General features: G+C 70.8%; 40 protein-coding genes and 3 pseudogenes. 24 read left to right on the forward strand and 19 right to left on the reverse strand.

Annotation, left to right across the window (positions count from 1 at the left end):
• The 3 genes from ADL01_RS32315 to ADL01_RS32320 form a co-directional block, all read right to left on the reverse strand.
• Positions 1–770 (reverse strand): hypothetical protein (locus ADL01_RS32315; RefSeq protein WP_053745585.1); only part of this gene is annotated, 770 nt, incomplete at its 3' end.
• Between the two features lie 111 nt (positions 771–881).
• A complete protein-coding gene (locus tag ADL01_RS46825; RefSeq protein ID WP_234354871.1) occupies positions 882–1577 on the reverse strand; it encodes an SdrD B-like domain-containing protein in 696 nt (231 codons plus the stop codon).
• Positions 1471–3870: an SdrD B-like domain-containing protein gene (locus tag ADL01_RS32320; protein WP_053745586.1), complete on the reverse strand. Its 2400-nt coding sequence runs from the start codon at positions 3868–3870 to the stop codon at positions 1471–1473. The genes ADL01_RS46825 and ADL01_RS32320 overlap by 107 nt, the downstream gene beginning before the upstream one ends.
• A gap of 255 nt (positions 3871–4125) precedes the next feature.
• Here ADL01_RS32320 and ADL01_RS32325 point away from each other — a divergent pair, with 255 nt between their 5' ends.
• From ADL01_RS32325 to ADL01_RS32340, 4 genes are read left to right on the forward strand one after another with little or no spacing between them, the layout of a single operon-like run.
• Positions 4126–5505: a hypothetical protein gene (locus ADL01_RS32325; protein WP_053745587.1), complete on the forward strand. Its 1380-nt coding sequence runs from the start codon at positions 4126–4128 to the stop codon at positions 5503–5505.
• Between the two features lie 54 nt (positions 5506–5559).
• Positions 5560–6831 carry an AAA family ATPase gene (locus ADL01_RS32330; RefSeq protein ID WP_053745588.1) on the forward strand — a complete coding sequence of 424 codons (1272 nt, stop codon included), beginning with the start codon at positions 5560–5562 and terminating at the stop codon, positions 6829–6831.
• Positions 6828–8081 (forward strand): DUF2201 family putative metallopeptidase, encoded by a 1254-nt coding sequence (locus ADL01_RS32335; RefSeq protein ID WP_053745589.1) that lies wholly within the window; start codon positions 6828–6830, stop codon positions 8079–8081. The genes ADL01_RS32330 and ADL01_RS32335 overlap by 4 nt, the downstream gene beginning before the upstream one ends.
• Positions 8082–8093: 12 nt before the next feature.
• The gene (locus ADL01_RS32340; protein ID WP_053745590.1) at positions 8094–9317 is read left to right on the forward strand and encodes a cytochrome P450; all 1224 of its coding nucleotides are present in this window, start codon (positions 8094–8096) and stop codon (positions 9315–9317) included.
• A 186-nt stretch (positions 9318–9503) separates the two neighbouring features.
• Here ADL01_RS32340 and ADL01_RS32345 read toward each other — a convergent pair whose 3' ends face one another.
• Positions 9504–10193 (reverse strand): GAF and ANTAR domain-containing protein, encoded by a 690-nt coding sequence (locus ADL01_RS32345; RefSeq protein ID WP_234354867.1) that lies wholly within the window; start codon positions 10191–10193, stop codon positions 9504–9506.
• 154 nt (positions 10194–10347) lie between these two features.
• Here ADL01_RS32345 and ADL01_RS32350 point away from each other — a divergent pair, with 154 nt between their 5' ends.
• Complete coding sequence (locus ADL01_RS32350) at positions 10348–11499, forward strand: winged helix DNA-binding domain-containing protein (RefSeq protein ID WP_053745591.1); 1152 nt, start codon at positions 10348–10350, stop codon at positions 11497–11499.
• 94 nt (positions 11500–11593) lie between these two features.
• On the opposite strand, the gene ADL01_RS32355 is transcribed toward ADL01_RS32350, so the two are convergent.
• The 3 genes from ADL01_RS32355 to ADL01_RS32365 all read right to left on the reverse strand — a co-directional run bounded on the left by ADL01_RS32355 (position 11594) and on the right by ADL01_RS32365 (position 16532).
• Positions 11594–12385 carry a S1 family peptidase gene (locus ADL01_RS32355; RefSeq protein WP_053745592.1) on the reverse strand — a complete coding sequence of 264 codons (792 nt, stop codon included), beginning with the start codon at positions 12383–12385 and terminating at the stop codon, positions 11594–11596.
• Between the two features lie 294 nt (positions 12386–12679).
• A complete protein-coding gene (locus ADL01_RS32360; protein WP_053745593.1) occupies positions 12680–15514 on the reverse strand; it encodes a helix-turn-helix transcriptional regulator in 2835 nt (944 codons plus the stop codon).
• Positions 15515–15695: 181 nt separating this feature from the next.
• Entirely contained in the window at positions 15696–16532 is an 837-nt protein-coding gene (locus ADL01_RS32365; protein WP_053745594.1) for a response regulator transcription factor, read from the reverse strand.
• A gap of 157 nt (positions 16533–16689) precedes the next feature.
• Here ADL01_RS32365 and ADL01_RS32370 point away from each other — a divergent pair, with 157 nt between their 5' ends.
• Complete coding sequence (locus tag ADL01_RS32370; protein ID WP_053745595.1) at positions 16690–18360, forward strand: AMP-binding protein; 1671 nt, start codon at positions 16690–16692, stop codon at positions 18358–18360.
• Positions 18357–19943, forward strand: coding sequence for an AMP-binding protein (locus ADL01_RS32375; protein WP_053745596.1), 1587 nt, complete (start codon positions 18357–18359; stop codon positions 19941–19943). The genes ADL01_RS32370 and ADL01_RS32375 overlap by 4 nt, the downstream gene beginning before the upstream one ends.
• Before the next feature lie 180 nt (positions 19944–20123).
• On the opposite strand, the gene ADL01_RS32380 is transcribed toward ADL01_RS32375, so the two are convergent.
• Both ADL01_RS32380 and ADL01_RS42880 read right to left on the reverse strand, forming a co-directional pair.
• Positions 20124–20858: a hypothetical protein gene (locus ADL01_RS32380; protein ID WP_053745597.1), complete on the reverse strand. Its 735-nt coding sequence runs from the start codon at positions 20856–20858 to the stop codon at positions 20124–20126.
• A 281-nt stretch (positions 20859–21139) separates the two neighbouring features.
• Positions 21140–21612 (reverse strand): annotated as a pseudogene (locus tag ADL01_RS42880) (hydroxypyruvate isomerase); the annotation flags it as partial.
• A gap of 194 nt (positions 21613–21806) precedes the next feature.
• Here ADL01_RS42880 and ADL01_RS32390 point away from each other — a divergent pair.
• Complete coding sequence (locus ADL01_RS32390) at positions 21807–22712, forward strand: hypothetical protein (RefSeq protein ID WP_053745599.1); 906 nt, start codon at positions 21807–21809, stop codon at positions 22710–22712.
• A 165-nt stretch (positions 22713–22877) separates the two neighbouring features.
• Here ADL01_RS32390 and ADL01_RS32395 read toward each other — a convergent pair.
• Positions 22878–23288: pseudogene (locus tag ADL01_RS32395) on the reverse strand (helix-turn-helix domain-containing protein); the annotation flags it as partial.
• Positions 23289–23511: 223 nt separating this feature from the next.
• On the opposite strand from ADL01_RS32395, the gene ADL01_RS32400 reads away from it, so the two are divergent.
• Positions 23512–24168, forward strand: a complete 657-nt coding sequence (locus ADL01_RS32400; protein WP_053745600.1) for a hypothetical protein — start codon at positions 23512–23514, stop codon at positions 24166–24168.
• Positions 24169–24374: 206 nt separating this feature from the next.
• Here ADL01_RS32400 and ADL01_RS47335 read toward each other — a convergent pair whose 3' ends face one another.
• Together ADL01_RS47335 and ADL01_RS32405 are read right to left on the reverse strand one after the other, a co-directional pair.
• On the reverse strand, positions 24375–24497 hold the full coding sequence (locus ADL01_RS47335; protein WP_267889953.1) for a hypothetical protein: 123 nt from the start codon (positions 24495–24497) through the stop codon (positions 24375–24377).
• Between the two features lie 454 nt (positions 24498–24951).
• A complete protein-coding gene (locus ADL01_RS32405; protein WP_053745601.1) occupies positions 24952–25317 on the reverse strand; it encodes a hypothetical protein in 366 nt (121 codons plus the stop codon).
• Positions 25318–25751: 434 nt separating this feature from the next.
• Here ADL01_RS32405 and ADL01_RS32410 point away from each other — a divergent pair, with 434 nt between their 5' ends.
• Both ADL01_RS32410 and ADL01_RS32415 read left to right on the forward strand, forming a co-directional pair.
• Entirely contained in the window at positions 25752–26006 is a 255-nt protein-coding gene (locus ADL01_RS32410) for a hypothetical protein (protein ID WP_053745602.1), read from the forward strand.
• Positions 26007–26059: 53 nt separating this feature from the next.
• The gene (locus tag ADL01_RS32415) at positions 26060–26416 is read left to right on the forward strand and encodes a helix-turn-helix domain-containing protein (RefSeq protein ID WP_063783611.1); all 357 of its coding nucleotides are present in this window, start codon (positions 26060–26062) and stop codon (positions 26414–26416) included.
• Positions 26417–26443: 27 nt separating this feature from the next.
• On the opposite strand, the gene ADL01_RS32420 is transcribed toward ADL01_RS32415, so the two are convergent.
• Positions 26444–26647 (reverse strand): hypothetical protein, encoded by a 204-nt coding sequence (locus ADL01_RS32420; RefSeq protein ID WP_159049704.1) that lies wholly within the window; start codon positions 26645–26647, stop codon positions 26444–26446.
• Positions 26648–26710: 63 nt separating this feature from the next.
• Positions 26711–28216 carry a peptide MFS transporter gene (locus ADL01_RS32425; protein WP_078960874.1) on the reverse strand — a complete coding sequence of 502 codons (1506 nt, stop codon included), beginning with the start codon at positions 28214–28216 and terminating at the stop codon, positions 26711–26713.
• Between the two features lie 158 nt (positions 28217–28374).
• Here ADL01_RS32425 and ADL01_RS32430 point away from each other — a divergent pair, with 158 nt between their 5' ends.
• Positions 28375–28740, forward strand: a complete 366-nt coding sequence (locus ADL01_RS32430; RefSeq protein WP_053745605.1) for an antibiotic biosynthesis monooxygenase family protein — start codon at positions 28375–28377, stop codon at positions 28738–28740.
• Between the two features lie 189 nt (positions 28741–28929).
• On the opposite strand, the gene ADL01_RS32435 is transcribed toward ADL01_RS32430, so the two are convergent.
• Both ADL01_RS32435 and ADL01_RS32440 read right to left on the reverse strand, forming a co-directional pair.
• The gene (locus tag ADL01_RS32435; RefSeq protein WP_053745606.1) at positions 28930–31098 is read right to left on the reverse strand and encodes an MMPL family transporter; all 2169 of its coding nucleotides are present in this window, start codon (positions 31096–31098) and stop codon (positions 28930–28932) included.
• Positions 31099–31209: 111 nt separating this feature from the next.
• Complete coding sequence (locus ADL01_RS32440; protein WP_078960875.1) at positions 31210–31968, reverse strand: SDR family NAD(P)-dependent oxidoreductase; 759 nt, start codon at positions 31966–31968, stop codon at positions 31210–31212.
• A 185-nt stretch (positions 31969–32153) separates the two neighbouring features.
• On the opposite strand from ADL01_RS32440, the gene ADL01_RS32445 reads away from it, so the two are divergent.
• Both ADL01_RS32445 and ADL01_RS32450 read left to right on the forward strand, forming a co-directional pair.
• Positions 32154–33797, forward strand: coding sequence for a multicopper oxidase family protein (locus ADL01_RS32445; RefSeq protein WP_078960878.1), 1644 nt, complete (start codon positions 32154–32156; stop codon positions 33795–33797).
• Positions 33798–34009: 212 nt separating this feature from the next.
• Positions 34010–35221, forward strand: coding sequence for an FAD-dependent monooxygenase (locus tag ADL01_RS32450; RefSeq protein ID WP_053745608.1), 1212 nt, complete (start codon positions 34010–34012; stop codon positions 35219–35221).
• 81 nt (positions 35222–35302) lie between these two features.
• Here ADL01_RS32450 and ADL01_RS32455 read toward each other — a convergent pair whose 3' ends face one another.
• Positions 35303–35830 carry a VOC family protein gene (locus ADL01_RS32455; protein WP_053745609.1) on the reverse strand — a complete coding sequence of 176 codons (528 nt, stop codon included), beginning with the start codon at positions 35828–35830 and terminating at the stop codon, positions 35303–35305.
• A gap of 185 nt (positions 35831–36015) precedes the next feature.
• Between ADL01_RS32455 and ADL01_RS32460 the strand changes: the two genes are divergently transcribed.
• From ADL01_RS32460 to ADL01_RS32470, 3 genes are read left to right on the forward strand one after another with little or no spacing between them, the layout of a single operon-like run.
• A complete protein-coding gene (locus ADL01_RS32460; RefSeq protein ID WP_053745610.1) occupies positions 36016–37416 on the forward strand; it encodes an NAD(P)/FAD-dependent oxidoreductase in 1401 nt (466 codons plus the stop codon).
• The gene (locus tag ADL01_RS32465) at positions 37416–38453 is read left to right on the forward strand and encodes a methyltransferase (protein WP_063783610.1); all 1038 of its coding nucleotides are present in this window, start codon (positions 37416–37418) and stop codon (positions 38451–38453) included. The genes ADL01_RS32460 and ADL01_RS32465 overlap by 1 nt, the downstream gene beginning before the upstream one ends.
• 16 nt (positions 38454–38469) lie before the next feature.
• Entirely contained in the window at positions 38470–39330 is an 861-nt protein-coding gene (locus ADL01_RS32470) for an LLM class flavin-dependent oxidoreductase (protein WP_053745611.1), read from the forward strand.
• 231 nt (positions 39331–39561) lie between these two features.
• Here ADL01_RS32470 and ADL01_RS42890 read toward each other — a convergent pair whose 3' ends face one another.
• Complete coding sequence (locus tag ADL01_RS42890) at positions 39562–39714, reverse strand: LuxR C-terminal-related transcriptional regulator (RefSeq protein WP_234354868.1); 153 nt, start codon at positions 39712–39714, stop codon at positions 39562–39564.
• Positions 39715–39972: 258 nt separating this feature from the next.
• Between ADL01_RS42890 and ADL01_RS44150 the strand changes: the two genes are divergently transcribed.
• The 4 genes from ADL01_RS44150 to ADL01_RS32485 all read left to right on the forward strand — a co-directional run bounded on the left by ADL01_RS44150 (position 39973) and on the right by ADL01_RS32485 (position 44769).
• Positions 39973–40122, forward strand: coding sequence for a hypothetical protein (locus ADL01_RS44150; RefSeq protein WP_234354869.1), 150 nt, complete (start codon positions 39973–39975; stop codon positions 40120–40122).
• A 31-nt stretch (positions 40123–40153) separates the two neighbouring features.
• A complete protein-coding gene (locus tag ADL01_RS32475; RefSeq protein WP_078960876.1) occupies positions 40154–42607 on the forward strand; it encodes a glycoside hydrolase family 3 C-terminal domain-containing protein in 2454 nt (817 codons plus the stop codon).
• Between the two features lie 137 nt (positions 42608–42744).
• Positions 42745–44349, forward strand: coding sequence for a carboxylesterase/lipase family protein (locus tag ADL01_RS32480; RefSeq protein WP_234354870.1), 1605 nt, complete (start codon positions 42745–42747; stop codon positions 44347–44349).
• A gap of 123 nt (positions 44350–44472) precedes the next feature.
• Positions 44473–44769 carry a hypothetical protein gene (locus ADL01_RS32485; protein ID WP_159049705.1) on the forward strand — a complete coding sequence of 99 codons (297 nt, stop codon included), beginning with the start codon at positions 44473–44475 and terminating at the stop codon, positions 44767–44769.
• On the opposite strand, the gene ADL01_RS32490 is transcribed toward ADL01_RS32485, so the two are convergent.
• On the reverse strand, positions 44748–46265 hold the full coding sequence (locus ADL01_RS32490) for a ricin-type beta-trefoil lectin domain protein (protein WP_107091052.1): 1518 nt from the start codon (positions 46263–46265) through the stop codon (positions 44748–44750). The genes ADL01_RS32485 and ADL01_RS32490 overlap by 22 nt on opposite strands.
• Positions 46266–46946: 681 nt before the next feature.
• On the opposite strand from ADL01_RS32490, the gene ADL01_RS44975 reads away from it, so the two are divergent.
• The 3 genes and pseudogenes from ADL01_RS44975 to ADL01_RS47590 form a co-directional block, all read left to right on the forward strand.
• On the forward strand, positions 46947–47144 hold the full coding sequence (locus tag ADL01_RS44975; protein ID WP_159049706.1) for a helicase associated domain-containing protein: 198 nt from the start codon (positions 46947–46949) through the stop codon (positions 47142–47144).
• A gap of 491 nt (positions 47145–47635) precedes the next feature.
• Positions 47636–47827, forward strand: a pseudogene (locus tag ADL01_RS47585) (arabinofuranosidase catalytic domain-containing protein); the annotation flags it as partial.
• Between the two features lie 125 nt (positions 47828–47952).
• On the forward strand, positions 47953–48362 hold a 410-nt coding region (locus tag ADL01_RS47590), incomplete at its 3' end, for an AbfB domain-containing protein (RefSeq protein ID WP_324614648.1).

Genomic DNA, 48362 nt, shown 5'->3' on the forward strand with positions numbered 1-48362 from the left:
CCACTGACCCCCCGAACCCGAACCCCACCCAGATCCATAGTGATCCTCCGGCCCCCGCCGAGATCCACCCGCACGCGCCGCATACCCCCCTCCTCGTCGATCCAGTACGACAGCGGAGAGCGCTCTCCCCGGGGGCCGTCCGGGGACGCGGACCCGTTCGGCCGGGGCCGCGGCCCCGAGAAGACGTCGTACCGGCGTCCGTCCACACGCTCGTCGCGCAGCCGCAACGGCCCGGCCTGCGCCAGCAGTTGCGCGTTGTCGGGGCGATCGGCGCCCAGCGACAGGGCGAGGCGCAGGGCGGTGTCCAGTGGCGCGGCGCCGAACTCGCGGCGCGTCCACTCGGTCGCCTTGATCCGCGCCGCCGCGCGCAGCGCGTCCTTGGCGGGAGCGGTGGGGGCCGCGTCGGCCACCGCCAGCCCGCTCTGGTCCCAGGCGAGCAGGCCGCCGTCGGGGCGTCCGCTGCCCGTCACCTCGTACCATCCGACCGCCCGGTGCTTGCGGTGGTCGACGACGGCGCGTACCACGGCCGTGCCGTCGCCGGACGCCGCGTGGAGGGTGATCTCCGAGGGGCTGATCCGGTAGGTGCGGAAGCGGGCCAGGGCCATGCGTTGGGCCTCGTCGGCGGAGAGGGGCCGGGGGGCGGAAGCTTCGCCGCCGCCGGTGAGGAGGAGGCCGCCGCAGACGAGTGCGGTGAGGGCGCCCGCTGTCGCCCACCAGACCCGCCGCACCGTTCGCGTCTTCTCGGTTGTGCCGATCCTGATGCGTCGCATGGGACGTCTCTACATGCGGGCGGGCCCCGTACCCGTCGACACCCGGAAACGGCCCCCCCCGCGTCACGTCACCCTCCCGGGTGTGCGGCGCTCACCCCACTGGGCAGGGCGTCAGCACTTCTTGCCCGTGCACGGCTCACCGCGACTGTTGGCGATCCTCACGATCAGCCCCTGGGCGCCCGTACCGTTCGCCAGGGTCAGCCCGTACGGGCCGAAGACCGGGTTGTCGGGCAGTACGTAGCCCTCGGGGACGTCCTTCTCGACGAGGTAGTACGCGCCGATCCGGTTGTCGTCGAAGGAGCACATGCCCGTCCCGCCGGTGACACAGTCGCCGACCATACGGTCCTTGCCCGCGCCCTGGCGCTGGAGGCCGGCCTCGCCGTTGCTGTCGAGCCACAGCTGGAAGACCGCGCCGCGCAGCGGCTTGCCGGTCTTGCGGTCGGTCTTGACGACCGTCAGCGTCAACTCCCTGACCAGGCCCGCGTCGAGGGTGAGGTCGGTCCGGTTGCCCGGGCCGAGGGTGACCACCGGGGAGCAGCCGCTGGTCCGGTCGACGACGGAGTCGTCACCGCTCGCGCCCGCGTCCTGCCGGGTCCAGAGGTAGCCGCGCGGGCCGCGGAAGCAGACCTTGTAGCGCCCGTCGGGCAGGTTCGCGAAGAGATAGTGCCCGTCCGTGTCCGTTTTGGTCGTCCTGAGCACGTCACCCGTGGCGGGGTCGATCAGCTCGACCTGGACGTCCTTCGCGCCGGGCTCGCCCGGGTCCTGGGTGCCGTTGCCGTTCGCGTCGTACCAGACGCGGTCGCCCAGCCTGTTGACCGGACCGACCAGACCGGCGTCGATCGTGTGGTTGACGTCGCCGGGGTCGCCGACGGCCACCCGGGCCCGGCCGGCCGAGTCGACGTTCGAGTCGAGCGCGCGGCTGGGTCCACTTCAGCCCCGCCATGGTCGGGGAGCCGGGCAGCTTCGACGGGTCGATGCCGGTGTAGTCGAAGGTGGTGGCGTACGCCGTGTTCGGCGTCAGGCCGTCCTTCGTACCGAGGTAGTACTCGCCGTTCGCGTCGGTCGTGGCGGTCAGTGCCGGGCCGGTCGGCGGGGTCAGCGTGACGACGACGCCCGGGACGGGCGGCTCGGACGGGTCCTGGATGCCGTTGCCGTTTCCGTCGTACCAGACCCGGTTGCCGATCTGGACGGGCGCCTGGTCGCACACGAGTTCTAGATCGGCAAGACCGTTGGCCTTGCCGAAGAGGTTCTGGAGCAGGGCGGGGTTGTTGTTCGAGGTCGGCTGGATGAGCAGGTTGCCCCGGACCGCGCCGTTGTTCGCGTTCCCGCTGCGGACGCCCTGCTGGTAGGCGCCCAACGGGTCGTAGACCGTCCCCCACAGCTTGTCGCGGTACGGCTGGAGTGCCGTGGCGCCCTCGCCGACCTGGTCGTGGATCGCGTCCCCGAGGACCGTGGAGTCCTGGTAGAACTCGCCGCCGCCCGGGCCCTCGCCGTTGCCCGGCAGATTGCCGTGCAGCGAGCCGCAGGAGCCGTTGTTCTCCAGCGTGTACGTCGTCCCCGACTTGCAGGCGCGCAGGACGTCACCGGCGGCGATGCCGGTGACCAGCGGACCCGCCGTGGCGTTGTGGGCGTACGTGGCCGTACCCGTCATGTCGCCGAAGCGGTCGCGGTAGCCGAGCACCAGGTCACCGTTGTCGGCGATCTCGATGTTGGACAGCATCGGCTGCGGGGCGGAGATGAAGGAGTGCCCCTCGCTGCCCGGCACCCGCTGGTTCCAGGCCTCCCATTCGCCGCTCATCACCTGGCCGACCGTGGACGGCTTGGTACAGCGGTAGCCGGTGTTGTTCGGGTCCAACGGGAGGAACCGGTAGGCGCACCCGCGCGGATGGTTCAGCGCGTGCGTGAAGATCTCGCGGAACGCACCGTTCTCGAACTCGTAGACGTGCGCGCTGAGTTGCGTCGGGTCGCCCCAGGGGACGTCCGTGGTCACGGTCGACTCGGCGCCGCACACCCCGCCCACCAGCACGCGCTTGCCGCGCACACCGAGGCCGTACGGGTGCCACTCGCCGACGCAGGCCCTCGGCCGCGGAATGTCGTACGCCGTCCGCGTGCCGGATCTGGCCGTCTCGCCGGAGCCCACGATGGCCACGCCGTACAGCTTGGAGTCGCTGATGTCGACCGCGTACAGCGTCCTGCCGTCACCCGACACGTCGACGTCACCGATGCCCTCGCGGCCGACCCTGCCGTAGACGGCGTTGTCGTGCAGCCAGTTGTCGGCTGTCTCGTGCGGGGTGAGCGTGCCGGGCAGTGTGACGAAGGCATCGACGGTCGCGTTGGTGCCGAACTGGCGGTAGATCGTGTTGGTGTTGCCCGCCGGCCCGTAGGCCGTGTGCCGCTTGACGAGCGTGCCCATGTACGTGTTGCCGGTGCGGTCCACGCCGATACCGAACACGGCCTGCTGCTTCGTGTTGTCGGTCAGCTGGGTGACACCCCCGTCCCGAGTGTCACCGGTGAAGCCCCCGTTGAAGGAGACGAGACCCTTGTACGTGCCCGGGGCGTCGCCCTTCGTGAGGTTGCAGCTGACGAGGTCGGGGTTCTCCTGGCAGTAGACGCCGGGCTCCCAGAAACCGGTGGTGTAGGTGACGTTCGTACCGCCGGACACGTCGACGAAGCCGATGTTGCCGCGCATGACGTCGGCGCCGGTGCCCAGGCCCGCGACGGCGGGGGAGAGGTTGCCGGGGTCCGGGTTGGTGACCTGGACGCGGTACTTCCCGCCGGTGAGCTCGGACGTGGCGGCGAAGGTGACCGTGCCGTCGGCCCCGGTCGTCAGGTCCCGGACGGCGCCGGCGTCGTCCGTCAGGCTGACCCTGACGCCGGAGAGGCCCGGCTCCAGCACGCTGTCGTAGGCGCCGTCCGCGTCCACCTCGGTGACGACCCGTACGGTCACGGTGCCGTCACCGGGAGCGGCGGCCCGCGTGGTCACCGCGAGCGGGCCCAGCCCGGTGGCCGCGAGGGCGGGCGAACCGGTCGCGACGAGCGCCAGACTCAGTCCCGTCAGACCGGCCAGACGTCTGCGCCGGCCGGGTGGAGCGTCGTGCACGCGCCGGCGCGAGGCGGTGGCGCCTGGTTCTGCTCGAAACACTGTGTCCTCGTCTCGTGGAGCGAACACCTCATCGAGCTATGTATGGGAACGGTGAAGAAGATCGAATCGGCCCGTTCGGAGGAATCAGCGGATTTTCGGACCGGTGCCGGGAAAAGCGGTGGCGCACCGTGCCCGGGGGTCGGTACCGTCGCGCACGATGACCACTCACTCTGTTCACAGAATGGGGGTCCCGTCCGCGCAAGGTGAGTGCTGATGCTCACTCAGAACGCGTACGGGGACACCCACCTCTCTTTCTGGCCGCGCGTACGAGAGTTCGCCGTGCCACCGTCCATGATCGAGACCGCGACGGCTCGCCGGCTGGCCGGGGACTGGGCGGGCGCGTGTGCCGCCGCTGGCGTCGATGCCGATCTGAACCTGCGATCCGTGGCCCGTACCCAGGGTCACGAACTCGCGGCCCGACTCCGCGCCGATCTCCGCCACTTGGCGCCCGACCTGCTGCGCTGGCACCTGCCGAGGATCGCCCCCGACGGGCTGCTGCGCCCGGGCCTGACGATCGGTCTGGCCCGGTACGGCATCAGCGATCGGGCCGGCGCACACCCGGTACACCTCGTGGCCCGGACCCCGCCGGCCTGGGCGGACGCCGGCCAGCGGATCAGCCTCACCCTGTGGACAGCCACCCACACGGACGCGGGCACCCGCCGCCATCCGCACCCCCACCCCAGTAGGCGGTTCCGCCTCGACCTGCATCGCCACCTGTGGGACGCGCGCAGAGCCGGAGAGCTGCGGATGCGGTCCGGGGCCGACCGGCCACTCGGCGACGACGACCCTCCGGTGCTGGTGCCGCAGGGGCGGCGCTGTGCCGTGGACCGGTGGGCGGCCGAGGCGTCGCTGCTGCTCCGGGCCGACGGGCGGCACACCGGGACCGGCACCGTCACCGTGCGGCTCGGGGCCCGGCGCCGCCTGCTCCTGGACCTGGTCGCGGCGTCCGACAGCGGTGGGCCCACGCTGCGGATCACGGAGACTCCCCCGGACGGCGCCACCGCCGCGCTGCCGGTCCTGCCCGACGCGGCGACCTGGGTGCCGCCCGACCGGGAACTGCTCCGCACCGGCGCGATCGAGGCGGACCGGCTGCATCCGCTGGTCGCCGAGGCACTCGTACCGGACCGTCCGCCCGCCCCTCCGTCCCGCAACCCCGGCCGGCCGGGTGAGCCGCGCCTCGTGGAGTGCCGGGGCGCCCGGCACCGGATCGGCCTGGTCGACGGGGTGCTCGCCCCGCTGGACCACGACCCGGCCGAGATCCGCAGGGAGGAACTCCTGGTCGCGCTGACCGGAACGCCACTGCCCTGCCTGCGGGCCATCGACGAGGCCCACCGCCACCCGGACTGCCTCACCGGCGTCCGTGAACGCCTGGACCACGGAGACATCGCCGGTGCGCTGGCCGTCGTGGAAGGCCTGCTGGGCCCCGACGCGGTGTTGCGCGGCGGCGCTCTGCGCGACGAACTGGAGCGTGCCGCCGAGCGGCGGATCACCTACGGACTGTTCAGGTCGGGCCTGATCGGACCCGGGCCCACCGCTGACCGGGGCCGCCCGGACGGCCCCCGTACCCGATCGAGCCGGGCGACCTTCCGCTGACTCCGGGACGGCCGGCCCCGCACCCACTCACGACGAACCCAGAGGTGATCAGACATGCCCGCAGACATTCGCTCCGCCGTCCCCGAGGCCCCGGCCCACACCCCCCAACTCGACATCGCCGCCCAGTTGTCGACCCTCCTGCGCGACACCACCACCGAACCCCGCCCCGACACCCGACTGGAGGCCCTGACCCTGGCCGTGGCCGCCGACCTGCCCGTCCTCCTGTGGGGTGAGCCGGGGATCGGCAAGACCGCGGCCCTGACACAGCTGGCCGCCGCGCTGGACCTCCCCCTCACCACCGTGATCGCGAGTGTCCACGAGCCGTCCGACTTCTCCGGGCTGCCCGTCGTCGGGGACGATCCCGCGACGCACGGCGTCCCGATGGCCCCGCCGGACTGGGCGGTACGACTCGTCCGGGCGGGCCGGGGGCTGCTGTTCCTCGACGAGCTGTCCACCGCGCCGCCGGCCGTTCAGGCCGCCCTGCTCCGTCTGGTGCTGGAGCGGCGGATCGGCGCCCTCCAACTGCCGCCCGGCGTAAGGATCGTGGCTGCCGCGAACCCCCGGTCCTCGGCCGCCGACGGCTGGGAGCTGAGCCCGCCGCTGGCCAACCGGTTCGTCCATCTCCAGTGGACCCACGACCACGAGGTGGTCGTACGCGGCCTCGGCGGGACCTGGCCCCGGGCCACCCTGCCGCGGCTCGCGCCCGAAAAGCTGCCGGACGCCGTGGACTTCGCCCGCCGCGCGGTGTGCGGGTTCCTCGCCACCCGTCCCAAGCTCGTGCACCAACTGCCCGGCAGTGAGACGCGGCGGGGCGGCGCCTGGCCGTCACCCCGGAGCTGGGACATGACCCTGAGCCTGATCGCCTTCGCTACCGCCGCCGGATCCTCCCGGGAGGTCCTCTCGCTGCTGGTCAGGGGCGCGGTCGGGGACGGTCCTGGGCTGGAGCTGCTGGCGAGCCTGGACCGGATGGACCTCCCGGACCCCGAGACGCTGCTCGCCGACCCGGCGAGCGCCGTCCTGCCCGACCGGGGCGACCTGCGCCAGGCCGTGCTGGACGGTGTGGTGGCGGCGGTGCGGGGGCGCCCGGAGAAGGCTCGCTGGGACGCGGCGTGGGCGCTGCTGGTCCGCGCGTTGGAGACCGGGGCTCCGGACCTGGTGGTCGTCCCCGCTACCACCCTGGCCTCGCTGCGGCAGGAGGACTGGGACGTTCCGGCGGCGATCGAGAAACTCGCCGGAGTGGTGTCCCTGTCCCGGCGGGCGGACCGGGCGGCGGACCGAGTCGCGGCCCGGACCGGCGCCGGAGTCGCAACGATGGGCGGCCGGTGAACGCCGGCGCGCCGGGGACGCTGGACCTCGGCAAACTCTTCGCCGCCCGGCTGCACGCCGTCCGGACCCGGCCCTACCTGGCCACGGCGCTGTTCGCCCTGCACCCCGTCGAGTCACGGCACGTCCCGACGATGGCCGTCGACCGGCACTGGCGGTGCTATGCCTCACCGGCGTTCGTGGACCGGACCCCGGTCGAGGAGCTGGCCGGGGTGTGGGTGCACGAGGTGTCACATCTGCTCCGTGACCACCACGGGCGCAGCGACCGTTACGCCCGGGAGCACGGGCTGACCGGCCCCGGGGAACGGCTGCGGATGAACATCGCTGCGGACTGCGAGATCAACGACGACGTCTTCGGCGACGGGCTCGTCCGACCCGAGGGCGCCGTCGAGCCGGAATCGCTGGGGCTGCCGGAGGGGGAGCTCATGGAGGAGTACCTGAGCCGCTTCCGGCTCGGGCCGAACACGCTGAGCCTGGCCTGGCTGGACTGCGGCAGCGGCGCCGACGGGCTGGCACGGGAATGGGACCTGGGGCCGGACGGCGCGCACGGACTCACCGAGCAGGAACGCGAGGCCGTCCGGTTCCGGGTGGCGCAGGGCATCAACGGCCGCCCCGGGCACGCCCCGAAGGGGTGGCGGCGATGGGCGGAGGAGGCGTTCCACCCGCCGCTGCCCTGGCGGGAGTTGCTGGGAGCGGCGGTCCGCTCGGCGGCCTCCGGCAGCGGCGCGGGCGAGGACTACACCTACGGCCGGCCGTCGCGCCGCTCGGCGGGGCTGCCCGGCGTCGTACTGCCGAGCCTGCGGCGCAGACCACCCCGGGTCTCCGTGATCATCGACACCTCCGGGTCGGTCAGCGACGCCGAACTGGGCAGCGCGCTCCTCGAGGTCACGGCGATCTCCCGCGCGGTGGGCGGCCGACGCGACCTGGTCACCGTACTGCCGTGCGACGCGTCGGCCCAGGTCGTGCACCCGCTGTGCCAGGCCGAGGGCATTCCCCTGATGGGCGGCGGCGGTACGGACCTGCGCACCGGATTTACCAGGGCACTGCGGGCGCTCCCGCGCCCCGACGTCGTCGTGGTCCTGACCGACGGCCAGACACCCTGGCCCGACACCAGGCCACCGTGCCGGACGGTGGTGGGCCTGTTTCCCCGGCAGCACACGTGGGACGAGGACGGCGACCACACGCCGGACTCGCCGCCCGGCTGGGCACGGGTTGTCGACATCGGATCGGCTTCCACGAGCCGACAGCGCTGAAAGAATGGTCCGATGCGCACCCCCTCATCGCTTCTGTCAGCCTTTCGGCCCCAAGTCCAAGAGCGGCTCTACGAGTTCTACGAAGAACTGCGCAGCGCCGACGACCTCTTCTGGGACCGTCGCACGGGCGCCTGGATCGCGACCGGACACGCGGTGGTCAGCAGCGCGGCGGGCGCCCCCGGGCTGTCCTCGGTGCGTTACCCCGACATCGAGGCCGTACCGGAGGAGCTGCGGCCGCTGGCCCGGGTCCTGAGCCGGCAGATGCTCTACAACGACGTCCCCGACCACCCGCGTCTGCGGGCCCTGATCAGCAGGGCGTTCGCTCCGCGCGCGGTGGCCACGCTGCGCGCCCGGATCGTCGAAGCCGTCGACCGGATCATCACCCGGGCGGCGCCGACCGGCCGGATGGACATCGTCGCGGACCTCGCCCGTCCTCTCCCGCTCACCATCATCTGCGACCTCCTCGACGTACCGGAGGCGGACCGTGCCGCGGTCGCCGCCTGGTCCGAGCCGGTCGCCGAGGCCATCGGCAACTCCCGGCTCGACGCGGACCGCAACCGCGAGGCCTCACAGAGCATGGCGGAGATGCTCGCGTACCTCCGCGAGCTCCTCACCCGCCAGGGCACCCCGCCGACCCCCGGCACACTGCGCGCGACGGTCACCGACCAGGCCGGCGACAGTGACAGTGACCAGGATCTCGACGAACTCCTCGCCAACTGCGCCCTGTTGCTGATCGCGGGCCATGAGACCACCACCCACTTCATCGGCAACGCCACCCTCGCCCTGCTCCGGAACCCGGACGCGGCCGGCCAACTGCGCGACAGGCCCGACCTGATGCCCGCGGCGGTCGAGGAACTCCTGCGCTACGACGCGCCCGTACAGCTGATGCTGCGCCGGGCGCGGCACGATCTGGACCTGGCGGGCCGCGAGATCGCCGAGGGGCAGACGGTGCTCCTGGTGGGCGGCGCCGCCAACCGGGATCCGGCCGTCTTCCCCGACCCCCACGTGCTGGACTTCGAACGGTCGAACTCCGGCGGACGCCACATGGCGTTCGGACACGGTCCGCACTTCTGCCTCGGCGCGGCGCTCGCCCGGCTGGAGGGCGAGATCGTCCTGGAGGCGCTCCTCAGCCGCCTTCCCGGCCTGCGGCTCGCCGACACAGAGCCCCCGCAGTGGCAGCGCAGCCTCAATTTCCGTGGCCTCACCCGCCTCGAGGTCGCCTTCACCCCGGCCTGAGACGCCTCCACCGGCGCCGCGCGGCGGGCGACCCCGGTTCCTCCCCGCCGTCCGATCGGAAATCCGGGTGTGGAAGGGACGGGAGGGGGGACTTGGTCCGTAGGTCGGGTTCGGCGTCCCATGGGGCTGAGCCTGCTCAGGTTCCTCTGGTTCGGACAGTGTGCCGGGGGAGCCGCCTCCCCCGGGTCAGGGCAGGCCGCCCTGTTCGCAGACCTTGCGGGCGACCTCACGGAGTTTGACGTTGTTCTGCTGCGAGTAGCGGCGCAGCACGTCGAACGCCTGCTCCTCGGTCACGCGATGGCGGCCCATGAGGATGCCCATGGCCTCGCCGATGGAATGGCGGGTGGCGACGGCCCGTTCCATCTGGGCGTGAGTGCGGGCGCTCGCGAAGGCGACCGCCGCGTGGGAGGCCAGCAGCCACCCGGCCCGCTCGCTGGCCTCGGTGAACGCGCCGGGTCTGCGGGAGTAGAGGTTCAGCGCGCCGAGGTCCTCGTCCTCCGTGAACAGCAGGAAACCCATCGTGCTGCCCACTCCGAGCTCATGGGCGCGCGGTGCGTAGGCGGGCCAGCGCGAGTGCTCCCCGGTGAGGTCGGCGATACGCAGGACCCGCTCTCCCCCGGAGGTGTGCGCCACGTCGAAGCACGGCCCCTCACGCAGCCGCTCCTGCAGCCGGTCACTGTCTACGACCAGCGGCTCGGTCGGGGCGAGCGTCTTCACCTGGCTGCCCTGCAGCACCAGGATGCCGGCCGCGTCGCAGCCCTCCACCAGTTCGGTGGCTGATGCCGTGATCCGCTGGAGCGTGGCATCGACCGAATCCTGTGCCAGAAGATCCCGCGCCATCGACGCCAGCTGCTGTGCGAACCGTCCCCAGTCCACTCGGCCCTCCGCTTCTCGTCCGTTCCGGACAAGCCTCCTACCCAGTTTTCCACGATTGGCTCAGGTCGGTGTCGGCAGCGGCAACCGGCTGATCCTCGGATCCGGCGGGCCTTGCGGACCGAACCTGTCCGCAAGGAGGGCTAGCGTGCGGAGCATGCAGAACACGGCGAAGACGACCTCGACCACCGCACCCCCGGCCGGTTCACCCGCCCCCGTCCTCGGCCCCCGCGCCCTCAACCGGGCCACCCTCGCCCGGCAACTGCTGCTCACTCGGTCGCCGATGTCCGCCAAGGACGCCCTCGCGCACCTCCTCGGCCTCCAGGCGCAGAACGTGAAGCCCCCGTACTACGCCCTCGCCGCCCGCCTCGACGGCTTCGTGCCCGAGGAACTGTCCCGGCTGATGGCCGACCGGGAGGCCGTACGCATCGTCACCATGCGCTCGACCATCCACACCCACACCGCCGCCGACTGCCGCACCCTGCGACCGCTCGTCCAGCCCGCCATGGACCGCGAACTCACCAACTTCCGCAAGGGACTTGTGGGCGTCGACCTCGACCGGCTGGCCGCCCTCGCCCGCGACCTCGTCGAGACCGAGCCGCGCACCATGAAGCAATTGCGCGAGGCGCTGCTCGTCGAGTGGCCGCACGCCGACCCGCAGTCCCTGTCGGTCGCCGCCCGCTGCCTTCTCCCGCTGGTCCAGGTCACCCCGCGCGGGCTGTGGGGCCGCAGCGGGCAGGTCGCCCTCACCACCGCCGAGCACTGGCTGGGCCGGGCGACCGCACCGGACCCGGCCTCGCTGCTGGAGCCGACCGTCCTGCGCTACCTGGCTGCCTTCGGCCCGGCCTCCGTGAAGGACATGCAGACCTGGGCCGGTCTGACCCGGCTGCGCGACGCCTTCGAACGTCTCCGCCCTCGCCTGCTCACCTTCCGGGACGAGCGCGGCACCGAGCTCTTCGACCTCCCCGACGCGCCCCGCCCCGACCCGGACACCCCGGCGCCGCCGCGGTTCCTGCCCGAGTTCGACAACCTGCTCCTCTCCCACGCCGACCGCACCCGGGTCGTCCCCGCCGACCTCAAGGGCCGTACCTGGACGGGCAACCAGGCGCACCGCGCCCTGCTCGTCGACGGCTTCCTGGCCGGCCTCTGGCGTCTCGAGGACCGCACGCTCACCGTCGAGCCGTTCGGCGAGTTCACCAAGGACCAGTGGGCGGCGGTGACCGAGGAGGGGGAACGGATGCTCGCGGTGCTGCACGGGCCGGCGGCGTACGACATCCGGCTCGGGAGGGTCGTACCAGAACATGGATAGAGGGCGCTGCGGACCGCTCGTGGCCGGTCCGCAACGCCCCCTGGCATTCACCCGAGGGGTACTCGGGAGACTGTGGTGGCTGTACCTCTGGTGATTACGACGCGACCTGCGTCGCCACCAGGTTGGAGTAGGTGGTCAGCCGGGTGTAGAGCCCGGGGAAGCCGGCCGCAGCGCAGCCATCGCCCCAGGAAACTATTCCTGCCAGGACGCCGCCGATGATCAGCGGGCCGCCGCTGTCGCCCTGGCAGGAGTCAACGCCACCGGAGGTGAATCCGGCGCAGACCATGTCGCTCTTGATGTAGCGGGAGCCGTAAGAGCGGGTGCAGCTGGCGTCGGAGACCGTCGGGAGGGTCGCCGTGCGCAGCTGGTTGGAGGCGCTGCCGCCCGAGGAGGTGTCGCCCCAGCCGATGACGCGGGCGGTGGTGCCGGCCGCGTACACGCCGGTCTGGGACGAGGTGACGAACGGCGCCGTGGTGTACGGCATCGAGGTCGCGAGGGTCAGTACGGCCAGGTCGTCGCCCTGTTCGGCGCCGGTGTAGTCCGGGTGGATCCAGATCTTGGTGACCCGGCTGACCGTGCCGTTGGTGCCGTTGAGGAAGGTACGGCCGCCGACGACTCTGACACTGCTCGTCGTCTCGTCGACCATGCAGTGGGCCGCGGTCACGACCTTGGTGGCCGAGACGAGGGTGCCACCGCAGAACTGGTTCTGCGAGGCGTCCGTGATCTGCATGACGAACGGGTACGTCGCCGCGGTGGTCGTCGTACCGCCCACGATGGGCTGGGGTGCGGCGACCGCCGAGGGGGCGGCGATCAGCGCGGTCGACGCGGCGGCAGCGGTGGCCACCAGGACGGCGGCGGCCTTCTTGGCGCGGGTGAGCCCGAACATGGGTTCTCCTCTTGTGGGGATGCCGGTGGGGGGTCGCTCGGGTGTGGGGGGTTCTGCACGGGGCCTTGGAGCTGCTCCGTCTGCCCGGCGAGCGGCATATCCATAAGGTAGGAGCCAGTTAAGAGGCCTCCCAATGAGGGAACCCCCTAGGGGAGTTGGGGAGGGAAAACCCTCGGTCGTACGGGGTCGACGGCACGATACGGTGAGAGCCCGAAGACGGATTCCGCGCAGGCGCACAGCCGTACGGCGGCTACGCGTTACGGCGTATACGCGGGCGGCAGGGGTACGCGGGCGTCAGCCGGTGTGGCGTCCCGCCGCCAGCCGGACGATGTCGACTCGCGACCGGATCCCCAGCTTCCGGTACACCCGGGTGAGCGTCGCCTCGACCGTCTTGACGCTGATGAACAGGCGTCCGGCGATCTCGCGGTTGGTCGCGCCCTCCATGACGAGCGCCGCGACCTGACGTTCCATCGCGGCGAGCCCGTCGAGCGCGGCGAGCGCCTGCGGCCGCTGTACGAACAGAGGCTGCGGCGCGGGATTCGGCACCGTGGCCGCGTCCACCCGGCGCAGCCAGGGCAGCGCGCGGGAACGTCTGAACAGACGCGCCGCCTCGTCGTACGACGTGGGGGCGGGCGTGGCACCCGGCACCGGCGGGCCGGTGCGCAGCTCGGCCAGGGCGAGGGCGGCGCGCGCCTCCTCGAGTCCGTAGCCGAGTTTGGCCAGCCGGTCCTGCGCGGACGTCAACTGGGCGAGAGCCGCCTCGTGTTCGCCGCGCGCGGCGCGTACCAGAGCCTCCGCCCGGTCGAGCACCGCGAGCACGCTCTCGCGCCCCAGCCGCAGCGCGTGCGCGCGGGAGACGTCGATGACCTCCTGCGCCTCGTCCAGCTCGCCCACGCGGACCAGGGCCTCCGCGAGGTCGCCCTGCCAGCGTCCGCGGGCCGGGTCGTCGACGCCGAGATCGTGCTCCAACTCCCGTGCCCGGCGCAGCGACTGCACGGCGCCCGGCGCGTCCCCGGCCACCAGCCGGGCGTATCCCAGGGCCGCCTGGGCCCGGGACAGATAGATCAGGTCGCCGTTCTCCTCGGCGTGCTCGACCGACTCCCGGGCCAGCGCCAGCGCCCGGTCCACGTCGCCGCCGGACGCCTCGGCCAGCGCGGCGAGCATCGCGGAGGCGACCTCGCCGATACCGGTGTCCCGGGCCAGCCGCAGGCTCTCCCGGGCCAGGTCGAGCGCCCGGCCGCAGTGCCCGCAGCGCAGTTCGGTCTCGGCCAGGCCGCGCAGGAAGTGCACCTCGCTCTCGACCGATCCGCGCCGGCGCACCTCGCGCAGCAGCGTGGTGATGGTGGCCCGTGCCTCCGGCAGCTGGTCGCTCATGATCAGCCAGCGGAACCGGGCCGTACCGATGCCGTTGTGATGGACGGTCACCTGCGGGTCCTGGGGCTCCCTCAGCGCGCGCTTGATCGTCGCGGGCGCGTCCGGGTGGCCCATCAGGGTCTCGGTCTGGGCCTGGAAGGAGAGCGACATCAGCTCCGTGTACCGGTCGCCGCCCCGCTCGGCGAGTTCAGCCGCGCGCGCCGCCTCCTCGCGGCACTCGGCGAAGTTGCCCTCCACGAGGAGCGCCCGCCAGGCCAGTTGGTAGTGGATCAGGGCGAGCAGCCGTGGGTCGTCGCCCGCGTCGGCCAGCGCCTGCGGGAAGACGGCGTCGACCTCCGTCATGGCGTGGCCCGCGGTGTCGATCACGATGATCCAGGCCCGCACCCGCTGCGCGGGAACCGTGCTCCGGGCGAGCACCTGGCGGGCGATGTCCCGGGCGAGATCCAGCTCACCGGCGGTGATCGCGTCCTCGGCGGCCCGCAACCGGTGCTCGTCGGGGTTGGGCACGCCGTCGGCCGGGGTGTACCGGGCGGCGAGCAGCCCGAGCGAGGAGGCCACCGTCGGTGCTCCGCGGTCCCGGGCCAGCGCGGCGGCCTCGGCGAGGCGGGCGGCCACCTGCGGATCCGTGCCGTCGGTGGCCAGGGCGAGGTGCCGGGCCCGCTCTATGGGGTCGGACGCGGCCGTGGACAGCGCGGCGTGCGCGGCCCGGCGTTCCTGGGCGCTCGCCTCCGCGTACAGCGCCGCCGAGACGAGGGGATGAGCGAACCGTACGGCCGGGCCCTCGGGTTCCGTGGCCAGCAGGCCGAGGGCGGCGGCCTGGGCTGTCTCGGCCTCGGCGTTCTTCCGGCCCGCCGCGTGCAGCAGGGCCAGCGTGGGGCGGGCGCCGGCGCTCACCACGAGGAGGGTGCGACGGGCGTCGTCGGACAGCATCTCCAGGCGGCTGAGGACCAGGGCGCGCAGCGAGGTCGGCACGGGCAGCGGCTCGCCCGGGCGCGGGGGAGTGGGGTTCTCGGCCAGGGCCCGGCCCAGTTCGAGGGCGTAGAGCGGGTTGCCGGCGCTGGTGCGGTGGATCTCGCGCACCGTCGAACGCGGGAGGGCGTAGCCCCGGTGCTCCAGGAGGGTCTCCACCTGGGAGCGGGTCAGCGGGTTGACCCGAACGGCCAGGGTGTCCGGTGTGGACGCGCGTAGATAGCGGTCGTACTCCTGTCCGTCCACTGTCCGTCCCGCGAACACCATCCGGACGGGGTCGTCGCCGAGGCGGCGGGCGGCGAAACCGAGGAGTTCGGTGCTCGCGCTGTCCAGCCACTGGAGGTCGTCGGCGACCACGAGGACGGGGCCCTTGGCGGCCAGCGCGCGCAGTGCGGACAGCACGGCCAGCCGCAGTGCGAGGCCGTCGCGCTGGAGGGTGGACTCGCCCCGGCCGGTGAGCGCCGCCTCCAGGGCGACACGCTGCGCTACGGGCAACTGGCCGGACACCTCGTCGAGGGCGAGCCCCAGGAGGTCGGCCAGCGCGAGGAAGGGGAGATGGGATTCGGACTCGGTGGCGGAGCAGCGCAACACGGTCCGTGCCGATTCGCCGTATTCCGCGGCCAATGTCCGCAGGACGGTCGACTTTCCTATTCCGGCCGGTCCGTGCAGCAGCACGCTGCCGCCGCGCGAGAGCTGCTCGCGCGCTGCCGCGAGTGCGTCCTCCCGACCTATGAGCAGGTCAGAGCGGCCTCGGCCAGACTCCTGGAAGTCCCGTCGCACGGTCACCGCTCCCCTCCTGTGTCGTGTGGGGCCCAATATTAGGCAACAGATCATTGAATTTCCGGCCGGTGACGCGGAGAGCCGAATAACAGGACGGTAGCGGCATGGGGAAATTCAAGGCATCAGTGAATGAATGCACCGTATACGTGTGCGGAGCGTGACGCCACAGCCCTGTGCGCGGGGGCTCTCACGGCAGCAGCCCAGCCCGCCGCGCCGCCACCACCGCCTCCCCGCGCGAGTGGGCGCCCAGCCTGCGCATCGCCGAGCGCAGATAGCCCTTCACCGTCTCCGGACGCAGCCCCAGCCGCTCCGCGGCGACCGCGTTGGACGCCCCCGAGGCGACACACGCCAGGACGTCCAGCTCCCGGGGCGCGAGCTCGACCCCGTCCACGGGCCGCCCGGCGGCCAGCAGACCGCACGCGTCCAGCAGCGCGCCCCGCAGCGCCGGGTCGGCGATCCGCGGCGCCAGCGCGCGCAGCGCCGCGTGCGCCTCCCGCACCTGCTCCCACGCCCCGTCACCTGGCCGTACAGCGTGGGCGGGCTCCGGCCGCGCCGCCGCCAGCAGCTCCCGCGCGTGGTCCCGCACGACCAGCGCCTGCTCCACGTCCCGGGCCGCCTCGACCGCCGCGCCGATCAGCCGGTCACCGAGCGGCTGGGCCGTGCGCAGGGCGCCGTACAGAACACCGCGCACCCGGCGCCGTACGACGACCGGGACCGCCACCACCGAGCGCAGGCCCTCGGCGGCGACCGGGATGTCGTACTCGTGGGTGATCTGCCGGGAGACGGAGTAGTCCGTCACCGCGCACGGGCGGGCCAGGGCCACCGTCTTGCCGCCCAGGCCGTTACCCGCGGTCACCGCGAGCGCGCGCAGCGCCTGGGTGGCTGTGCCGCTCAGTTCGCTGATGCGCATGTGCCGGTGCCCGGGTTCCACCAGCCCGCCGAAGGCGACCGGCAGCCCCGTCGCCCGCCGCAGCCGGACGAGCGCCCGCCGCACCTCAGCCGCCTCGGCCGTGTCTGCTGCCACCTCGTCCCTCCTTCGTCGCGGCCCGCTCGTGGTGCGTTCGCGGTGTGTTCGCCGTCGTACGTCGCACTCACCCCCGTTCGGGGGTAGTGAGACCCGCATCACGGATTACACGATGTCAGAGTGTCGCCCGGCAATGGTCCGGGACCGAGGAGGACTGATGACGACGGTGACCGAGCACTTCCGCGAGGCGCGGGACTTCCTGCTGACCCATCGCGAGGACTACGCCACCGCGTACGAGGGTTTCCGCTGGCCCCGCCCCGAGCGCTTCAACTGGGCCCTGGACTGGTTCGACGTCATCGCGGAGGGGAACGACCGCACGGCCCTGCACATCGTCGAGGAGGACGGCTCCGAGGCGAGGGTGTCCTTCGCCGAGATGTCGGCCCGCTCCGACCGGGTCGCCAACTGGCTGCGCGGGCTCGGGATCCGCCAGGAGGACCGCGTCCTCGTCATGCTCGGCAACCAGGTCGAACTGTGGGAGACGGCCCTCGCCGCCATGAAGATCGGCGCCGTCGTCATCCCCGCCACCCCGCTGCTCGGCCCCGCCGACCTGCGCGACCGGGTGGAGCGCGGCCGGATCGCCCACGTCCTGGTCCGCGCCGAGGACACAGGCAAGTTCGACGAGGTGCCCGGCCCCTACACCCGGATCGCGGTGGGCGGCGCCCCCGAGGGCTGGCGGCCGTACGAGGACGCCTACGACGCGCCCGCGCAGTTCACCCCGGACGGCCCCACCCACGCCGACGACCCCCTGATGCTCTACTTCACGTCGGGCACGACCGCCCGCCCCAAACTCGTCGAACACACGCACGCCTCGTACCCCATCGGGCACCTGGCGACCATGTACTGGATCGGCCTCAAGCCCGGCGACGTGCACCTGAACATCTCCTCGCCCGGCTGGGCCAAGCACGCCTGGTCCAACCTCTTCGCGCCCTGGAACGCGGAGGCGACCGTCTTCATCCACAACTACACGCGCTTCGACGCCGGCCGGCTGATGGCGGAGATGGACCGCGCGGGCGTCACCTCCTTCTGCGCCCCGCCGACCGTCTGGCGCCTGCTCATCCAGGCCGACCTGACCCAGCTGCGCACCCCGCCGCGCGAGGTCGTGGCCGCCGGGGAGCCGCTCAACCCCGAGGTCATCGAACAGGTGCGCCGCTTCTGGGGTGTCACGATCCGGGACGGCTTCGGCCAGACGGAGACCGCCGTGCAGGTCTCCAACAGCCCCGGCCAGCCGCTGAAGACGGGCTCCATGGGCCGCCCGAGCCCCGGCTACCAGGTCGTCCTCCTCGACCCCGTCTCGGGCGAACCGGGCGCGACCGAGGGCGAGATCGCGCTCGACCTCTCCACCCACCCGGTCGGCGTGATGACCGGCTACCACGGCGACGCCGACCGCACGGCGGAGGCGATGGCCGGCGGTTTCTACCGCACCGGGGACATCGGCTCGCGCGACACGGACGGCTACATCACCTACGTCGGCCGGGCCGACGACGTCTTCAAGGCGTCCGACTACAAGATCTCCCCCTTCGAGCTGGAGAGCGCGCTGCTCGAACACGAGGCGGTCGCGGAGGCCGCCGTCGTCCCCGCGCCGGACGCACTGCGCCTCGCCGTACCGAAGGCGTACATCGTGCTCGCGGCGGGCTGGGAGCCGGGACCCGACACCGCGAAGGTGCTGTTCGAGCACAGCCGCGAGGTCCTCGCCCCCTACAAGCGCCTGCGCCGCCTGGAGTTCGCCGACCTCCCCAAGACGGTGTCCGGCAAGATCCGCCGCATCGAACTGCGCGAGGCGACGGCGGCGGGCTCGGCGGACGAGTACCGCGAGGAGGACTTCCGGTGACCTCGTACAGCCACGGAACCGGTACGACCCCGCTGCTCGGCGACACCATCGGCGCCAACCTCGACCGGACGGTCGCCGCCTGGCCGGACCGCGAGGCGCTCGTCGACGTACCGTCGGGACGTCGCTGGACCTACGCACAACTCGCCGCCGACATCGACGAGTTGGCGTACGCGATGGTCGCCTCCGGGGTCGCCAAGGGGGACCGGGTGGGGATCTGGGCGGTCAACTGCCCCGAGTGGGTGCTCGTCCAGTACGCCACCGCGCGCATCGGCGCGATCATGGTGAACATCAACCCGGCGTACCGCACGCACGAGGTCGAGTACGTCCTCAAGCAGGCCGGCGTCCGTCTGCTCTTCGCCTCCGTCGCTCACAAGACCAGCGACTACCGCGCCATGGTCGGACAAGTGCGGGGCAACTGCCCGGAGTTGCGCGAGGTCGTCCACTTCGGCGATCCGAGCTGGGCGGCGCTGCTCGAACGGGGCACCCCGGGCGCCTCGTTCGAGGAACTGTCCTGTGACGACCCGATCAACATCCAGTACACCTCGGGCACGACGGGCTTCCCGAAGGGCGCCACGCTCTCCCACCACAACATTCTCAACAACGGTTATTTCGTGGGTGAGTTGCTCGCCTACACGGAACAGGACCGAGTATGTGTCCCAGTGCCCTTCTACCACTGCTTCGGCATGGTGATGGGCAACCTGGCGGCCACCTCGCACGGCGCGTGCGTCGTGATCCCGGCCCCGTCCTTCGAACCGGCGGCGACTCTGCGGGCGGTGGCCCAGGAGCGCTGCACCTCGCTGTACGGCGTACCGACCATGTTCATCGCGGAGCTGAACCTCCCCGACTTCGCGACGTACGACCTGTCGTCCCTGCGCACCGGCATCATGGCGGGCTCGCCCTGCCCCGTCGAGGTGATGAAACGGGTGGTCGCCGAGATGCACATGGCCGAGGTGTCCATCTGCTACGGCATGACGGAGACCTCCCCGGTCTCCCTGCAGACCCGCCGGGACGACGACCTCGAACACCGCACCGGCACGGTTGGCAGGGTCCTGCCGCACATCGAGGTCAAGGTCGTCGACCCGGCGACCGGAGTGACCCAACCCCGGGGCAGCACGGGGGAGTTGTGCACGCGCGGCTACAGCGTGATGCTCGGCTACTGGCAACAGCCCGAGAAGACGGCCGAGTCGGTCGACGCCGCCCGCTGGATGCACACCGGCGACCTCGCGACGATGCGCGAGGACGGCTACGTCGAGATCGTCGGCCGCATCAAGGACATGATCATCCGGGGTGGCGAGAACATCTACCCGCGCGAGATCGAGGAGTTCCTGTACGGCCATCCGAAGATCGCCGACGTCCAGGTGGTCGGGGTACCGCACGAGCGGTACGGCGAGGAGGTTCTCGCCTGCGTCATCCCGCGCGAGGAGACCGAACCACTCACCCTCGCCGAGCTACGGGCCTTCTGCGAGGACCGGTTGGCCCACTACAAGATCCCGACCCGGCTACGCCTGCTGGACGCCTTCCCGATGACGGTGTCGGGCAAGGTACGCAAGGTGGAGCTGCGGGAGACGTACGCCGGGGAGTGAACGGGGTGACGTCCGCCGGTCAGGGCCCGCGCATGCGGACGCGGGGCCGGCGATCGAGGCCGTGCTAGGCCTCCGCCGGAGGGGCAGTGCGGGTGGGTCGGTTCGCTGCGGCGCCGCCGTGGCCGGTCGCGCAGTTCCCCGCGCCCCTGAGGGGCGCTGCCCGCAAGGCTGTTGACGGTCTCAGACGCCTGTGGCGTCGAGGTCGTCGGCCGGGGTGTTCACCGGTTGTGGGGTGCCGGTGAGGTCGAGGACGAACAGGGGGATGCCGAGGTCGTCGGCGCGGGCGCGGGCCTCGTTCTCGAATCCGGCGAGGGAGAAGTAGACGCAGGCCGAGGACTCCGTCATGGCCGTCAGCCACAGGCACTCGATGTCCCGCAGTGACGCCGGGTTCACCGTCGGGTCGACCTGTGCGAGGACCCCGCGGGCGGCGAGCCCGACGCCGGACGGGGGCCGCTGGTCCGCGCGGCGGATGTCCTGGTAGCCGAGCCAGCGCAGATAGAGGGCGGCGGCGGTGACGGCGTCCCGTGCGGTGCGGATGGTGACGGGCTGGAAGGCGCGCCGGGCGCGGGCGGCGGAGCGCGGGGTGCGGAGGGCGCCGGGGAGTTTCGTGGTGCCGGGCGGGGGCTGTGTCTCCGCCGGCCGGGCGTCCGGAGCGGACCGGGTCACCGGGATGCGCAGGACCGTGCCGCAGGGGCAGCCCAGTTCGGGGTACGGCCACTGGTCCTGCCGTTCGCAGGCCGCGCAGCGCACGGTGAGCCACTGCTCGTCCCAGACCCGGTGGGTGACGGCTGTCGCGGTCGCCCGTTCGTCGAGGGACGGGCTGACCGGCGCACCGCACGCGCACGGATAGGAGGGCGCCGCGTACAGATGCTCGCGCAGGCAGGCCGGGCATCGCACCGGCATGCTGTCGGCCATGGGTCACTCCACTAAGTGACGTCGGGGTCAGAGCCCATCGTGCTCCACCGGACCCCCGCTTGTCCGTCTCTTGACGGCCTTTCCGACCCCACTTTTCGAGCTGGGGGCGCTGAGGGAATGGAAGAAGGGGGTGCCCGTGGGCACCCCCTCTTTGTTTCCCCCGTTGTTCCCCCGTGCGTTGTTCCCCTTGTTCCCCCGTGCTGACCACAATGTGCCCCACTCCAGGGGTAGTTGAAGCCCCCGGAGCAGAGTTCAGAGCTGGATTTGAGGTTTCCGGGCGGTCAGGGGGTTCGGCGCGCTTCGCGCGGCAGCCAGTCGAACGCCTCGGCGCTCGGCCGGCCGCCCGGCTTGTACTCCAGGCCCACCCAGCCGTCGTAACCGGCCTCGCGCAGCTGGTCGAGGTGGGCCGCGAGGGTGAGCGTGCCGGTGCCGGGGGCGCCGAGGCCGGGGCGCTCACCAGCGGATGCCGGGGCGACTCCACCTTGTTCAGCGCCTCGACGAGAAGGACCGCCCCGATACGGTCCGCGGCGCGCGCCGCCGACACCAGGTTCTCCAGCGCCGGCACGTCCTGCTCCGCCGCTTCCACGCCGTCGAAGCGGTTGCCGTACAGCGCGTTCAGCGCGCCGCAGCCCAGCGACTCGGCCAGACCCGCGGCCACCTCGATGTTGGCGCGGAACCGTTCGGACTCCTCGCCGGGCACCGACAGGGCGCCCCGGTCCGGGCCCGGCAGCTGTCCGGCGTAGAAGTTCAGGCCGTTGGGTGTCGGAGCTTGTCAAGGTAGCTCCCCCGAGTGGCGGGGCGGTCAGGGGGCGGTTAGACAGGGTTGACGTTCATATGAGCGGGGCGCACCTTTTCCGTGCGTCAGTGCACTGAAGTCGAGAGGCAAACATGGCCGTCGAGCCATTCCCCGTCTGCCCGGAGAACCTAGGAGCAGACGAACACGGTCCCGTGACCCGAATACGTGCGGACGAGCTGGTGCGAACCGTGGTCGTCGCCAGACCCCTGGACGATGTCGTCGAGCTGGTCACCCTCCTGGAGCAGTCGCCCGACGGTCTGCCGACCGCGGCATCGGTCCTGCGGGTCGCGGCGGTGGCGCGCTCCGTGGAGGACGTCTCGCGCCTCGTGGAAATCCTGGGTCCGCCGGACCACGGGGTCGACCGGATGGACGAGGCGATCCGGACAGCCGCCGAACAGCGGCCGGTGGCCGAGGTCGGCCGCCTCGTCGCACTCCTGCACGCGGCCCCGCGCGCCGCGCACGCCGAGGCCCAGGCGGTACACGCGGCCGCGACCAGCAGACCCGTCGAGGACCTCGTGCAGCTGATCGGTGGCTTCGACGAGGTCAAGGTCAAGGACGAGAGCCTCGCGGCCGTGGGCGCAGCAGCCCGGGGCGCGAAGCCGGTAGCCGTGAGGAGGCCGGGGAACGGCGACCTCCTGTGGCTCTGCCGTGCCGTCGCCGTCCTCGTCCTGCTCTGCGGCGCCGCCCACTTCCCGCTGGACTGGGTCGACACGCCCAGGCACGGGCTGGCCGCCTCGCTCGGCGTCTCCGTGCTGTGCCTGCTGGCCGGCGGCGCCCTGTGGTGGGGCCGGTCGCCGGCGGTGGCCGCCGTGGCCGTGGTCGTGCCGGGCACACTCGCCGCCGCCCATCTCGTGGGCACGCACGTCGACTCGGCCGTCCTCGCCTACGTACGGCAGGCGGGCGGAGCCGTGTCCCCGCTGCCCGCTCTGGCGGCCTGTGCCGCGACGCTCGCCGCGCTGACGGCACTGGCCGTGTCGCTCGCCCGGCGACGGCGCGGTGCGGGTGCGCGGGATGCCGTCCCCGACCCGGTGCGGAAGGTGAACTCGCTGCGGCCGTAAGGGAGTTGGCGGTTCGGCGTGCGGGGTTCAGCGGGGCGGACGCGCATCGCCGCTGTGCGCCGCGAGGGAGTCCGTCAGGGGCGTGTCCGAGCGGCTGGGACACGGCCCGACGGAAGAATGCGCACAGGTCGGTGGGCCAGGCCCCGGAAGCCGGCGGCCGCCTGGGGGGGGGAAGTCCTCCATGAGCGCGACCGCGAGGTCGTTCCAGGCCAGGACCTCGCATACGGCGGACATCACGAAGCCGGCGGTCTGCGGCAGCCGCTCCAGGAGCGCGAGGATGCTGGGGCGGACATCGCGCCGGTGCAGTCCGATGCGGTTCGGCGCGGTGCCCGCGAGGACGTGGAGATGGTCGGACTCCGCGTCGGTGAACCGCAGCGCTCCCGCGACCGCGGCCAGGACGGCGCCCGAGGGGCGTGGCGCCCTGCCCTGCTCGAGGCGGATGTAGTACTCCGTGGAGATGTGCGCGAGGACCGCCACTTCCTCGCGGCGAAGACCTGGTGTGCGGCGCCTCGGTCCCGAGGGGAGGCCGACGTCCTGCGGGCGGAGCCGCTCGCGGCGGCCGCGGAGGAACGCGCCTCGGCGTGACCCAGCAGCCCGCCGCCTGTTCGAGGACCGTGCCCCGCGCTACCCGGCAGCACGAGAGCGGCCCCGCGACATCCTGGCCGTGGACGGCCTGGCACGCCCGCAGTGCGCCCCGCCGGATGGCGTGGATGCTCCGGCCCGGGGTACCCCGCCCGGTGTGCGGATTTCCCGGTAGGGCAGCATCTGCTCAGTTATCGCCCACCCGTGAGGGGTCGTCATGCGCTTCACACGGCACGTCGCTTCGCCCGCGCTGTTGTCCTGCCTGTTCCTGGCGGGCTGTTCGTCCGTCCCGCTGGGCACGTCGGACCCGTCGTCGTCCGGCGCCGCCGAGTCGGGTGCCCCGGGCGGGGCCCGGCCCATCGCGGTGGGGGCCGGTCCGCAGAAGAAGTACACGGTGCAGCGGCAGCCCGCGGCGGGCAGCTGTCACTACCGGTACGAGAAGAAGGGGGAGCCGTTGGAGGACCCCCAGTGCACGCCGGGCGCGATCTCCCCGGCCGTCAAGCAGGCGAACCTGAAGTCGACGATATGCCGCAAGGGCGGCTACACCTCCGGTGTGCGGCCCTCCACATACATAACCGGCAAGGAGAAAAAGCTCAACGCCACCTCCTACGGCTTCACCGGGAGCATGCGCGATGCCGAGTACGACCACTTGATCAGCCTGCAACTGGGCGGCGACCCCAACGACTACCGCAACCTGTGGGTGGAGCCGGCCGACCCGGGCCACAAGAAAGGCAGCGGCGTCAACAACGCGAAGGACCCGGTGGAGACGAAGCTGCACACCGCGGTCTGCGCCGGCAAGGTCACCCTCGCGCAGGCGCAGCAGGCGATCGTCACCGACTGGACCACCGCACTCGCCACGCTCGGCCTCAACTGAACCCGTGGGGCCACTCGGCCGGGTGATGTTTTTCTTGTCGGAACGGGGTCGCTAGGTACACAATCTGTTAGGTAGCAGCATCATCGAAGGGCCCGACTCCTGCCAGAGCCAGGCCCTCCGCGCAGTTCCACGAGCCCGGTCGCCTTCTATCAGACCGGGCTCTGTGCGTGTCAGCCCCGGCCGCGACCGTCTCATGCGTGGACGCCCTACTGGGCGAACTGCCCCACGGCGGCGATGATCGCCACGAGGACGCCGACCGCAGCCAGCATCACCGACCACTTCTCAGGGCCGGTCCATCGCCTGCGCGGCTTGCCCACGTCGGACCTCACCACTGCTTCCTCCTTCTCCTCCTGCCGCCCTGTCCATCAGGACGTCCGCCGCACCCCGCGCACGGAGAGCGACGGAGTCGAAGGGGAGGAGCCGGTGAAGCAAGACAAGCATCAGCGCGCAACCAGCCCCAGGTCAAGCGGAGTTGAGGCACTCGGGCAGGTTCCCCGACAGGGTTCTTCACGAGTTCAACACATCACTGATGGTTCATCACTCCACGTCACTACTTCGGGAGCCCAACAGCAACTCCCAGCAGCTGTGGCCCCAGGCCTGGCACCCTGTCACTTGCCTCACGCCCGGATGCACCGGCTTGCGCAGGGCCAACAAGTGAGGCACATGCGCCCCCTGTTCGCGTCAGCGGCCGGTGGTGAACTCCTGCAGTCGGGCGATCAGTTGGCGGCCTGCCCGGCCCCGGGCCCAGCCTCGGGCACAGGGCGGGGCGGGCTGGCGTGCCGGTCAGGTCAGGTCGCCGTCCGGCCACTGGGACAGCGGGACGAGGTCGCCGGCCACGCGGGTGACGGTGGTGCCGGGCGGCATGAAGGAGTCGAAGTCGATCCGCGGGTCGCCGATGTCGACATTGACCAGCAGGAGGTACTGGTTCAGCTGGGACCACACGTCCCCGCCGAGCAGTTCCACGTCCGAGACGTTGCCCGAACGGTGGGGCGGCCGCGCCGGCAGAGCAGCGAGGTAGGGCGAAACGGCGTCCAGGAAGGCCTGCCGGGCTTCCTTCTCCTGTGCCATCTCCTCGTCGGTGGGACTGCTTCCGTCGCCCGTGATTTCGATACCGGTGGGGGGCGCGACGATGCGAAACACGGTCACCATCAGTGGGAACTCCGGGTCTTCAGGGATGGGCCGCGACACGGGTCGTGACCCGCGGGCACTCCGGTCCGCGAGCGGACGACAGCGGATTGGGCGGCATCGGGCACGCCCGGCGGCCTGTCCGGCAATGCTGGCGCACCCAGCCCGTCCCGCCGGGACGGCACGCCCAGCGGCCCGTCGAGTCGACCCCAAGGGGCCACGGCGAGCCGCTCACGTGTGTCCTCCGAAGCCGAAGAGGTCCCAAGGTCAAGCTCCCCAAGGGCACCGGGCACCGGGCACCGGGCCCCATGCCCTGCGGCATGCCTGCGCCTCTCTGCTGATTGCCGCAGGGGAGTCCGTTAAGGTCGTGTCGGAGCGGGGGAATGTGCCCCGGATGTGTCCTCTCGGTCAGAGGGCTGAGGGAACACACAGGTCAGAGCGATGCCTTGGGGGCCACAGTGCGACTGCGAGTGGAGTTCACGACCGAGCCCTTCGATCTCGACGAGGCGCCCGCCCACGCGCTGGTCGCCCGTGAGGTCATCGAGGCGGCCGAGCTGGACGCGGTGGACGTCGGTCCGTTCGGCAACACCGCCGAGGGGCGCGCCGACGCCGTGCTCACCGCGCTCGACGCGCTGCTGCGCAGGACCCTGGAGGCCGGCGCCACCCGGATCTCGCTCCAGGTCAACGTGATCGACGGGGCGGGCGGCCGGTGACCGGCACCGGCGGGGCGGACTTCGTCGCGGCCGTGAAACCGCTGGTCGACGCCATGGGCGGCGAACTGGTCCCGCCCGGTCAGGCCGGCCCCGACGACGTCGTGCTCGCCTGGGAGGGCGCCGATGTGATCGCCGTACGCCTGCCCCAGCTCGCCGACTCGCTCGACCACATCCTGGCCGCCCTCGAGCGCGGGCACGGCAAGCCGCTGGCCGAGCTGGACCGCAAGGCCAAACAGGAGACCGTACGGACACTCGAGGCGCGCGGCGCCTTCTCCGTGCGGCACGGGGTCGAGACAGTGGCGAGCGCCCTCGGGGTCAGCCGTTTCACGGTCTACAACTATCTCAACTACGCCAACGAGCAGCGGGCCAAGGCCCGTGCGGGCGACGAACAGACGCGGCAGGACGGCTGAGGCTGCCCCGGCGTATCGCGGCGACCGTCAGTCGATGCCCCGCCAGATGTGCGGCTCCCTGCGGCAGGCGTCCTCGTCCTCGCCGGCCAGCAGGACCGACTGCGGGCCGCTCGCGGGCTCCTGGGCCCGGGACACGCGGGCCGCCGGTACCTCGTGCGCTTCACGGGCCTGCCGTACGACCCGTTCGCGCTCCGGCGCCGGGACGACGACCGGTGCTGTGGAAACTGTCAAGGCGAACACCTCCAGGGACAGATCTGGGACAAGGACGACGCCACGGCCAGGCGTGGGCGTGGCTCACACCCCCAGCCGCCGGCCCAGCGGCCCGCGGGCCAGCACCAGCGCCACCCCCGCCGCCAGCAGAACCAGGCTCAGCGCGAGGAAGTAGGAGGCCGACGGGGACTCGTCGCCCGACACCTTCAGGGCGTTGCCGCCCAGTCCGCCGCCGAGCGCTCCGGCCAGCCAGAACAGGCCCACCATCTGGCTGACGAAGGTCGCCGGGGCCACCGCGGTGGTCGCGCTCATCCCGACCGGGGCGAAGGCCACCTCCCCGGCGGCCAGCATCAGGAACGCGACCACCAGCCACCACGGTGACACCAGACCGCCCGGTGCCGACCCGGTCCGCCACGCCGCCAGTGCCATCACCGCGAAGGCCACCGACGTGCACCCCATGCCGATCGCGAACTTGACGGCCGTACCGATCCGGTCCCCCGCGCGCTTCCACAGCGAGGCGAACAGCGGGGCGGTGAGCAGGACGAACAGCGGGGTCGCGGACTGGAACCAACTGGTGGGCACGGTGAAACCGAGCACCGAGCGGTCTGTGGACTCCTTGGCGAAGATGGCGAAGACGGAGCCGCCCTGGAGGAACATCGCCCAGAACAGGGCCGAGGCGAGGAACAGCCAGATGTAGGTCTTCACCCGGACCCGCTCCAGCGGGGTCAGCAGCGGATTGCGGATCAGCCGCCAGAAGAAGACCACCGGTACGACGACGGTCAACAGCCCGATCAGCGCCATGACATGAGCGATCTTGAAGGACCCGAGGGCCGCGTCCGTGCCGTAGACGATGACGACCACGGCGAGCGTGAGACCGCCGGTCCGCAGCACCCGGGTCCGCTGGGCGGGGGTGGCGGCGCGCTCGGGTGTCCGGCCGGTGTCGCCGAAGTGGTGCGAGCCACGTACGTACTGCAACAGCCCGGCGGCCATGCCGACGGCGGCGATCCCGAAGCCCAGATGCCAGTTGACGGTCTCGCCGACCGCCCCGACCACGACGGGCGCCGCCAGCGCGCTGACCTGGACGCTCATATAGAAGATGGCGAACCCGGCGTCCCGGCCGGCCCGGTCCCGGGGAGCGTAGAAGGCGCTCAGCAGATGGGCCATGTTCGGCTTGAGCAGCCCGGTGCCACCGGCGATCAGCAGCAGCCCCGGATAGAAGAACACGTGCCCGGGCAGGGCCAGCGACACATGGCCGAGTCCGATCAGGCAGCACCCGTACTTGACCGCGCGCACGGAACCGAGCAGCCGGTCGCCGATCCAGCCGCCGGGCACGGAGGACAGGAACACCGAGGCCATGTAGAGGCCGAAGAGGAGGGTGGCGTCCTCGTTGGTCATCCCGAGGCCGCCGTCGGCGGTCGGCTCCGTCGCGTAGAGGACGAGGATCGCGGTCATCCCGTAGAAGCTGAACCGCTCCCAGATGTCGGTGCCGAACAGGGTGGTGAACCAGCGGGGCCAGCCCAGGGGTCCTCGTCGGCCGGTGTGTCCGGACGCACCTGGCGGCTTGGCGGGGGACTCGGCCGGCGCGGTCATGGCTCCTCCAACGGGTCACTGGGAGGGAGCAAGGCTCCCGCCGCCGTGTCGGAGGCTGGTCGAGGACCGCTCAAAGGCGCCTCCTCGAGCGGCCGTTGAGGTCGGTCACGGACACTGGGCGGCCGAGTCGACCCCGTCCCGCGCAGGAGGCCAGTCAGATGCCGGATCCCCTTCCCTTCCGTGTGATGCTGCGCATGGAAATAGCCCCTGGTCAGGGAGCCGAGTTCGAGAAGGTGTGGCAGGAGGTGGGCCGGGGCATCGCCGCCCAGCCGGGCAACCTCTGGCAGTCGCTGGCCCGGTCGGCGGACGAGGAGGACGTCTACCACGTCGTCACCGACTGGGTCGACGCGCCCAGCTTCCACCGCTTCGAGCACAGCGAGGAGCACGTCGAGAACCGGCGGCGCCTGGCCCCCTACCGGCGCGGCGGAGAGATGAGGCTCAGTCAGACCGTGTGTCTGCTGCGGGGCGCGGCGGCCCAGGGAGTGGCCGACGTGGCCGGTTCGGAGCACGGCGTCAGGGCGTAACCGTCGTCGCGCGTCGTACGTCAGATACGTCGGATACGTCAGATACGTCAGTGGGGCGGCCGGAGGTCCGGACGCCCCACTGACGTATCCGACTGGTGTGGCCGCCGGGTACCGCCCGTCATGGAAGGGGACGGCGGTACCCAGCGGCCTGGCGTCCGGCCGGCGGTCGTACCGCCGGGGGGACGCGGCTCAGTGTTTCTCCACCCGCACTTCCGGCAGGACCCTGCCCAGTGCCTGCGGCAGCCACCAGGCTTTCTTGCCCATCAGCCGCATGGCCGCCGGCACGATCAGACAGCGGATGAGGACGGCGTCGACGAAGATCGCCACCGCGAGTCCGAAACCGAACTGCCGCAGCATCCGGTCCGGGCTGAGCATGAACGCGCCGAACACCACGATCATCACGGCGCCCGCCGCGGTGACCACGGCACCGGTGTGCGCGAGGCCCTCCCGGACCGCCTTGGCCGCGTCCTTCGAGCGCAGCCACTCCTCGCGCATCCGGGAGACGAGGAAGATCTCGTAGTCCATGGAGAGCCCGAAGACGATCGCGAAGATCATGGTCGGGATGAACGCCTCGATGGGACCGGGATCGGCGCCCAGCCAGCCGTGCTGGAAGACGAGGGAGACCGCACCGAGGGCGGCGCCGACGCTCACCAGGTTGAGCAGGGCGGCCTTGAGCGGGATCAGCACCGAACGGAACACCATCGTCAGCAGGACGATCGAGAGGCCGATCACGATCGTCACGAACAGCGGCAGCTTCCCCCCGATGGTCTCGGAGAAGTCGATGACGGCCGCCGTCGCCCCGCCGACCAGGTACTCGGCCTTTGTCTGCTTCGCCAGCCCGGGCAGCACGTCGTCGCGCAGCCGGTGCACGAGGTCCGTCGTCGCGGTGTCCTGCGGCGCGGTCTTCGGTACGGCGAGGAGCATCGCGGCCTTGCCGTCCTCGGTCGGGATCGGACCGTTGACCAGGGCGATGCCCGGGGTGTTCTTGAGCGTGCCCGCGGCGGCGCCGGCGGCCCGCACCGCGTCGTCGCCCTCGGTGACGATCACCAGCGGACCGTTGAACCCGGGGCCGAACCCCTTCGCGAGCAGGTCGTACGCGACCCGGCTGGTGGTGCCGTCCGGGTCGTTGCCGGCGTCCGCGAGGCCGAGCCGCAGGTCCGCCGCGGGGACGGCGAGCGCACCCAGCGCCACCAGGGGCAGCAGCAGAGCCGTCCACGGCCGCCGCTGGACGGCCTCACCCCAGGCCCGCCACCGGGTGCCCTCCTCGGGGCGGCCCTTGGCGGCTCGCTTGCGGGCCCGCGCTGTGAACTGCCGGGCGAAGCGCTTGCCGAAGATCGCGAGCAGTGAGGGCAGCAGAGTCAGCGAGGCCACCATGGTGAGCAGCACGGTCAGCGCGACCGCGAGCGCCATGCCCCGCAGTGAGCCGAGGCCGAGGGCGACCAGGCCGAGCAGCGCGATGATCACCGTGCAGCCGGCGAACAGGACGGTCCGCCCGGCGCCCTCCAGCGCCCTGCGCTCCGCTTCGTCCGGGGCGATGTCCTTGACCAGCTCGGCCCGGTAGCGGGCGAAGATCAGCAGCGCGTAGTCGATGCCCACGCCCAGACCGACCAGGGCCATGACATACGGCGAGTAGCTGGCGATGATGAACTTGTGCGAGGCGAGCACGATGATGCCCAGCGTGGCGCCGACCGCGAACACGGCGGTGATGACCGGCAGGCTCGCGGCGATCACCGTGCCGAACATGAACAGCAGGATCGCCAGCGCCGCGAAGACCCCGGCGCCCTCCGCCCCGCTGCCCTGGTTCTTGCCCAGTTTCCGCGCGGCCTCCCCGCCCAACTCCACCTGGAGGCCGTCCTTCTGGATCTCCCGCGCGGTGTCGAGGATCGGCTTGCTCTGCGTGAGGGGTACGTTCTCGGCGGGCCGGTCCAGCTCCACGGTGGCGTAACCGACGGTGCCGTCGGCCGAGATCGCCGACCGGTCCTTATACGGGCTCTGCACCCGGACGACGCCGGACAGTCCGGAGACCTTCTTCAGCATCCCCGCGACCGCGCTCTCGGTGCCGGGGGTGCGCAGGCCGTCCTTGTCGTGGAGCACGATGCTGACGGTGTTCCAGGCGTTGCCCGCGCCGTGTTCCTTGAGGATTTCGAGGGCGTTCTGGGTCTCGGTCCCCGGCAGCGAGTAGTCGTCCCGGTAGCGGTCGCCCGCCTGCGAGGCGCCTGCCCAGACGCCGACGAGCACGACGAGCCAAAGGATCAGCGCGGTCCATCGGTGTCGGTTGGCGAACCCCGCGATGCGGGAGAAGACCCCGGCCTGGTCGGACCGGGCCGCGGAGGCGGCCCGAGGTGGACGAGTAGACATGATGGACGCGATCCCCTTGTCGGAAGAGATGGGGAGTCATCAACTCAGCAGACGCTAGTGCGCGGATACAGCGGCGCTAGAACGCACGTTCCCAGCCCCGTGGCAGGGGTTTCACCAGGGAATGGTGCCGTTCCCGCGCAGGAAGACCCCCGACGGCCCGTCCGCAGGCAGCAGGGCGGCGTCGGCGATGTGCCGCGCGGCTTCCTGCGGGGTCTGTTCGGCGTCCGGGCGCATCCGGGTTCTGACCATCCCCGGGTTGATGGAGTTCACCAGGACCCCGCTGCCGTCCGTCTCCTTCGCCAGCATCACGGTCAGCGCGTTCAGCGCCGTCTTGGACGCGGAGTAGGCGGGGCACTGCGCGGCGGGGCCGTACGTGAAGGACGCGGCGCCACTGGAGACGTTGACCACTCTGCCCCAACCGCGGTCCACCATGCCCGGCAGGAAGGCCTGGGCCATCCGCCAGGCGCCCAGCAGGTTCACCTCGAGGGTGTGGCGCACCTGGTCCAGATCGACTTCGGAGGGGGACATTCCCCAGTCCAGCTGCACACCGGCGTTGTTGACGAGGACGTCCACGGTCCCGGCGCGCTTGACCGCCTCGTCCACCGACGCCTGGTCGGTGACGTCGAGAGCGAGAGGAACGACGTCGGCGCCCAGCCCGCCGGCCGCGTCGGCCGCCGCGCGCTCGTCACGTGCGGCCAGCACGACCCGGTGTCCCCGGGCATGCAGTTCGGCGGCGACCGCTAGGCCGAGGCCCCGGTTCGCGCCGGTCACCAGTGCGGTACGGGAAGGGGGCACGTCGACTCCTGATCCGGTGGCGGCCACCAGGCCGCCAGGCGACCAGGCCAGAGGGACGCGGGGGGCATGGGGCATGGGGTCATGGGGGAAGGACACGTGTGAGGATGCGGGGCGCGGCTGGAGGATCGCTCAAGTGATCGGAAGCGGAGGGTGCGCCTTGAGCGTCGCTCGAGTCCCGCTCGAGCCGGAGTCGACCGATACTCGGGCGTAATTCCAGTGGGCGGCCCCATGATTGGCCAATGACCGGTAGCCACGATTCCATGACCGACGACCACCGGGGAAGTGACGAAAGCGAATCCTCGGTGACACTCAGCGGAGCGGCCGGGCCCGGCCGGGCGAAGCCGCCGAAGCGTCCCCGGACGATCGGACGCAGGATCCTGCTGGCCACGGCCGGCCTGGTGGGCATCGGCCTGGTGGGCGGCGGGGCCTACGCGGTCAACTTCGCCAGGGTGTACAAGGGACGCAAACTCAGCAACGTCGGCGAGCTCTCCTTCGCCAACAAGGTGCGGATCCCTCCGCTGATGGAGGGGCAGGACGACGGCTCCGGACGCCGCGTGTTCAAGCTGACCGCGCAGACCGGGCAAAGCCGTCTGCTGCCCGGCAAGGAGACCCCGACCTGGGGGATCAACGGCGCATATCTGGGGCCCACGTTACGGGCCCGCCGGGGGCAGAAGGTGGCGGTGTCGCTCACCAACCGCCTCCCGGAGGCGACCACCCTGCACTGGCACGGCATGCACCTGCCCCCCGAGATGGACGGCGGACCGCACCAGATGGTGCAGCCCGGCGCCGACTGGAACCCCGAGTGGGAGATCAGCCAGCCCGCCGCGACCCTCTGGTACCACCCGCACCCGCACGAGAGCACGGCCGACCATGTGTCCCGGGGCGTGGCCGGCCTCTTCATCCTCGAGGACGACGAGGCGGACCGGTCGGGTCTGCCCAACTCCTATGGTGTGGACGACATTCCACTGATCCTTCAGGACCGGCAGTTCAACGACGACGGCTCCATCGATCTGCGCGGGGCCTCGTTCATGGAGAGCCTGGCGGGGGTGGGCAGCCCCGGTGTGCTCGGTGACACGATCCTGGTGAACGGCACCTACGACCCGCACGTCCAGATCTCCACCACCCGGGTGCGGTTCAGGCTGATGAACGCCTCCGGCGCCAGGACCTACAACCTGGGGTTCACCGACAGCCGCGAGTTCCACCTGGTCGCCCAGGACAACGGGCTGCTGGAACGGCCCCTGCCGCTACGCCGGATACAGCTCACGCCGGGCGAACGCGCCGAGATCGTGGTGGCCTTCAAGCCCAAGGACCGGGTCGTACTGCGCAGTTTCGAGCCCGAGCTCGGCCTGGCGTTCCCGACGGACCGGCTGGGCGGCGGGGACGACACCTTCGACATGATCGAGGTACGGGCACGGGAGCGGCTCACCGAGTCCCGGCCACTGCCCGACACCCTGCGCGGGGCGCCCGCCGCGATCAGCGTCCCCGAGAAGGCTCACACCCGCACCTTCGAGTTCAACAACTATCAGATCAACGGCAAGAGCATGGACATGAGCCGCATCGACGAGGTGGTTCCGGCCGGGAAGGTCGAGATCTGGGAGGTGACCGGCGACGCCGAGGTGGTGCACAACTTCCATGTCCACGGCCTCACCTTCAACGTCCTCGAGTACGCGGGGAAGAAACCCGAAGCCTGGCAGCGCGGGCCCAAGGACACCGTGCGCGTGCCGTCGGGCGGCACCGTGCGACTGGCGGTCGCGCTGCCGACCCACACCGATTCCAAGATCCCGTACATGTATCACTGCCACATCCTCCGTCACGAAGACCTGGGAATGATGGGGCAGTTCACCGTGGTGAAGCCGGGGACGGAGAACAGCGCCCCGCGGACGGTCGACGGCGCACACCACTGACACCCCTTGGCGGACGGGGAGTGGTGACGTCGAGCGCCGTACCCGGCCCACGGGTATGGCGCTCTCGGATTCACTTGACAATCAAGTATCTCGACCCTCAAGATAAGGGAGTGCCTTGAGCGCCAAGGAATTGGCCTTCGGGCAGAAGCAAGCCGTATCCGATCAGGAATGCTGCCGGCCCACGGGCCGATCCAAGACGACGAGGTGGACTGATGCGTGACCTGGAGACGACCCGGACAAGGAGTGCGGTCCTGATCGGCTGCGGCATCGCCGGGCCGGTCTTGGCCCTGTTCCTGCAGAAGGCGGGCATCGAGGCGGTCATCTACGAGGGGAAAGAGGAACCCCGCGACGAGGTCGGCGCCTTTCTGAACCTGGCCCCCAACGGAGTGGCCGTACTGGAGACCCTGGGCATCCGCGAGGACGTCGAACAGGTCGGCAGCCAGACCACCAGCACCGCCTTCCTCAACCACCACGGCAAGAAGCTCGGCGAGAACCCGGCCGAGACCGTGCTGCTGAAGCGCGGCCTGCTCAACAAGGCCCTGCGCGATGCCGCTGTGAAGCGCGGTGTCCGGCTGGAGTTCGGCAAGTTCTTCGAGAGTGTCGAGGAGACCGCCGACGGCGTCCGGGTGCACTTCTCCGACGGCACCACCGCCGAGGCGGACATCCTCATCGGCTGCGACGGCATCCACTCGAAGACCCGCTACACCGTGATGCCCGACGCCCCTCACCCCGAGTACACCGGTGTGATCGGCACGGCCGGCTACACCCGCTCCAAGGACGCCGCGCCGGCCGACGGTGTGATGCGGATGTCGTTCTGCTACAAGGGGTTCTTCGGCTACCAGACCACTCCGGGCGACGAGATCTACTGGTTCGAGAACTACCACCAGGCCGAGGAGCCCGCGCGGGGCGAGACGGAGCGGACCCCCCACGAGGAGTGGAAGGCCCGGCTGCTGGAGCGCCACAACAAGGACCACTACCCCGTCTCGGCCATCATCGACTCCACGCCGAGCGGCATCATCGGCTACCCCATCTACGACATGCTCACGTTGCCGCTGTGGCACCGGGGCCGGGTCTGCCTCGTCGGCGACGCCGCTCACGCCACCTCGCCGCACGTGGGGCAGGGCGCGTCCATGGCCATGGAGGACGCGATCGTCCTGGCCAAGTGCCTGCGCGACCTTCCCACCCCGCAGCAGGCCTTCGCGGCCTTCCAGTCCCTCCGTCAGGAGCGGGTGGAGAAGATCATCAAGGAAGGCCGCAGGACCGGCAACCAGAAGGCGGCCCCCAACGGCTTCCAGCGCTCGGTGCGGGACCTGGTCCTGCCGTTCTTCCTGAAGCTCGGTGTCAAGGCGACCGTTCCGGTCTACTCGTACCGGGTGGCCTGGGACGAGAAGGTGACCGAGAAGACGGTGGCCGCCGCCCGGTGACGGACGGCGGCCGGTGGAGCCGGCAGGGCACACGCCCTGCCGGCTCCCGTTTTTTTGCCGTTGTGCTCCTTGTGCTCCTGTTCAGTGATCGGTGTGCGTGGAGATCTGCACGTAGTTGCCCTCGGGGTCCGCGACGTAGGCCTGACGCTCGCCCCACGGCTGGTCCTTGGGGGCCATGAGCACCTTGGCGCCGGCCTTCTTGGCCTTGGCGAAGGCCTGGTCGACGTTGCTGACGAGCACCGCGACGTCCGACTGCTTGTTCGTGGACTTACCGACGTGCCGCAGACCCGTGTACGTCTGGATCGTGTCGTACGAGCTGAAGGTGATGTAGTACGTGCCTTCCTTGCTCACGGTGCCGAACATCCCGGGCCCCTCCGCGGGGAACCGGAAGTCCACCGTGAAGCCCAGGGCCTTGCTGTAGAAGTCGAGCATTTTGTCGACGTCGCCGGTGTAGAGGTTCGGCTGCCCGTAACGGGCTGCCGCCGCGACCGTGTCGGCCTTGTCGTTCTTGGCTTCGGCGGCGTTCGAGACGCTGCCCAGGCCGACCATCAGCAGCGTGGACGCGGCGGTCCCCGCAGCCCATCTTCGAGCGTTCAACGACGTCCTCATCGGGTGACTCCTTTTGCTTGTCATGAGCGAAGCTCATTGAGCCAGCAACCAACCCAATCGAACTCGCGTATCGCTCGAGCGGCTCATCGAGCTCATCTCCACCTCTCTTCCAGCGGGCGGCGCGACGGTGTGCACGGCACCCCACCCTGCTACCGCGTCCCGGTGACGCAGAGATTGGAGAGCTCATGCGCGACTCCACCCAGATCCTTGTCATCGGGGGAGGTCCCGCCGGCTCCACGGCGGCCGGACTGCTGGCCAAGGAGGGATTCGAAGTCACGCTGCTGGAACGGGACAGGTTCCCGCGCTACCACATCGGCGAGTCGATCCTGCCCTCCTGCCGGCCGATCCTCGAATACCTCGGTGTGTGGGACAAGGTGAACCGCCACGGCTTCCAGCCGAAGGGCGGTGCCTACTTCTTCTGGGGCCCGGAAGAGTGGGAGGTCAACTTCAGCGGCCTCGGCGCGGACGGCACCAACGCCTGGCAGGTGGTGCGCTCGGAGTTCGACGAGATCCTGCTGCGGCACGCGGCCGAGCTGGGCGTGACGGTGGTGGAGGAGACCACCGTCAAGGAGGTCCACTTCGAGAACGGCCGGCCGGTGGCCGCCAGCTGGGTCGACAGCAAGGACCCGGGCCGCTCCGGCCGCATCGGCTTCGACTACGTGATCGACTGCTCCGGCCGCGCCGGACTGATCGCCGCCCGCCAGCAGAAGAGCCGGAAGTACCACGAGGTGTTCCAGAACGTGGCCGCCTGGACCTACTGGAAGGGCGTCAAGCGGCTCGACCGGGGCCCGGACGGCGCCATCACGGTGGCCTCCGCCCCCGACGGCTGGTTCTGGGTCATCCCGCTGCACGACGGGACCACCAGCGTCGGACTGGTCACCGGACGCGACATCTTCAACGAGAAGAAGCGCGCCATGGGCGGCATCCAGCAGGTCTACGACCAGGTCCTCACCGAGTGCCCGAGGGTGGCGGCACTGGTGGAAGGCGCCGAGCAGGTCGCCGGAATGAAGGTGGAACAGGACTACTCGTACACCGCCGAGAGCTTCTGCGGACCCGGCTATCTGCTCAGCGGCGACGCGGCCTGCTTCCTGGACCCGCTGCTGTCCACCGGCGTCCATCTGGCCACGTACAGCGGGATGCTGAGCGCCGCCGCCCTGTCCAGCGTGCTGCGCGGAGACGTCGCGGAGGACGAGGCCTGGGAGTTCTACCAGACCGTCTACCGGCACGCGTACGAGCGGCTGCTGGTGCTGGTGTCCGTGTTCTACGAGAGCTACCGCGGCAAGGAGCACCACTTCTACAACGCCCAGCGGCTCACGCAGGGCCAGCGCGAGAGCCTCGACCTCCAGGAGGCGTTCAACCGCATCGTCACCGGCATCGCCGACATGGACGACGCGCAGGACGTGTACGCCAGCGTCCACGCCCACCTCAACGGCGCGGAGAGCGGTGACCCCAACCCCCTGGCCAACCTCAACAAGGTCCACGAGCAGAAGCAGGCTCCGATGAACCCGGACAACGCCGTGGGCGGCCTGTACCTGTCCTTCGGGCCCAGCCTGGGCCTGCGGCGAGCGGAAGGAGGGACCGCCTGATGACGAGTCAGTCGAGCCAGGCGAGTCAGTCCACAGTGGTCTCCCCTGAGGACATCACCAAGATCAGCGGCCTGGGCCACAGCTTCACGGTCTCCAAGCTGCTGCTCAGCGCCGTCGAGGTCGGGGTGTTCACCGCCCTGGCCGCCAGCGCCGAAGGGAGCGCGGAGACGGAGGAACTGCGGGCCGCAACCGGCCTGCACGCGCGCTCGGCCACCGACTTCTTCGACGCCCTGGTGGCCCTCGGGCTGCTGGAGAAGAAGGAGGGACGCTACTACAACAGCGCACTGGCCCAAGCGTGCCTGGTGCGCGGCGAGAACTACCGGGGCGGGTTCCTCGACGGGGCCAACTACGTGCTCTACCCCGCCTGGGGACGGCTCACCGAGGCGCTGCGCACCGGCAAGCCCCAGGCCGAGGGCGACTTCGAGGAGATGCTGAACGATCCTCGGGCGCGGCAGGCGTTCCTCACCATGCAGGACGCCCTCAGCTCGCCGCTGGTCCCGCAGCTGCTGGAGGCGGTCGACTTCGGCGAGTTCCGCACCCTGGCCGACATCGGCGGTGCGCGCGGCAACCTCGCCGGGCTCGTCCTCCAGGCGAGGCCCGAGCTGACCGCCCAGGTCTTCGACCGTCCCCAGAACGCCGAACCGTGCGCGGAGCACGCCAAGTCCCTCGGGGTGGACGGCAGGCTGGAGTTCGCCGGCGGCGACTTCTTCGCCGACCCGCTGCCCGCCGCCGACGTGCTCGTCATCGGTCATGTGCTCGCCGACTTCTCGGTCGACGAACGCAAGCAGCTGGTGGCGAAGGCGTTCGAGGCGGTCAGCCCGGGTGGCGCGCTGCTGGTGTACGACCCGATGCCGGGCGACGAACCCCACCTGCCCGCGCTGGTGTCCAGCCTGCACATGCTGGTGATGACTCCGGCCGGGGCGGGCTATCACCCCGGCGACTGCGAACAGTGGATGCGTGTGGCCGGGTTCACCGAGGTCACCCGCCATCCGCTGCTGCTCGGCAACACGCTGCTCGTCGCCCGTAAGCCCGCCTGAGGGAAGGGAGCCCGCCATGGAGATAGGAGTGGGGCTGCCCACCACGGTCCCGGACATCGACGGGAACCGGCTCACCACCTGGGCCAGACAGGCCGAGGACCACGGCTTCGCCAGCCTGGGTGTGCTGGACCGGCTGGTGTACGACAACTACGAGTCGCTGACCTCGCTCGCCGCCGCCGCCGCGGTGACCGAGCGGATCCGGCTGGTCTCCAGCATCCTGATCGCCGCGTACCGGCCGGGCACGGCGGTCCTCGCCAAGCAGGCGGCGACCGTCCACGCCCTGTCCGACGGGCGGCTGACGCTGGGAGTGGCGGCCGGTGGCAGGGAGGACGACTTCCAGGCCACCGGGGCACGTTACCGGGACCGCGGCCGCCGGCTGGACGACATGGTCACCGAGATGAAGGCCATCTGGGCGGGCAAGGGGCCGGTGCCCGGCATCGGTCCGTCGTTCCCGGACGGCAACGCTCCCGAGCTGATCGTGGGCGGACACACGCCGGCCGCGATGGCCAGGGCCGCCCGGCACGCGGACGGCTGGATCGCGGGCGGCAGTTCGGCCACCGGGTACGCGGAACTGGCCGACCGGGCCCGCCAGGCCTGGCGGACGGAGGGACGCGCGGAGAAGCCCAGGCTGGTCGCTCTGACGTACGCGTGCCTGGGCCCCGACTCCCGTGCGGTGGCCGAGCGTTATCTGCGGGCGTACTACGCGTTCATCGGCCCCAAGGCCGAGATGGCGGCCAAGGCCGTCATCATCGGTGCGGAGAGTCTGCGGGACACTGTCTCGGCCTACGCGGAGTCGGGCTGCGACGAACTGCTGATCTTCCCGTGCACGGCGGACCCAGGCCAGCTGGAGCTTCTCGCGGAGGCAGCCCTGCGCTGACTCACACTCCCCGGCACGAGCCGGGCGGATCGGCCTCGGGGGCCGGTTCGCCCGGCTCGGTGTGCGTGGGGCGCCACAACTTCCTTGGAGCACATCCACTCGCCTACCTTGCCGGCAGGAGCAACGGGGTCCGGCTCCCGGAACGGGTCAAGTGACCGCCGTGGGGGACCTGCTCGTGGGGCGCACGCGCGGTGCCCTTTCCGGGGGGCCGGATCACGCGGGGATCGCCTGTTACAGGGGCAGGGAGAGCTGGCGTCGGGAGGTGATTCCGAGCTTCTGGAACACCTTGCGCAGGTGGTACTCGACGGTGCCGGCGGTGATGAACAGGCGTCTGCTGGAGGCGTCTGCGACGGCGCGGCTGAGCGAGGACCGGGAGACGTGCATCTCCGCGGGGCCGTGGTGAAGCTCGCGGCCAGGGCGACGGCCGTGTACGCCGTCAGGTGTCGCAAGGCGGTGGCCTCCACGGCCGACGAGTGCAGGGCTCGCCCGCGTCGATTGATGCGTTCATCACATGAATAGATCTCGGTTTGATGCTGGACACCGATCCGGTGGTGCTTCGAGACTCTCGCGTAACACCTCGGCTTGCCCTCGCCCGACTCCGCCCCGCCGTCGAGGGCCAGTCTCCGAGAAAGCAGCGGCGCCATGCTGGCAGCTCTGGGCTTCGCCACGATCGCCGTCCTCCTGCTGGTCACCATGACCAAAAGGGCCTCGGTACTGGTCGCGCTGATCCTGCTTCCGGTGCTGGGGGCGCTCATCGGCGGCTTCGCGGACGATCCGGGCGAGTGCATATGAATCGTCGAGCATTCGTTGAAGAGGAGCCCGCATGGAGTTCACTCGGACATCGGTACGACGTCGCAGGAAAGGCCGGTTGCGCCGCACCGGCCTGATCGCGGGAGCGAGCGCGATGCTCCTTGCCGCAGGCACGGCCGTGGCCCCCGGCGCCTCGGGCGCGGGTGACGCCCGGGGCACCGGCACCGTGTCTCCCCGCGTCGCCGCCCTCATCGCGAGGATGTCGCTGGACGAGAAGTTGTCCTTCGTCCATGGAGGCACCGATCCCCGCAAACTCGGCCAGGCCGGATACATCCCCGGGGTTCCCCGCCTCGGCATCCCCGAACTGCGGCTCACCGACGGACCGGCGGGCGTCCGGGTCAACGCGCACGCCACCGCGATGCCGGCGCCGGTCGCGCTCGCCTCGTCCTTCGACGACCGACTGGCCCGTACGTTCGGCCAGGTCATCGGACGCGACGGCCGTGCGCTCGGCCAGGACGTGCTGCTCTCCCCGATGACGAACATCATCCGGGTGCCGTACGCGGGGCGGAACTTCGAGACCTTCAGCGAGGACCCGCTGCTCAGCTCCCGCATGGTGTCCGGCGAGATCGCGGGCGTGCAGAGCCAGGGCCTGATCGCCACAGTCAAGCACTACGCGGAGAACAACCAGGAAGACAACCGCATGGGGGTGAACGTCAACGTCGACGAACAGACCCTGCGTCAGATCGAGCTGCCCGCCTTCGAGGCCGCCGTCAAGGCCGGCGCCGGTGCGGTGATGTGCTCGTACAACTCGGTGAACGGCGAGCACGGCTGCGGCAGCGACGAACTGCTCGACTCGATCCTCAAAGAGCAGTGGGGCTTTAAGGGCTGGGTCATGTCGGACTGGGGTGCGACCCACGCGACGAGCGACATCGTGAACGGCCTCGACCAGGAGATGCCGAGCGGCGTCTTTCTGGGCGACGGACTGAAGACCGCGATCACGAACGGCACCATTCCGGTCTCGGAGCTGAACGACGCGGTCGCCCGCATCCTGGGCCAGATGAAGAAATTCGGTCTCCTCGACGGCGCTGTGGGCCGACGGCCCGCACGCGACCCGAAGGGCGGCGCCCAGATCGCGCAGAAGGTGGCCGAGTCCGGCTCCGTCCTGCTGAAGAACACCGGCAGGGCGCTTCCGCTGACCGGCAAGGACACCAGCATCGGACTCATCGGTCCGACGGCGAAGACGCCGAAGGTCACCGGCGGCGGCAGTTCCTACGTCGTACCGGACTCCGCGTCCTCGCCGCTGGCCACCATCACGCGGCGGGCCGGCCGGAATGCCAGGGTGCGCTACGCCGCCGGAGGCGACAACACCGGCGCCCCCATTCCCGCGACGGCCCTCAACCCCGCCCTGGCGGTCGGCTCGGACGGCACGATCCCCGTCACACCGGCCGCCTCCTTCAACTACAGCGGCACCCTCACCGTGCCGGCCGACGGCGACTACTCCTTCGTCTACGACCTTCCCGCGGCGTACGGCACGCTGAAGATCGACGGCAAGAGCGTCATCACCGGCTTCCTGGGTTCCAGCACCGCCAACGTGCACCTGACGGCGGGAACGCACGGCATCGCGGCCGGCGCCTCCGCGATCCAGGGCGCACCGACCAAGATCCGGCTGAACTGGGTCACCCCGCAGGCCGCGCGGGCCGCCCGGGAGCAGGCCGTGGCCCTGGCCCGTCAGGTGAAGACCCCCATCGTCTTCGCCTACGACGACGGTACCGAGGGCTTCGACCGGAAGAACCTCTCCCTGCCGGCCGACCAGAACGGGCTCATCTCCGCCGTCGCCGACGCCAACCCGAACACGATCGTCGTCCTCAACACAGGATCGTCGGTCACCATGCCATGGCTGCCCAAGGTCAAGGCGGTGCTCGACACGTACTACCCCGGGGAAAACGGGGCCGAGGCCACCGCCCGGCTGCTCTACGGCGACGTGAACCCGTCGGGCAAGACCACCCAGACCTTCCCCGCGAGCGAGTCCGCCACACCGGTCGCCGGCGACCCGCTCAGGTACCCGGGAGTGGACAACCAGGAGAACTACTCCGAGGGCGTCTACGTGGGCTACCGCTGGTACGACAAGGAGAAGGCCGCCCCGCTGTTCCCCTTCGGCCACGGCCTGTCGTACACCTCCTTCGCCTACCGGGACCTCGCGGTACGGCAGAGTCACGGCGGGGTGACCGTCTCGTTCACCCTGAAGAACACCGGCACCCGTGACGGCGACGAGGTCGCCCAGGTCTACGTCGGTGCGAGCCCGAAGACCACCGCGCCGCAGGCGGTGCGCTCGCTCGGCGGCTACGAGAAGGTGCATCTGCGCGCCGGTGAGTCGAAGACCGTACGCATCCGGGTCGACGCCCAGCAGTTGAAGTACTGGAACACGTCCTCCCACGCCTGGGTGCTCGGCACCGGGCACCGGGAGGTGTGGGTCGGCTCCTCGTCGCGGACGCTCCCCCTGCACGGCGGGGTCGACGTCGCGCACTGACCGCACGGCTCGCACCGTCAACCGGGTGCCGAGCCGCGTCTGATGCCGGGCCCGTCCAGGCCCGGCTCCCTCCCCCCACCACCAAGGGTGCCGGCCGCGCCGCCGCGGCCGGCACCCGGCCAGAGAGGTTCTCATCCATGACTGCCAGCAGAATCCGTACTGTCCTGGGCGGCGCGTTGGTCATGTCCCTCGCCGTCGTCGGGCTGCTGCCCGCGACGGCTTCCGCGAGTGCGCCGACCGTGGTGCCCACCGACAAGGGCGCTGTGCGCGGCGCCACCTCGAAGGGCGTCGAGAGGTTCCTCGGCATCCCCTACGCGGCGGCGCCCACCGGCTCCCTGCGCTGGAAGCCGCCGAGGCCCGCAGCGCGGTGGACCGGCGTCCGGGAGGCGGCCGGTTTCGGCAATCCCTGTCCCGTACTGCCCAGCGGCAACGGACCACGCAGCGAGACGGAGGACTGCCTCGACGTCAACGTGTGGCGGCCGTCGGGCGTACGGGGCGGCGCCCGCCTTCCGGTGCACGTCTTCATTCACGGCGGTGGCCTGACCAACGGCAGCGGCTCGCAGAACGACGAGTCGAAGCTCGTCAAGGAAACGGGTGTCATCGGCGTCTCGCTCAACTACCGACTCGGCGCCTTCGGCTTCCTCGGCCTGCCCGCCCTCACCGAGGAGGGCGGCGAGTCCGGCAACTACGGGTTCATGGACCAGCAGGCCGCGCTGCGCTGGGTGCAGCGCAACATCGCCGCCTTCGGCGGTAACCCCGGTAAGGTCACCATCGACGGCGAGTCCGCGGGCGGCTGGTCCATCTGCGGTCATCTGGTGTCGCCGGGCTCGCGCGGGCTGTTCACCCGCGCCATGATCCAGAGCGGCTCCTGTCCCAGCGGGCCGCAGGCCCCGGCGGAGGCCGCGGGGACGGCGTTTGCCCGGCAGGCGGGCTGTGACGGCACGGCTCAGCCGGCCGTCCTCGACTGTCTGCGGTCGGCTCCGGTGGGTACGCTCCTCGACGCGAGCCGGACCTTCTCGGCCGGCTTCGTGGACGGGACTCCGACGTTCCCGACCCGAGTGGGCGAGGCGCTGGCCAGCGGGGGGTTCGCCCGCGTGCCCGTGGTCGTCGGCGCCACCCGTGACGAGGGCCGCACCTTCGCCGCGGGCTACATAGGCGCGGGCAAGGAGGTCTACCTCGCCTTCGTCCAGGGCATCGCCGGCGCCCGGGCCGACGAGGTCCTCGCCCGTTACCCCTGGCCCGATACGTCCGACCGGTACACCGCGGCGTACCTCATCGGCGGGATCATGACCGACTCGGGGATGATCTCGGGGATCGGCGGGTGCGGACTCCGCTCGCTCGCCCGGACCTTCGCGCGGTACACCCCCACCTATGCGTACGAGTTCGACCACCGGACCGGCCCTGGCCTGACGCAGATCCCCGGCTACGTATGGGGGGCCGGCCACGCCGCGGAACTCGCCTACATCTGGCCCAGCTTCAACAACGGCACACCCATCGCCCCGCTGTTCAACGCCGACGAGCGCCGGCTCGCCCGCGAGATGACACGGTACTGGGGCGCGTTCACGAAGACCGGCCGGCCTGCCGTCGCCCGGCAGACGAGTTGGCCCGGCTATCACAGCGGCAACGGCCTGATGCTGTCGCTGCGGGCGGGGGGCAGGAGTGCCCTGATCGACGACGACCGGTACTCGACGGAACACCAGTGCGCGTTCTGGGAGACGATGCCGGGCGCACAGCACTCCTGAGCCCGGATCCACCGGCTTGATGCCTGTGGATAGTTCTTCCGGAAACGAGGAAGTGCCTTGTGAACTGCGATGATGGGGTTTCTCCAGGACCACATCAGGCACGATCGGCAAGGCACTTCCGACATGCGGTCTTCCCATGTTGCGGCGGCGGTCTCATCCGCGTTCGACGATCCGAACGTGGTCGCGTACGGCGGGCTGGAGCCGGTGGTGCGGCTGGCCGAGCGGCGCGGCCTGCCCGCGCTGACCGACGAGTTGGTACGGCTGCCGGTCTCGAAGGACGGCACCGGCGCCTTCCCGGCGGCGAAACTGATGTCGCTGGTGAGCGGCATGGTCGCGGGCGCCGACAGCATCGATGACATGGACCGGTTGCGGCACGGCGCGTCCCCGCCGCCCGCCGCCTACCGCATGGCCCACTGCTGATTGCTGCCGCCATGGCAGGCCCACAGCGCAAGCTTCGTGCCGTTGGTGGTGCCGTTGTTGTAGGCGTCCAGGCACATTCCGGACTGGACGCCGCTGATCGTGCCGTCGGCGTTCACGTTCCATTGCTGGTTGGTCTGGCCGTTGCAGTCCCAGACCACGGCCGCCGTGCCGTTGGTGGTGCCGTTGTTGTAGGCGTCCAGGCACTTGTTGCCGTAGATCATCAGCTGCTTGCTCGCGGTGTACGTCCATTGCTGGTTGGCCTGCCCGTTGCAGTCCCACAGCTGCGCCTGGGTGCCGTTGGTGGTTGAGGAGTTGTTGATGTCCGCGCAGCGGCCGGACTGGCCGCCGACGATCTGCTTCGCGCCGGCCGTACTGGCGTCGGTGCCGGTCACGGTGAGCAGGACGGCCTGGCCCGCCGGGACGCTGGTTGCGTAGCTGCCGGTGAAGGTGCCCCGGTCGGTGGCGGCCCACAGGTCGCGTACCGAAGCTGCGCCGGTCAGGCCGAGGTTGGTCCAGTTGGCAGTGATCGTGGCCGCCGAGCCGGTGCGGTTGAGCAGGACCACCGCACGTCGGCCGCTGCCGGACAGGGTCTTGCTGTAGACCTGCAGCCCGCTTTGGTCCTCGGAGACTTTCACGCCCTGCTGGCCGCGGGCGTCCTGGTCGACAGCGATCACTTCCGGGTTGGTCAGCACACTGCGCGTGTCGCTGTTCATCGTGGCCAGGTTGTTGCCCGCCAACAGCGGGGCGCCGGAGACGGCCCACAGGCTCAGGTGGGTGCGGTTCTGTGCCGCGGTGAACCCGGCCATTCCCACGACCAGCATGTCCGGATCGTTGTAGTGGCCCGGGCTCTGGGCGCTCGGATGCTGTGCCGCATCGAAATTGGACAGCACACGGGTCATCGACGCGTTTTCGCCGAAGAAGATGATGTCGCCACTGGTGCGCCACAGGTTGGACATGCCCGGTGCCCAGTTCCACGGGCTCTGGCTGCCCCACTCGCACACCGACAGCACCATCGATCGGCCGGTTGTCGCGGTGGCGCGACTGATCGAGTCGCTGATTGCCTGGTAGGTGCTCTGTGCGTTCAGCCCCTCGGCGTTGCCGCCGCACCAGTCGACCTTGACGTAGTCGAAGCCCCACTGGGAGAACTGGAGGAAGTCCTGATCGTAGTGGCCCTCGCTGCCGCTGCCCGGCGCCGCCGGACGGCCGGTGGGATAGTAGTAGCCGCAGCCGTCGCGGCCGGCGTCGGTGTAGATCCCGGCTTTGAGGCCTTTGCTGTGGATGTAGTCGGCGATGGCCTTCATCCCGCCGGGCCACTCGGCGGGATCCACCGTGATGTTGCCGGAGGAGTCGCGGGTTCCCTGCCACCAGCCCTCGTCGATGTTGATGTACTTGTAGCCGGCGTCCTTCATCCCCGAAGCAACTATGGCGTCGGTCTGCGACTTGATGACGTTGTAGTTGATCTGCGCGGCGAAGCTGTTCCACGACGCCCAACCCATCGGCGGCGTACTGATCGACGCGACCGTCTGGACAGCAGCCTGTGCCGGACCGCTCGTTGCCGCGTTGCCTGCCAGTACACCAAGGAGCAACGTGGCAGCGGCCCCCAGACGGGCCAACCGCGTGCGGCCCGGTCCACGGGTCGGCCGACGGACGGTGACCGCATCCGGCGTGCGCGACCCTGCCACGCCGAGGGGCGGAGCTGGTGCCCGGCGCTTCGCACCGGCCCAACGGCATGCCCATACGCGCACGTTCATGTGATCTCCCAGCTCCGCATTGAGCAAGATCTATTCATTGTTAGCGCTAACATTTCATGACGCCGGGATCATGCCCATGGCGGGATATATCCGAGAAGCTTCGGCACGAAGACACTTCCGTACCATCCATGCACTGTCAAGAAGTACGACAGTTGCTGCGGCGAGGCCGGCGGAGTGAGGTGACCTCCGGGTGGGTCATGCTGGAAGGAGCCTGCCGTGAAGACCGGGATCGCTTCATCCTGAAGTTGCTGGTCGCGGGTGCGCCCGCCGGGAATGGCATCCGCGCAGGCCAGGGGCCTGATTGGGCACTTCCCCAGCCCAGTGGATATTGAACGTGCTCAACTCGCAGTCGAGGAGCCATCTCCGCGAAGGGCACCCCGAGGGGCTGCCCATCAGTGCGGTGGGAACGCGGGCTCCAAGCCCTGCATGCCTGCACCGCACCGCACCGCACGCGCACGCCCGACCTCCCGCACCTTCATCACCGCCACCGGACTGCGCCTCGGCAACTGGGTCGGGACCCACCAGAACAACTACCGGCGAGGGCGAATTTCCCTAGAACGGACCAAGGCGCTGGAAGCGCTGCCCGGCTGGAACTGGAACGGGCCCCGCAGTTGGACCAACTGACCTCCTTTTCACTGAAGCTCCTCCGCTCGCGCGACCAGTCGGCGCGCCGACTGCGCGATGAACGCCGAGTTCGAGGCCCTCGCGATCCGATGCCGAGCACCCGAGCAGCACACGAGTCCTGTCGGCACCCGACAGTCCGATCGACCGCCGCACAAATCATTGGAAGAAGGGCGGATCCACACGTCGGCCAGGGTCAGCAACAGCCCCTGATGGAGTGTCACGCACAGCCGTCCACCGGCTGTCCACCGGGACTCTTCGCGCGAACGCGACCAATCCCCCCATGACCAAAAAGGCCAGGACCGCTGCCGCGGCCTACCGGTCCGACGGGCCCAGCGGGAACTGCAGCACGCAGACGGTGGCCAGTTGGGCGGGCAATTCCGTAGGGACGAGTTGTTAGCGCTAACAATTCACCGTCGGTGCCGCTCACAGACGGACCAAGGAGATCGCACGTGATCATTTCGGGATGGATGCGCCACGCTCGGCGCACCCTGATGGCGACGGGGGCGACTCTCGCCCTTGCCGCCGGCGCACTGGTCGGCACCGCCACCACCTCGCAGGCGGCCACCCAGCAGGCGTGTGACATCTACGCCGCGGGCGGCACCCCCTGCGTGGCCGCGCACTCGACCACCCGCGCGCTGTACGCGGCGTACAACGGCACTCTGTACCAGGTGCGACGCGCCTCGGACAACGCGACCACGAACATCGGCCTGCTCGCCGCCGGCGGCTACACCACCACCGCCACCACCCCCATCCCCCGGGCTCGCGGATCTCGCTGCAGGCCACGACCTCCTGCTGCACCGGCGACTACATCCGCCACGACGACGCCGACACCAAGGTCGTCGTCTCCCCCGTCGACTCCTCCGGCCCCGCCACCGTCAAGGCCGACGCCACCTGGATCGTCCGGGCCGGCCTGGCCAACAGCACCTGCCTCTCCTTCGAGTCCGCCAACAACTCCGGGCAGTACCTGCGGCACGCGGGCTTCCAGCTCTACCTGAACGCCAACGACAACAGCTCCCTGTTCGCCCAGGACGCCACGTTCTGCCCGAAGACCGGGCAGAACGGCCAGGGCTACTCCTTCCAGTCCCTCAACTACCCCGACAAGTACCTGCGCCACTACAGCTACACCCTCTACGCCGCCTCCAACGGCGGCTCCAACCCCTGGGACAGCGCCGCCTTCTGGACCGACGACACCAGCTGGCTCGTCGCCCAGCTCTGGAG

It is taken from the genome of Streptomyces sp. NRRL WC-3618, assembly GCF_001280005.1.
Taxonomy (GTDB): Bacteria; Actinomycetota; Actinomycetes; order Streptomycetales; family Streptomycetaceae; genus Streptomyces.

Coding starts and splice junctions, on each gene's coding strand:
- ADL01_RS32325 (WP_053745587.1), top strand. CDS start 4,126: ATGCTCACTCAGAACGCGTACGGGGACACCCACCTCTCTTTCTGGCCG.
- ADL01_RS32330 (WP_053745588.1), top strand. CDS start 5,560: ATGCCCGCAGACATTCGCTCCGCCGTCCCCGAGGCCCCGGCCCACACC.
- ADL01_RS32340 (WP_053745590.1), top strand. CDS start 8,094: ATGCGCACCCCCTCATCGCTTCTGTCAGCCTTTCGGCCCCAAGTCCAA.
- ADL01_RS32350 (WP_053745591.1), top strand. CDS start 10,348: ATGCAGAACACGGCGAAGACGACCTCGACCACCGCACCCCCGGCCGGT.
- ADL01_RS32355 (WP_053745592.1), bottom strand. CDS start 12,385: ATGTTCGGGCTCACCCGCGCCAAGAAGGCCGCCGCCGTCCTGGTGGCC.
- ADL01_RS32370 (WP_053745595.1), top strand. CDS start 16,690: ATGACGACGGTGACCGAGCACTTCCGCGAGGCGCGGGACTTCCTGCTG.
- ADL01_RS32380 (WP_053745597.1), bottom strand. CDS start 20,858: ATGGCCGACAGCATGCCGGTGCGATGCCCGGCCTGCCTGCGCGAGCAT.
- ADL01_RS32400 (WP_053745600.1), top strand. CDS start 23,512: ATGCGCTTCACACGGCACGTCGCTTCGCCCGCGCTGTTGTCCTGCCTG.
- ADL01_RS32405 (WP_053745601.1), bottom strand. CDS start 25,317: ATGGTGACCGTGTTTCGCATCGTCGCGCCCCCCACCGGTATCGAAATC.
- ADL01_RS32415 (WP_063783611.1), top strand. CDS start 26,060: ATGGGCGGCGAACTGGTCCCGCCCGGTCAGGCCGGCCCCGACGACGTC.
- ADL01_RS32425 (WP_078960874.1), bottom strand. CDS start 28,216: ATGACCGCGCCGGCCGAGTCCCCCGCCAAGCCGCCAGGTGCGTCCGGA.
- ADL01_RS32430 (WP_053745605.1), top strand. CDS start 28,375: ATGCCGGATCCCCTTCCCTTCCGTGTGATGCTGCGCATGGAAATAGCC.
- ADL01_RS32435 (WP_053745606.1), bottom strand. CDS start 31,098: ATGTCTACTCGTCCACCTCGGGCCGCCTCCGCGGCCCGGTCCGACCAG.
- ADL01_RS32440 (WP_078960875.1), bottom strand. CDS start 31,968: ATGCCCCATGCCCCCCGCGTCCCTCTGGCCTGGTCGCCTGGCGGCCTG.
- ADL01_RS32445 (WP_078960878.1), top strand. CDS start 32,154: ATGACCGACGACCACCGGGGAAGTGACGAAAGCGAATCCTCGGTGACA.
- ADL01_RS32450 (WP_053745608.1), top strand. CDS start 34,010: ATGCGTGACCTGGAGACGACCCGGACAAGGAGTGCGGTCCTGATCGGC.
- ADL01_RS32455 (WP_053745609.1), bottom strand. CDS start 35,830: ATGAGGACGTCGTTGAACGCTCGAAGATGGGCTGCGGGGACCGCCGCG.
- ADL01_RS32460 (WP_053745610.1), top strand. CDS start 36,016: ATGCGCGACTCCACCCAGATCCTTGTCATCGGGGGAGGTCCCGCCGGC.
- ADL01_RS32465 (WP_063783610.1), top strand. CDS start 37,416: ATGACGAGTCAGTCGAGCCAGGCGAGTCAGTCCACAGTGGTCTCCCCT.
- ADL01_RS32470 (WP_053745611.1), top strand. CDS start 38,470: ATGGAGATAGGAGTGGGGCTGCCCACCACGGTCCCGGACATCGACGGG.
- ADL01_RS42890 (WP_234354868.1), bottom strand. CDS start 39,714: ATGCACGTCTCCCGGTCCTCGCTCAGCCGCGCCGTCGCAGACGCCTCC.
- ADL01_RS44150 (WP_234354869.1), top strand. CDS start 39,973: ATGCTGGCAGCTCTGGGCTTCGCCACGATCGCCGTCCTCCTGCTGGTC.
- ADL01_RS32475 (WP_078960876.1), top strand. CDS start 40,154: ATGGAGTTCACTCGGACATCGGTACGACGTCGCAGGAAAGGCCGGTTG.
- ADL01_RS32480 (WP_234354870.1), top strand. CDS start 42,745: ATGACTGCCAGCAGAATCCGTACTGTCCTGGGCGGCGCGTTGGTCATG.
- ADL01_RS32485 (WP_159049705.1), top strand. CDS start 44,473: ATGCGGTCTTCCCATGTTGCGGCGGCGGTCTCATCCGCGTTCGACGAT.
- ADL01_RS32490 (WP_107091052.1), bottom strand. CDS start 46,265: ATGGGTTGGGCGTCGTGGAACAGCTTCGCCGCGCAGATCAACTACAAC.
- ADL01_RS44975 (WP_159049706.1), top strand. CDS start 46,947: ATGCCTGCACCGCACCGCACCGCACGCGCACGCCCGACCTCCCGCACC.